This window comes from Rhodopirellula sp. UBA1907, assembly GCF_002337565.1.
GTDB lineage: Bacteria > Planctomycetota > Planctomycetia > Pirellulales > Pirellulaceae > Rhodopirellula > Rhodopirellula europaea.
The window spans coordinates 16,913-66,667 of record NZ_DDGH01000064.1 but is presented as its reverse complement, the minus strand read 5'-3'; the positions used below and the strand labels follow the sequence as shown (position 1 = coordinate 66,667).

The 49,755-nt window shown below is 56.1% G+C and carries 40 protein-coding genes and 1 pseudogene; 15 read left to right on the top strand and 26 right to left on the bottom strand.

Going from position 1 to position 49,755, the window contains the following annotated elements; all coding sequences use genetic code 11:
• Positions 1-184 (top strand): annotated as a pseudogene (locus tag B2R17_RS14125) (gfo/Idh/MocA family oxidoreductase); the annotation flags it as partial.
• An 86-nt stretch (positions 185-270) separates the two neighbouring features.
• On the opposite strand, the gene B2R17_RS14120 reads toward B2R17_RS14125, so the two are convergent.
• The 5 genes from B2R17_RS14120 to B2R17_RS14100 all read right to left on the bottom strand — a co-directional run bounded on the left by B2R17_RS14120 (position 271) and on the right by B2R17_RS14100 (position 8,397).
• On the bottom strand, positions 271-1,161 hold the full coding sequence (locus B2R17_RS14120) for an endonuclease/exonuclease/phosphatase family protein (protein WP_286764487.1): 891 nt from the start codon (positions 1,159-1,161) through the stop codon (positions 271-273).
• A 74-nt stretch (positions 1,162-1,235) separates the two neighbouring features.
• The gene (locus B2R17_RS14115; protein ID WP_339888148.1) at positions 1,236-2,864 is read right to left on the bottom strand and encodes an L-fucose/L-arabinose isomerase family protein; all 1,629 of its coding nucleotides are present in this window, start codon (positions 2,862-2,864) and stop codon (positions 1,236-1,238) included.
• A 20-nt stretch (positions 2,865-2,884) separates the two neighbouring features.
• Positions 2,885-4,528 carry a ribulokinase gene (locus B2R17_RS14110; RefSeq protein ID WP_286764485.1) on the bottom strand — a complete coding sequence of 548 codons (1,644 nt, stop codon included), beginning with the start codon at positions 4,526-4,528 and terminating at the stop codon, positions 2,885-2,887.
• Between the two features lie 113 nt (positions 4,529-4,641).
• Positions 4,642-6,987: an FG-GAP repeat domain-containing protein gene (locus tag B2R17_RS14105; RefSeq protein WP_286764484.1), complete on the bottom strand. Its 2,346-nt coding sequence runs from the start codon at positions 6,985-6,987 to the stop codon at positions 4,642-4,644.
• A gap of 54 nt (positions 6,988-7,041) precedes the next feature.
• Positions 7,042-8,397: a DUF3748 domain-containing protein gene (locus B2R17_RS14100; protein ID WP_414707321.1), complete on the bottom strand. Its 1,356-nt coding sequence runs from the start codon at positions 8,395-8,397 to the stop codon at positions 7,042-7,044.
• A 203-nt stretch (positions 8,398-8,600) separates the two neighbouring features.
• On the opposite strand from B2R17_RS14100, the gene B2R17_RS14095 reads away from it, so the two are divergent.
• Positions 8,601-9,296, top strand: coding sequence for a GntR family transcriptional regulator (locus B2R17_RS14095; RefSeq protein WP_037249616.1), 696 nt, complete (start codon positions 8,601-8,603; stop codon positions 9,294-9,296).
• Here B2R17_RS14095 and B2R17_RS14090 read toward each other — a convergent pair.
• The 4 genes from B2R17_RS14090 to B2R17_RS14075 form a co-directional block, all read right to left on the bottom strand.
• A complete protein-coding gene (locus B2R17_RS14090; protein ID WP_339888147.1) occupies positions 9,263-10,891 on the bottom strand; it encodes a sodium:solute symporter in 1,629 nt (542 codons plus the stop codon). The genes B2R17_RS14095 and B2R17_RS14090 overlap by 34 nt on opposite strands.
• Positions 10,888-11,811, bottom strand: a complete 924-nt coding sequence (locus tag B2R17_RS14085; protein WP_286764510.1) for a dihydrodipicolinate synthase family protein — start codon at positions 11,809-11,811, stop codon at positions 10,888-10,890. The genes B2R17_RS14090 and B2R17_RS14085 overlap by 4 nt, the downstream gene beginning before the upstream one ends.
• 184 nt (positions 11,812-11,995) lie before the next feature.
• Positions 11,996-13,384, bottom strand: a complete 1,389-nt coding sequence (locus B2R17_RS14080) for a Gfo/Idh/MocA family protein (protein ID WP_286764481.1) — start codon at positions 13,382-13,384, stop codon at positions 11,996-11,998.
• 130 nt (positions 13,385-13,514) lie between these two features.
• Positions 13,515-14,369, bottom strand: coding sequence for a hypothetical protein (locus tag B2R17_RS14075; RefSeq protein ID WP_286764480.1), 855 nt, complete (start codon positions 14,367-14,369; stop codon positions 13,515-13,517).
• Between the two features lie 196 nt (positions 14,370-14,565).
• Between B2R17_RS14075 and B2R17_RS14070 the strand changes: the two genes are divergently transcribed.
• Positions 14,566-15,060 carry a 6-pyruvoyl trahydropterin synthase family protein gene (locus tag B2R17_RS14070; RefSeq protein ID WP_286764479.1) on the top strand — a complete coding sequence of 165 codons (495 nt, stop codon included), beginning with the start codon at positions 14,566-14,568 and terminating at the stop codon, positions 15,058-15,060.
• A gap of 23 nt (positions 15,061-15,083) precedes the next feature.
• Here B2R17_RS14070 and B2R17_RS14065 read toward each other — a convergent pair whose 3' ends face one another.
• From B2R17_RS14065 to B2R17_RS14055, 3 genes are all read right to left on the bottom strand, one after another.
• Positions 15,084-16,319, bottom strand: a complete 1,236-nt coding sequence (locus B2R17_RS14065) for a DUF502 domain-containing protein (RefSeq protein ID WP_037249619.1) — start codon at positions 16,317-16,319, stop codon at positions 15,084-15,086.
• On the bottom strand, positions 16,316-17,224 hold the full coding sequence (locus B2R17_RS14060; protein WP_286764478.1) for a ComF family protein: 909 nt from the start codon (positions 17,222-17,224) through the stop codon (positions 16,316-16,318). Before B2R17_RS14060 ends, B2R17_RS14065 begins: the two co-directional genes overlap by 4 nt.
• 583 nt (positions 17,225-17,807) lie before the next feature.
• A complete protein-coding gene (locus B2R17_RS14055; RefSeq protein ID WP_162472105.1) occupies positions 17,808-17,945 on the bottom strand; it encodes a hypothetical protein in 138 nt (45 codons plus the stop codon).
• 89 nt (positions 17,946-18,034) lie between these two features.
• On the opposite strand from B2R17_RS14055, the gene B2R17_RS14050 reads away from it, so the two are divergent.
• Both B2R17_RS14050 and B2R17_RS14045 read left to right on the top strand, forming a co-directional pair.
• On the top strand, positions 18,035-18,784 hold the full coding sequence (locus B2R17_RS14050; protein ID WP_008663356.1) for an RNA polymerase sigma factor: 750 nt from the start codon (positions 18,035-18,037) through the stop codon (positions 18,782-18,784).
• 407 nt (positions 18,785-19,191) lie between these two features.
• On the top strand, positions 19,192-19,992 hold the full coding sequence (locus tag B2R17_RS14045) for a response regulator (RefSeq protein ID WP_286764477.1): 801 nt from the start codon (positions 19,192-19,194) through the stop codon (positions 19,990-19,992).
• A 204-nt stretch (positions 19,993-20,196) separates the two neighbouring features.
• On the opposite strand, the gene B2R17_RS14040 is transcribed toward B2R17_RS14045, so the two are convergent.
• The gene (locus tag B2R17_RS14040; RefSeq protein WP_286764476.1) at positions 20,197-21,186 is read right to left on the bottom strand and encodes an alpha/beta hydrolase; all 990 of its coding nucleotides are present in this window, start codon (positions 21,184-21,186) and stop codon (positions 20,197-20,199) included.
• A gap of 121 nt (positions 21,187-21,307) precedes the next feature.
• Here B2R17_RS14040 and B2R17_RS14035 point away from each other — a divergent pair, with 121 nt between their 5' ends.
• Positions 21,308-21,757: a nucleoside deaminase gene (locus tag B2R17_RS14035; protein ID WP_286764475.1), complete on the top strand. Its 450-nt coding sequence runs from the start codon at positions 21,308-21,310 to the stop codon at positions 21,755-21,757.
• 48 nt (positions 21,758-21,805) lie between these two features.
• Here the strand turns inward: B2R17_RS14035 and B2R17_RS14030 are convergent, their stop codons facing one another.
• Positions 21,806-22,870, bottom strand: a complete 1,065-nt coding sequence (locus B2R17_RS14030; protein ID WP_286764474.1) for a hypothetical protein — start codon at positions 22,868-22,870, stop codon at positions 21,806-21,808.
• A gap of 542 nt (positions 22,871-23,412) precedes the next feature.
• Positions 23,413-25,119, bottom strand: a complete 1,707-nt coding sequence (locus tag B2R17_RS14025) for an ABC1 kinase family protein (protein WP_037249622.1) — start codon at positions 25,117-25,119, stop codon at positions 23,413-23,415.
• A gap of 95 nt (positions 25,120-25,214) precedes the next feature.
• On the opposite strand from B2R17_RS14025, the gene B2R17_RS14020 reads away from it, so the two are divergent.
• The 4 genes from B2R17_RS14020 (at position 25,215) to B2R17_RS14005 (ending at position 30,743) form a co-directional block, all read left to right on the top strand.
• Complete coding sequence (locus tag B2R17_RS14020; RefSeq protein ID WP_286764473.1) at positions 25,215-26,786, top strand: ABC transporter permease; 1,572 nt, start codon at positions 25,215-25,217, stop codon at positions 26,784-26,786.
• A gap of 39 nt (positions 26,787-26,825) precedes the next feature.
• The gene (locus B2R17_RS14015; protein WP_008663370.1) at positions 26,826-27,785 is read left to right on the top strand and encodes a ZIP family metal transporter; all 960 of its coding nucleotides are present in this window, start codon (positions 26,826-26,828) and stop codon (positions 27,783-27,785) included.
• Positions 27,786-27,808: 23 nt separating this feature from the next.
• A complete protein-coding gene (locus B2R17_RS14010) occupies positions 27,809-28,804 on the top strand; it encodes a cation diffusion facilitator family transporter (RefSeq protein ID WP_286764472.1) in 996 nt (331 codons plus the stop codon).
• Between the two features lie 76 nt (positions 28,805-28,880).
• Complete coding sequence (locus B2R17_RS14005; protein ID WP_286764471.1) at positions 28,881-30,743, top strand: alkaline phosphatase D family protein; 1,863 nt, start codon at positions 28,881-28,883, stop codon at positions 30,741-30,743.
• 4 nt (positions 30,744-30,747) lie between these two features.
• Here the strand turns inward: B2R17_RS14005 and B2R17_RS14000 are convergent, their stop codons facing one another.
• Positions 30,748-31,767, bottom strand: coding sequence for an alkaline phosphatase family protein (locus B2R17_RS14000; protein ID WP_286764470.1), 1,020 nt, complete (start codon positions 31,765-31,767; stop codon positions 30,748-30,750).
• Between the two features lie 34 nt (positions 31,768-31,801).
• Here B2R17_RS14000 and B2R17_RS13995 point away from each other — a divergent pair, with 34 nt between their 5' ends.
• Entirely contained in the window at positions 31,802-32,086 is a 285-nt protein-coding gene (locus tag B2R17_RS13995; RefSeq protein ID WP_286764469.1) for an acylphosphatase, read from the top strand.
• Between the two features lie 170 nt (positions 32,087-32,256).
• On the opposite strand, the gene gyrA is transcribed toward B2R17_RS13995, so the two are convergent.
• Entirely contained in the window at positions 32,257-35,178 is a 2,922-nt protein-coding gene (gene gyrA, locus B2R17_RS13990; RefSeq protein ID WP_286764468.1) for a DNA gyrase subunit A, read from the bottom strand.
• Positions 35,179-35,376: 198 nt separating this feature from the next.
• On the opposite strand from gyrA, the gene B2R17_RS13985 reads away from it, so the two are divergent.
• Positions 35,377-37,212, top strand: coding sequence for an AAA family ATPase (locus tag B2R17_RS13985; protein ID WP_286764467.1), 1,836 nt, complete (start codon positions 35,377-35,379; stop codon positions 37,210-37,212).
• An 88-nt stretch (positions 37,213-37,300) separates the two neighbouring features.
• On the opposite strand, the gene B2R17_RS13980 is transcribed toward B2R17_RS13985, so the two are convergent.
• The 9 genes from B2R17_RS13980 to B2R17_RS13940 all read right to left on the bottom strand — a co-directional run bounded on the left by B2R17_RS13980 (position 37,301) and on the right by B2R17_RS13940 (position 46,466).
• Positions 37,301-38,149 (bottom strand): hypothetical protein, encoded by an 849-nt coding sequence (locus tag B2R17_RS13980; protein WP_414707320.1) that lies wholly within the window; start codon positions 38,147-38,149, stop codon positions 37,301-37,303.
• 51 nt (positions 38,150-38,200) lie between these two features.
• Positions 38,201-38,908 (bottom strand): class I SAM-dependent methyltransferase, encoded by a 708-nt coding sequence (locus B2R17_RS13975; RefSeq protein ID WP_339888154.1) that lies wholly within the window; start codon positions 38,906-38,908, stop codon positions 38,201-38,203.
• Positions 38,905-39,855, bottom strand: coding sequence for a hypothetical protein (locus tag B2R17_RS13970; RefSeq protein ID WP_286764464.1), 951 nt, complete (start codon positions 39,853-39,855; stop codon positions 38,905-38,907). Before B2R17_RS13970 ends, B2R17_RS13975 begins: the two co-directional genes overlap by 4 nt.
• A complete protein-coding gene (locus B2R17_RS13965) occupies positions 39,842-40,705 on the bottom strand; it encodes a fumarylacetoacetate hydrolase family protein (RefSeq protein ID WP_286764463.1) in 864 nt (287 codons plus the stop codon). The genes B2R17_RS13970 and B2R17_RS13965 overlap by 14 nt, the downstream gene beginning before the upstream one ends.
• A 74-nt stretch (positions 40,706-40,779) precedes the next feature.
• Positions 40,780-41,883, bottom strand: a complete 1,104-nt coding sequence (locus B2R17_RS13960) for a type III polyketide synthase (RefSeq protein ID WP_037249624.1) — start codon at positions 41,881-41,883, stop codon at positions 40,780-40,782.
• Positions 41,880-43,283, bottom strand: coding sequence for an NAD(P)/FAD-dependent oxidoreductase (locus B2R17_RS13955; protein WP_286764462.1), 1,404 nt, complete (start codon positions 43,281-43,283; stop codon positions 41,880-41,882). The genes B2R17_RS13960 and B2R17_RS13955 overlap by 4 nt, the downstream gene beginning before the upstream one ends.
• The gene (locus B2R17_RS13950; protein WP_286764461.1) at positions 43,226-43,981 is read right to left on the bottom strand and encodes a methyltransferase domain-containing protein; all 756 of its coding nucleotides are present in this window, start codon (positions 43,979-43,981) and stop codon (positions 43,226-43,228) included. The genes B2R17_RS13955 and B2R17_RS13950 overlap by 58 nt, the downstream gene beginning before the upstream one ends.
• Positions 43,978-44,976 (bottom strand): 2-hydroxyacid dehydrogenase, encoded by a 999-nt coding sequence (locus tag B2R17_RS13945; RefSeq protein ID WP_008663396.1) that lies wholly within the window; start codon positions 44,974-44,976, stop codon positions 43,978-43,980. The genes B2R17_RS13950 and B2R17_RS13945 overlap by 4 nt, the downstream gene beginning before the upstream one ends.
• A gap of 80 nt (positions 44,977-45,056) precedes the next feature.
• On the bottom strand, positions 45,057-46,466 hold the full coding sequence (locus tag B2R17_RS13940; protein WP_286764460.1) for a prolipoprotein diacylglyceryl transferase family protein: 1,410 nt from the start codon (positions 46,464-46,466) through the stop codon (positions 45,057-45,059).
• Between the two features lie 355 nt (positions 46,467-46,821).
• Between B2R17_RS13940 and B2R17_RS13935 the strand changes: the two genes are divergently transcribed.
• From B2R17_RS13935 to B2R17_RS13925, 3 genes are all read left to right on the top strand, one after another.
• On the top strand, positions 46,822-47,025 hold the full coding sequence (locus B2R17_RS13935; RefSeq protein ID WP_011122042.1) for a hypothetical protein: 204 nt from the start codon (positions 46,822-46,824) through the stop codon (positions 47,023-47,025).
• 306 nt (positions 47,026-47,331) lie between these two features.
• On the top strand, positions 47,332-48,669 hold the full coding sequence (locus tag B2R17_RS13930; protein ID WP_286764459.1) for a hypothetical protein: 1,338 nt from the start codon (positions 47,332-47,334) through the stop codon (positions 48,667-48,669).
• 38 nt (positions 48,670-48,707) lie between these two features.
• Positions 48,708-49,755, top strand: a 1,048-nt coding sequence (locus tag B2R17_RS13925; RefSeq protein ID WP_286764458.1) for an Mrp/NBP35 family ATP-binding protein, incomplete at its 3' end; no start/stop codon positions are given.

Below are 49,755 nucleotides of genomic sequence, written 5' to 3'. Positions count from 1 at the left end.
CCAAGGCGGCGGACACGGCGGGTCGCATCCGCACATGGTGCATGAATTCGTCTCGGCGGTCAAAGAAGATCGCGATCCATGGCCAAACGCACCAACGGCTGCCAACTGGACCTGCACCGGTTTGTGCGCCCATGAATCAGCGATGAAAGGCGGCGAATTGGTTCGCCTCCCCGACTTCAGCTGATCCACCGCGAACAGACTCAAACCTCTCCAAGCCCGCTCTCCTCGAGCGGGCTTCTTTTTTGCCAGGCAACAATCGATGACTCCGCCCTACTTCAGGTCAACCCGAATGGCGATCGGCAAGTGATCACTCGCGTAGCGGCCGGCTTCCGTTCGAGGATCCAGCGTTCGGTATTCTTGAACCGCAACACGGTCGCTCACCAAGACATGATCGATTCGTCGATCGGGCTGAATGGCTTTGAATCCATTCCAGGTTCCGGTTGGCCCGGTTGGCTTTCCGTCCACCGCATCGCGGGCATCCAGCAACGTCACCTTTTCTCCGGATTGCAACGCCTTTAGCGGAGCCGAATCAGGCATCGCGTTGAAATCGCCCATTACGATCACGGGCAGCTCCGTCGCTCGTTGATCCACCTCTGCGGCAACCAAGCGACCAGATTGCTCGCGAGCATTCTGACCTCGGTGATCGAAGTGAGAATTGATAATCAGAAACTCAGCTCGATCCAATTTGCGACGAAGCACCATCCATGTCATCGTTCGAGGCAACGCTGCATCCCAACCTTTGGAACCGACCACCGTGGGCGTGTCTGACAACCAAAGCGTCCCATGGTCCATCGCTTCGAATCGATCATGCCGGTATCCGATGGGAGCAAACTCACCACCTTCCTTCCCGTCGTCTCGCCCAACGCCATACCAAGTCCACTCGGGTGTGCCTTCTTGAATGTCGTGCAGCTGCTGCACGGTGACTTCCTGCAGTCCGGCCACGTCCGCGGACGCAATCGTTTCGATCACCTTGGATCGCCGCATCGACCAGAGATCTTGCCGATCGTGCGTATTCAAGTAACGAACGTTGTAGGTCATCGCGGTAAACGATTCGTCGGCGACGACCGCCCCTGCCCCAAAGCGGCTCATCAGAAGCATGCCGCAAACAAGGGCACCCCACAAAGTGGGTTTCGTTGCCAAAACAGGTTGTCTCACTGTCATTTCATTTCTCCGGTTGCCCAGGACGAACCCTGGGTGAATGCTTGCGAATGGAACCAATTGCTGTGCTTTTGAAATCAGTGAGCATCGGGTCGCACGCCGCAGTAGTTGACGACCATGCCTAACTGATTGGCAACCGACGCCTTGGCTCGCATGGCCAAGTCCGCTTCGTCCGCCGAATTCGCGTAGGCAACCTGAATGTGGTTGGCCTTGTGACGTGCCATCATTTCATCTCGCGAAACACCATGCAAAACCGCGTGCATGATGGGCCACTGTGGTGTCGTTGCATCCCATCGTCGCTGCGTTTCTTCGGCCGGCAATTCGATCGAGGTCGCACGCCCCAAATCCATGTGCAACCGATCATCCTCCACAAAAATTCGCGACCAAACTACTTCGCCGGGCTTCGAGATACCTCGGATCGTGCTGCCACCTGATGGGAAGTACATCGGCGGTTGCCGGAAACCTTCCGCGTCCGCCCAACCGTTTTCGAAGTGGGAAGCCGGGACCGCGCCACTGATTTCCAGCACCCAAACTTCTTCATCGGTCGTACCGCTCGCGTCGCGATCAGACCATCGCAGATCATGCAACGTGTTCTCAACTGGCTGCCCCAACGCGGAATGAACTCGGTTGGTAATCAATCCATCCAAACCCGCACACTCATCGACTTCGTTGAAGTGAGTCAGCGGACCTCCCGCGTACAATTCGCGCGAACCGTCGCGTGAAAAGACTGGCGGACGAACCGAATCATTGAGCATGCCCTCGACCAAGTCGCTTGCGGGCAATAGGTCTTTCAACCCTTGCTGGTACTGAATCCCAATCGCGTCGCATCCAAAGTCGTCGGCGATTCGCATGGCTGCGATGTAAACGCGACATTGCCCAAGAATCTGTGCGTCGGTGAGATCGGTCTCGTGATTGGGACCGGTATGAAATTTCATTCCCGCTTGGTCCAACCAGTCTCGCACCGCCTGCGCTTCTTCATCGCTCACTTGCTGCGATTCGAAGTAAAGCGCCGATTGGCTGAGTCGCTCCTTGAAGACTCCCGTCGCGTGCAATAGGTGATCGGGAATGATGGCATTGAACATCCCCATGCATCCTTCATCGAAGACGCCCAAAATGGCTTTCTCACGCTGAAACGTTTCTGCGATCTGCAACGCCAACGCTCGCGTGCTAGCGTCGCAACTGGTGATTTCATACGGAGTCACGTGACTCATTTCATGAGCGACGGATCCGGTGTCCAACCAACTTTTCAGTTTATCCAAGAACACGGCATCGGCGAATTCTTTGCTCCACAGCGAACTGTATTGCACACCGGCTTTGGTCAGCGATCCATTGAGATTCAACAATCCCACCAAACCAGGCCATTGGCCAGACCAGTTTGCCACCGTCAAAATGGGGCCTCGGTGCGTCGTCAAACCAGCCAAAATGTGATGCGAATATTGCCACACCGCCTCAGCAACGATGAGCGGAGCGTCAGGATCGATCTCACGAAACACATCCATCCCTTGCCGCTGAGAACGGATGAAACCATGGCCGCGAGCTTCATCGAACTCATGACCGCGAACGACGCTGTGCCCCAACGATTCAATCGCCGCGACTAATCGCGACTCCATGTCTTTTTGGGCCTCCCAACAAACTTGGTTCGCAGAATCTCGCAGGTCTCCGGAGGCAATCAATGTGATCGTTTGAGGCATCTTCTCGTCAGCCAATGAAGTAGTAGAAAAGTGGATTAGATTTGTTGCAGTGCGACCGCGTCGGCCAATTGACGATAGCGATCATAAAGCGATTCGTAAGCACGCGTTCGCTCTGGCCGAGGCATGATCAGGTCGCGTTGATCCCCGGGCACCGCCGCCATCGCAGAAGCCGCGTCAGCAATACTGGAAAACGGAGTCTTCTCAGGCCCGGCGGCGACCATTCCCAAGACAGCGGCCCCGACCGCGGGTCCTTGCGTGGAACGATGGATTTCGATGGGCATGCCCAAAACGTCCGCATACACTTCCACGAACGCGCGGTTGTGATGCGGCAGACCTCCCGTCGCAATCAAGCGATCGATCGGAACACCGCTTTCACCCGCGCCGGAAGGAGACCGATCGGCGGAACCATGACGCAGCAATTCCACGATCCAACGCACCCCGAACGCAGACGCTTCCATCAATGCAAGATAAAGATGAGCGGGACCGTGTTGCATTCCCAGTCCCGTGAACGCACCGCGAACCGCGCCGTCCATCAATGGCGTTCGACAACCGTTCAGCCAATCCAAACATGTGACACCCTCGGCACCGGGAGGCAACTTCATTGCCTCTTTGGCCAAATCATCGAACGAGTCACGGTTCAACAATTTCAGCAACCAAGCAAAAGCATCACCGACGGCAGCCTGCCCTGTTTCATATCCAAACAACCCAGGCAAGATCCCACCTTCGACGACCCCGGCTACTCCGGGAATGTCCATCATCTTGGTTGCGTTGAGCATGTGACAACTGCTGGTCCCCAATACCATCACCAATGTGCCTGGTTCAGCGGCACCGACTCCGGGAACGCCCGCGTGCGCGTCAATGATGGCTGCCGAGACGGGAACGCCTGCTAGCAATCCAAAACGCGTTGCCATCTGTTCGGACAAGTGACCAGCCACCTGTCCCGGTGACCGCATTTCGCCAGGCATCCGGTTGGCAACAGCTTCGGCGAGCTTTGGATGAACGGCCTGGAAGTAGTCTTGCGACGGGTAGCCTTCTTCCGCCGACCACATCGCCTTGTAACCAGCTTGGCAGGTCGAACGAACGAGTTGATCGCAATGGCTGCCGACGAGTTGCCATACGAACCAGTCCCCCGCTTCCAACCACACCTCGGCGGCTTCGGCCACATCACGATCACCCTCGATCGTTTCCAGCATCTTGGGGAAGAACCATTCCAATCCGATCACACCACCGTATCGTTTCAAGAACGACTCGCCTCGCTCTTTCGCGATGGTCGTCATCCGATCGGCTTGTTCCAAAGCACCGTGATGCTTCCATAGCTTTGGCCAAGCCAACGGTCTCGACTTCCATTCCTCTAATTCACACAACGGAGTTCCATCACGTTTGGTCGGCAACATCGTGCAACTGGTGAAGTCCACACCGATGCCAACCACTTCGTCGCCACTTAAACCAGCAGACGCCAAAGCATCTTTGGTTGCCACGGCGGCCGACTCAATCCAATCGGCCGGACGCTGCAATGCATACCGCTCTGGCAAAGGCTCCTCGCTGCCGGGCAAGGCATCAAGGATTTGGCCATGTTCAAACGAACTGACCGCGGACCCTACCTCGCATCCCTCGGAGTCCACCAGGATGGCACGAACGGACTCCGTTCCGAAATCGAGACCTAGTGCGATGATGGACATGGATCGTATGAATTTTTGAAACAAGAATTGACCGACAAAACCGATTGCCGAAGAGACTCAACATTTGGGTCTCTTTGTCATCGGCCAAGCACGACAGTCACCATGGAAGGTGATCACTTGGCATCGCGAAAGGAACGGCCACGATCGTAACTGATTTTCGATACCGTTTCCGACGCGTCGCCGACATGTGCTTCAAACTTCAGCTCGATTCGATCATCTTCGCTGCCGTCATCGAACCGCAATTTCGAACATTCCACCTTTCCGGGTTTGGATTGTTCCCACAACACAGTGATCGGCCCCGACCATTTTGTACCGTCATGATAGCGGTATCGCACGACGTCGGACTTCACCTCATCTTTTCCCGACTCGATCCAAGCCGCGATTCGTCCCCGCGTTGAATCGAACGTGATTGCATCCTCGCGGTCCACTTCTGGATCGACAGGCTTCGCCGGCGACGCACGCTGAAATTGCACATCCGCGGCCAATTCCGATTCTGAAAAAGAAATGCAATCATCATGAAAAATGTGATAGATCCGGCCGTTTTCGCTGCCAACAATCAGATCCAATTTGCCATCTCGATTGAAGTCGCAAACCGCGGGGCTGGCGGTATGTCCTGCGACATTGCGACGTGCCAAATTCCCAATCCGTTTAAGGACCACCTTGCCGTCCTGATCAGCAACGTTGCGATACCAAGTGACATTTTCGGAATTGATCAGCACGTCCAATCGCCCATCCGTATCCCAATCGCCAACGGCGAGCTTGACTCGTCCGGAACGTCCTGCGGTCCCCGCCGCCAATCGAATCGGCTGCCCCGACTCATCAACAAACAATCGCTTGGCTTCACCCGCTGAACGACGAAGTGTTAGGTAGCCTTCTTGGTCCATCAACACCAAATCCAGTTCGTCGTCGCCGTCGAAATCAATCGCGACCGGCGTTGTTCGCCACTGCGTCAAAGAACCTTTCGTGGCGGACTTCCAAGGGTACCAAGCCGGTGGACTTTCGACCGGAGCCGATTTCAACTCGTGTTCAACCAGTGTGCCGGATTCGTTAAGCAACACTCCAACCTCGGCCAAGATTGAGTTGTAAACAATGTCATCGTCGCCATCGCCATCCCAATCGGCGAGCGACAATGTTGTGTAGCCCCACTTGGCTTCGCACGGCCCTTGAATCGAACCGTTCTCGCCCGCCAAAATCCGAAACGGCTCTTCCGTTCCGTCCGCGTTGCGAACGTTCAGCAACACTGGTTCAGCCCACATGGGCAATCCATCCGGTCCGTCTCCACGATTCTCAAACCATCCGATGTTGCCTGCTGTGTTTCCACACACAATGTCATCGTCGCCATCTTGGTCCCAGTCGGATACGTACGGCGTAGCGAGCGCTCCGAACTTCAGCGTGTCAGCCTTTTGCCGGAAGTAAACCGGATTCTGAAACACGGGTTGTCCGTCGCGCAGCTCGCCAGTGTTTTCGATGAAAGCAACGCGGCCGTCTTCGTCGCCCACGATCAAGTCCGCATCACCATCGCGGTCCCAATCGATCGCGGTCGGAGTGATCATCTGCAAATGCATCGTCAGACGTTCGCCGTCAACATTCTGGAGTTCTTTGCCGGATTGATACCGAGGTTTTTCGCGAGTCCCAACATTTTCGAAGTATGTGAAATAGTCCAAGAAGTTACCAACAACGATGTCGAGGTCCTCATCCCCATCGAAGTCGACGAAACTAGCACACGGCCACCCGTAAACATCAATCACCCCGTCACCCGCAGAGATCATCTCCGGCTTTTCGTAATCCGGTTCCGAGTCGTCGCCTGCGTTGGTCATCAAAAACAGGTAGCCGTGTAGCGGACCGTTTTGCCAAGTGCCCGTCTCGTCATAGGCATGGTCCCAACCCAGGTCGGCCCAATCTCCGACGCCGGCGACCAAGTCGTGGTCACCGTCGCCGTCATAGTCCACGTATCGCCACATATTGCCGCGAATTCGAGCTCCCGGCGTGGTCAATGGTTTTCCAGGAGCAGAGATTCCTGTCGGTTTGTCGAAGTTGAATTTCCCGGTCGTGGGATCCTGTCCAAAGTACTTGCCCGGGATCAAGACTCTGGCCTCGCCATTGACTTCGCTCGCCAACATGTTGTGGAACGCGCGGCCGAGACGAACCGGTGCTTCGAAGACCGGCATTTTGACGTTCGGGTCCTGAGTTGAATTTTCGAAGTAGTACGTTCCGTTGGAAGGTTTGTCCGGGCATCCAACCAACAAATCCAAATCGCCATCGCCGTCATAGTCCATCGGCAACGGATAGGCCCAAAGCCCCACGCCCAAGTCCACTTCCAAACCAGGATGGTTGTAATTCAGCGGCATCAACTTTGGACTGTCTTGTGCGCTGAGACACTGGCCAGACTGAAGCATCAACGTGCCTACCAATCCAACAGTCAATGCAATCGGGTTCAACGACCGTCTGTGAATTCTCATGGTTGCTCTCTCTTTCATCAGGTAGCTGCTATCCAACACTTGTCTTTGATGCTGTCACTTGGACAGCTTCGATTCCGTCACAAAAATTTGATTGAATGTTCTCTCGTTATCTTTCACCGCTCCACCGAATGCGATTTCTTTTCCATCCGGCGAATAGACCACGGCGAACGGAAGGCAGACGAATCGATCTTTCTGTTCTGCCACGATCTCAACGCGTCCATCGCTCAAACTGACTTCGCAAACGGAATTTCCAATCACACAAGCAACCAAATCGCCGCTTGGATGAATGGAAAACGCAGAACCAACTGATTCGCTTCCAAAGGAAACTTGCCTCGGCAATCCACCGTTCGGTGAGATCGACCAAATCTGAATCACGCCGTTGTCGTCTCGCATCAGGAAGACGATTTCGCTGCCGTCAGGTTTGCTTCGCGGCCAGTGACGAACATCCGTTGCCAAACCCGGATACGCTCGATCCGTGGTTCGGGTCAATCGTCGTTGAACCGTTCCCGCGGGCGGTGCAGGCCGAGAAATCGCGGTCCCTTGCAATGGCTCCGATCCAGCGACCATGCAGTTCTCGGGCAACTCCACCACAAACAATTCTGGCACGCTTTTGGTTTGCTTTCGCGAAGAATTTGGACGTGTTGCATCGCTGCTTGATGAGTCGGCGACCACCACATCTCCAATGAATGCCAGTGCCCTGCCCTGCCGTTTTCCAACTGGCTGATCGCGGCGATCCCATCCAATCCAAGCGTCTTCGTAGGCTTTGCAAATCTGGTCGGTACCGATTTCTGGATTGTCAAGGGTTTGAGTCACCACAACGCTGAAGCACTCCCCATCATGGTTCCGGCGATGGTTTTTTGGCACGGTGACTCTGCGACCCGGGATCGAAACGCCCACGTTACGCTGGTTGGATTGCCCGCCAGTCGGGTTCATCGCCAACACGTGATCTTCGTAGGTAAAGCTGACCCACTCGCCTTTGTCATCGAACACGTGCACGTGGCTTCCGCCGCGAAGGGCACCGGCAGTGAATGGATCCACAACATCCCGAGCGTCCAAATGTTGAACCTCGGTGCCTTGGCCCGGACGCATCCAAACGCCGTGTCGATGATAGGCGCAGTAACTCCAATCCGCCGTCGGTTCTTCCGGTCCATGTATGAACGCGATTTTATTTTCGACGGGATTGGATGTCACAACACCGACACACGCGTCTCGTTGAGCCTGGTACACCACTTCGACTTCACCAGACCGAGTGTGCACGCGTTCGATTCGACTTCCGTCAAAGACCGAACCATTTGCGTCACTACGGATGTCGTAATAAATCCAATTCCCGTCCCAAGACCACACGCTCGTGTTTGTGAGATGGTGATGCTGCCTTCGATGGGTCAGTTGACGCGTCATGCCGCCACCCACGGTTGAAAGCAACAGGATGGCAAGTCCATGAAATCATCCTGCGACGCCCTGAGTGCATAGACTTCACCGCAATGTGTTTGGCCTTCCGCATCTATAGACGCATAGGACCGATGTTGCGTCACTGGTAGAATGAGTGTCCCGATTGTGTTCCAGCGCATCGGCCCCGGATCCATCTCGTCCCTCCCCACCCCAACTTCACGACAATGACTCCAGGGCGTCACCAAGTCGAAACGCACGCTAGCCGTGCCTATCATCACCTGCGTCAAAAACTGATCTCGGGTGAATTCAAACCCGGCACCAGGTTGCTGTATGGTCCGATCGGGAAAGAAATCGGCGTGTCCGCCACTCCCGTTCGCGAAGCTGCAGGTCAGTTGGCGACCGAAGGCATGGTTGAGCTGGTTCCGCAAATCGGCGCAGTCGTTCGCTCGATCAACGAACCTGAAGTGCAGGAACTTTACGAGGTCCGCAACCTGATTGAACCCTTCGCATCGGCACGTGCTTCCGAACGTTCGACATCGGAAGACATCCAACTGATTGCGAAAGAATACAACTTGATGCGGGAATTGGTGGAACGTCAGAAGCAAACCAATTCGCCGGAAGAAAGCCAAGAGATCGCCTACCAATTCAATCAGGCGGACCACAACTTCCACCTGCGTATCGTTGAAGCGACCGGCAACCACACGCTCGTCCGGACATCCACCCAGTCCAACATCCTGACTCGGGTGTTTGGTATCTGGATGCATCGCCAAGGCGCCGACGTGATGGAGAACACCTGCAACGAACACGAAAAGATCTTCACGGCCATTCAGAATGGGAATGCCGAAGCGGCGCATGAAGCAGCGTCGAACCACATCCTGAAGGGCCTTCAACTTTCGCTCCAATCTTTTCGCGAAGTTTGATCGCCAGACAGACCAGTGACGGCAAAGATTGATCCGATTGCGATCATCAAGCACGGCCCAACGACGATCGTCATCAGTTTGTCCATTGGGTTGGCATACTTCTCCCATCCTTCGGGCCAAACGCTGGTCTGAGAAATGGTCATCCAAGCGATTACCAAGCCACCAATCGCGAATGCGGTGATGGCGGGCCAACCGTGCAAACGAGGCACGGTGATCCCTAGCAAGAACAAGCCGACGATTCCGGCACCCAAGACACCGGACAAAGTCCACCAGACATCCAGCGTGCTGTCGGTCAAGCGAACGAGCGCCAATGCCATCGCCGTCCCCATCGCTCCCCAAGCAATCGTTGACATCCTCAACACACCCACGTGCTGGGCATCCGTCGAGTCCTGACGAAACAGACGTTTGTAAAAGTCGCTCATCACCAACGTCGCCGATGAGTTCAGCGAAGTGGACACGGTGCTCATCGCAGCGGCAAACACAGCAGCAATCAGCAAACCTCGAACACCTTGCGGAAGGTTTGCCGCGATAAAGTGTGGAAACACCCGATCGCCCAAATCTTCTTCCTTCAGGTTCGACGAAGTTGCCAACAAACGGGCTGAATAATCAGCATCGTCTTTGCTCACACCGTCCTGCATCAACTTTTGCTCGGCTACGATCGTTCGCACCTCTGCGAGGTCCTGTGGATGTCCCTCGTAGTACGCATACAGCGACGATCCAATGAACAGGAACAACGCGCTGACGGGGACATACAACAAAGCCCCCAACCAAACACTCTTGGCCGCTTCTTTGTCCGAGCTTGATGCGATGTAGCGTTGGACATAGCTCTGATCGACGCCGAAGTTGCGAAGGTTGTCAAACAAACCAAACGCCAACACGACCCAAATCGTTGGCTCTGACAAAACAAAGAACGAACTGTCGCCCAGCGAAAACTTTCCGTTCTCGTTTGCCACCGTCAACACTTCCACTGGACCACCGGGCATCCCCATCAACAAAATTGCCAGTGCCAACAAAGCACCCGCCAGCAATACAATCGCTTGGATTGCATCGGCCCAAATCACTGCGACGATCCCACCGACAAACGAGTACACCGTAACCACGACTCCGGTGCACAGGATGACCAATCGAATGTCCCATCCGAACAGCACCGCCATCGGCAGAGCCATCAAGTACATCACCACGCCGATGCGAGCGATCTGATACAGCAAATAGAATCCACTGGCAAACAAACGAGCCCAGAGTCCAAAGCGGCGTTCCAACAACGAGTACGCGGACACTTCGCCGCTGCTTCGGTAAAGCGGCAGAAACCATTTCACTGCGATTGCGGCGGCAACCGGAATTGCCAGCGAAAACATAAACGCATTCCAATTGTCGACAAACGCTTTGCCCGGCAACGCTAGATAGCTGATGCTGCTGAGATAGGTCGCGAAGATTGACAATCCACACAACCACCCCGGAAGCGAGCGACCACCAGCGGTGAAATCATCCGCGGAACGGTTGCGTGCCCAGAAGTAAAACCCCATCGCCATGATCGCGATGAAGTAACCGACCAGGACGGCATAGTCCAAGCCGGTGAATGCCATCGCCGCAATCATAGAATGTCCAGATCACGAAGAATCGCGGCCACTTTCTCCCGCTCAGGTTCAAAGAACCGGTGAAAAGGATCCGCCGGAAGATCGCTGCAAATCTCTAGCAACGACGCGGCGCACTTGGTCGCCTTGATGTGACGCGACGCATACTTGCCCACATCGTAGATGTCTTGAAAACGCCGGATCTTGGTGATGGCCGCTTCCGTTTTCGCGGAGTCGTTTGACGTCAGTCCTTCGTAACAATCGACAAAGCATCGCGTCATCACATTTGCGCCGCCGGCCACCCCGCCGTCGCCACCCAACCGATGAGCTTCCGGCAACATGGCTTCGGGTCCGATCAAAATCGACCAATCCTCACGCACCTCATTTCGTAGGTCACACAAACGACGGAAGTATTCCAAGTCGCCGCTGCTGTCTTTGACACCCACGATCGATTGGATCTCAGAAAGCGTCTTCAAGGTTTCGATCTCAAACCAAACCTTGGTTAATCCGGGCATGTTGTACAGCATCAACGGCAACGGAATTTCCGGTGCAATGTTCTGCACGTAGGCGGTCAGCTCCGTTTGACCAGCCGGGAAATAGTAGGGCGTCGTCAGGACCGCGGCGTCCGCTCCCGCATCGGCGGCGTGATGGGCGATCGATACGGATTCAACAAATGCTGTGTCCGTGACTCCGACCAATACAGGCACACGTTTCGCGACCAAGCGAGTCGTGGCGGTGATCAACTCGCGTCGCAATCGGTAACTCAGACTGGGTGCCTCGCCGGTCGTTCCAAGAATAAAGATTCCTGAAACACCACCGTCGATGACATGCTCGACCAACCGTTCCAATCCCTCCTGATCAAGCTCGTCACGAGCACGCAAAGGAGTGATCAATGGAGGCACGATGCCTTGCAAGCGATTGCCTGCAGTGAACAGACGGGACATATCGCGAGCGTCGGCTATGGGAGAGGAAGATTTCATCTTGTGGGGACAGACGAAAATAGGTGGGAGGTGGGGAGGGGCGAGACACAAGGCTCAAACGGTGATCGGTCGTCCAGTATCGAACGACCGCTCACCATTCACTTTTCAACGAATCGAAAAAATCCGATCCGCGAAGGGGGTCAATAGCCTAAACGTTCGCGGCAGCGGCCGCATCCACCGACCATCCCTCACGATAGGTTTTACTCAACAGCGAGGTGGCTTGCTCGTCCCCGGTACAAACCATTTCGGACGCGTTGAACTTCAATTCCCGACCGCATTGATGAGCGACCGTCCCCAGCAAAACCGTTTCGGTCAACGGCCCGGAATAATCGAATTGGCAAAGCGGTGTGCCCTGCCCGCGAATCGCTTGCATCCATTCCATGTGATGCCCGACTGAGTCGGCGATGCGAGGTGCGGCTGGTTTGAAGTCCGCGAATTTGTCTTTGGGTAGCAGCGTGTAATTGCCATACGTTGCGATCATCATTCCCTTGTCGCCCACAAACAGAACCCCACTGCCAGGCACCGAGATGCCTTCGAGTTCCTTTGGTGATCGATCGCCGTCATACCAAGTCAGATCCAACTCGTCGTGTTTGTCGGTTGCGTCGAAGTGATAGCGAACCTTCAATCCGGTTGGGCAATAGTCATCCGATGGTGGCGGTCCATCCGCAACGATGCTGGACGGCAAGTGCAAACCCAACGCCCAGAACGGCAAGTCAACATAGTGACACCCCATGTCGCCGAGCGTGCCAGCACCATACGCACGATAACGACGCCAAGATGCGGGATGCAAACCTGGGGTGTATGCGATCTTAGGGGCGGGGCCAAGCCAGAGATCCCAATCCACATTGGACGGTGCTTCACCCTGCGGCTCGGGCAATTCTGTCGCGCCCCAACCTTTCCCAACCCACACATGAACTCGGGTGACGTTGCCAATCACACCATCCTGGATCATCTCCACGACGCGGCGATAGTTTGCACCAGCGTGAATCTGCGTTCCCATCTGAGTCACGACGCCAGCTTCCTTGGCTGCCATGCGAATGGCACGTGCTTCGGCAACGGTGTGAGTCAAAGGCTTCTCGCAATACACGTGCAATCCTTTTTCGATTGCACGGATCGTTGCCGGCGCGTGATGGTGATCCGGCGTGCTGATCACAACACCATCCAAATCATTTTCCTCGCGCAGCATCTCGCGATAATCGCGATACAACTTTGCTTTTGGGAAACGCTTGCCGGCATCCTTCAAGTAGTTTTCATCGACGTCACAAAGTGCGGTCAGGTTTTGTGATTGCACTCCAGCCACATTGGAGGCACCGCGGTTGGCGATCCCGATGACCGCCAAGTTCAACGGTCGATTGGGGTCAATGTTTTCGGCGGCTTTGGCTGAAGAAGCGATCCCGTGCGAAGAGGCGGCCAGTCCCAGCGTGGCCCCCGTCCACTGCATCCACCGACGGCGATCAACAGATGATCCCAGCGGCGGTTGAGCAGAACTGGAAGCTTGGGCGGAAGCGGACGAGACAACAGAGCGGGCAGGTTTCATCGGTGGTCCTCGTTGAACAATTGCATTGAGATCGGCCGAACCAAACACCTTCGCCGCCGTGCATGCTCCGAACCGAACGAGCCGACATTGTAATGTGTAAATTGAGCACCTGTGGCTAGCAAAAAGTCCCTTACCCCGCTGTTGGTGACGAAGGCGTAGGCGACGACATTAAAACGCCTCGCTGGACCAAGACGGGCTCTTTGTCGTCCCAATCGACTTGGCAAGGTTCGCTGGTGGCCACTTCCGAATCACAAATCCCCAACGCCAGCCGCATGATCCGTCGATGCTGACGCTGATCATCCACAAATGGAATGCTGCGATCCAAAGCGGCCGGCAAAGCGATCTGTTCATCCTGGTGATAGCAAGCGATTCGGTGCAGCGTCACAACTCGCAACCAGTGCCAAGGGCGTTCCACACGAACGTGTTTGCGACACCAACTCCAATCCGCGAATCGAAGCAACTCGTCTTCCTGAAACAGAAAACATCGGATGCATTCCTTGCGAACCACGTTTCGGTCTTCGCAAGTCATGCAGAACAACCAAACTTTTCGCGGCATGGATGAGGTTGCTAGCCAACCGGTCAGGATGCTGGCGGCATCGTTGAGAATCTCAAACCCAACTCGACCTTCCGTTGGAACGATCGGTGCATTCAACGTGGTCGCGCGAGCCAAGTGCCTCAAGGTTTCGCGAGCGGATGGGTTGTCATAGGCATCATCGATCGTGCGTCGAGGAGCGACATTGCGAAACAGCAACAGCACCGTTCCGTCCGGTCCCTGATCATCGTTCACAGGCAACAAATAGTGAGCTTGAAACAGAAGCTCGTCCGAGTCACCGCGACGCAGTCTGTCCAAGTATCTCAATCGCTTGCGGAACAACACCCACCAACTGATCGCAATACCAAGCAACACGCCCGCGGCCTTGCCAACCAATTCCGGAAAGACACGTCGCCACTCCATCTCGGAGAGCCATTCGAACAAAGCTTCCATCCAAACCATCCACGCGAAAACATCGACCAGCGGCAAACCGGAACCAACAGCTTGCCGGCATAAGTTAGCACAGCCCCAACCCGGCATTGGCTTTGGAACGTTGGGGAACGAGGTGTCGGGTGCCCTCGATTGGACGCTCGTCTATCATTGCGACATCGAATCATTGGTCCGCCCCCACTCTCAATGTCGCCAATTCATGTCAGCCACTTTTCGCGTCGACGTCTCCAAAGAGCAATTCATTTTTTCGGCCGCGCACTTCATCACTTTCGCGGGCGACATTTGCGAGCGTATCCACGGGCACAACTACGGTGTCCGCGTCAGCGTCGAGGGACCGCTGGATGAAAATCGCTACGTGGTCGACTTCATCGCTCTTCGAGATGCCGTGCTAAAGCAAACGCAAGCACTCGATCACCACGTGATTCTGCCGCGTGACCACAAAGAGATTTTGATCACGCAAGACGAAACCGAAACGACCGCACGTTTTCGCGAACGTCGCTGGGTGTTCCCAAACGAAGACTGCATCATCATGCCGGTCATCAACACCACGGCCGAAGAAATTGCTCGTGTGATTGCAGAAAACGTTCGCGAGCAAACCAAAGAACAGTTTGGCAACGCGTTGTCTTCCATCGAAGTGGCGGTCGACGAAAACGCGGGCCAATGGGGCGTCTGCAAATTGCCTTGGAACGAGTGACCGCTTCTTAGGCACACCGCTTCTCAGGCACTCGGTGAAGTGGCACCGTCTCGGGAGACCGAGTCACCGATCGCTGGTACGACGATCTGCTTGGGTGCCTTGGCGCCGGGCAAGTCATATCGCTGGGTGGTGGGAACGACCACGCCACAACTGACGATGAACTGCAAGGCTTCATCGATTGTCAAATTTAAATCGATCGCTTCGCTGCGTCGCACGCTGACGGTGAACCCGGTCATTGGCATGGGGCTGGTGGGCATCAACACGCTCAACATCGGTTCGCCAGCAGCTTCTGAAATCTCACGCATGCCGTTGCCGGTCACAAACCCGAGCGACCAAATGCCATCGCGTGGATATTGAATCGCGACAACGCGATTGAATTCGATTTGTCGATCATCAAACGCGAAGTCCGTGATTTGCTTGACGCTACCGTAGACCTTGTTGACGATCGGGATCCGCAGAATTGTGGCATCAAACGTCGTCACAAACCAACGACCGATACCGCCGGTGAATAGCCGTCCAAGGAAATACAGCAGCACAAAGAACACGATCAAAAAGACCGGAACGACTACCGATCGCGGCATGTACTGAAGCTGCACGAAACGGTCCCAGTACGCCGTCGCGCTATTTGGCGGAACCGAATACGGACCGAAAGCATCGATCTCGGAATCGACTCGCTGAACCACATACCCAGGCAGATAGCGTCGACCGGTCGGATCGGGAACGTACGACAAACCTTTGTAGGTGAACCCACGCTGATTCGGTTTGCTCAGTGATCCTTCGGGTGCGTCGTTGATGATCGCACCTTCGGGTGGACGATCGTACGTTTCGCTGACCGCCGGAATCAGAACAAAGCGGCGGATTCCTGTTTCAACCGGCAACAAGACGTAGTTCTCGATCGCATTCCAAGCCCAAATCAAAACCACGATCGTCAACAGTGGCGGCAGAACGACACCCAACCCACGAACAATCGCGCGGCGAGCCCCACCTTTGTGAGACGCGGATGCATCAGCTTGGACTTCGAGAGGAGTGTCGGTCGATTCAGTCATCGTGCGGGAAAACCGGATGAGAATATCAGTGGAACGATCGCTCGCCAAAAGGACTTCGCTCCGAATGGAGGAGAAGCCATCGTGAAATGGGACGTTGTTTCCGCCGCCACGTCCAACCACGCGACAGACTTTAACACGGAAAGCCGATTCACGAACCCGCAAACTCCGCCCAACCGTCCCATTCCAAAGGGATGGGTACGGGTTTGGCGTCATTTTTGTGCGTCACGAATCGCCCGAGCAACAACCAGCAGATCGACTCGGGCCGCACCAGCATCCAGCAACACCCGAGAGATTTCATCGGCGGTCGCTCCGGTTGTCATCACATCATCGACCAAAAGAATGTGCCCGCCCGACAAGCGTTTTCTCCATCGTCGACGAACCCGAAAGGCTCCGCGCACATTTTCGCGGCGAGCAACATCATCCAACAATGCCTGTTTTTGCACCGAACGCGTGGTTTCTAACAGAGATTCAAACGAGAAATTCATCTCGCGAGCGAATCGGCTGGCCAGCGATCCTGTTCCCACACCGCCTCGACGAAATTGCCGCCAGAACGGGCTCGGCACATGAGTGACCAAGGGAGACGACTCCGGTTCATCGGAAATCGTCCTCGACCGAATCCCCGCCCTCTCTCGGTAGCGATCCGCCAATCGAACGGCCAATTCGCGAGCAATCGCGGTATTGCGAGGGTATTTCGCCGCGATGATCGCGTGCCGGACGACTTCGTGATAACGATAGACCGCAATGGCGGTCTCAAATGAAAAGGGCGTCTGACGACGAACACATTCCTGGCAAGGCAAATCATCCGATTGGTCATCGCCGCCATCGATTTGAGCTGAATCCTCGCCGGCAGAACTTCGCCGGTGCCCCGTCGCGGGCCAGGCGCATCGCTCGCAAGCGGCCTGCATCGACGGGGCGGACTGGACCAATGAGGTTTCGCACAGCCGGCAAAAGGATGCGAAGCGGCGTCGGGAGGCCAACGGAACGTGGGCTGAATCTTCGCGTTCCGGTGCGATCCCCGTCAGTTCACCACAAAGCACGCAAACCGGCGGAAAAAGAAGCGGAGCCAGCAATTCGCTGGTGTTTTGCACACTTTCGGTCAAAAAGTCAGAGCTTTTCACGAAATAACTTTGTGTTCCCGCGAACCTTCTGCTGAAATAATCCTCTAACCAGTCAGCGACATCACCACCCCGTACGGGCGGGGACGTTGCATGAAGCGGTCGGTTACGGGCATGATTCCCTTGGCCGGTTCGTAATTGTAACGAATTCGGTGTCCTTACTTTCCGTTTTTGAGCTCCATCACCGCACCGAGAAAATCGGCGCAGGGAGGATTCGATGCGTAACCTGATCTCGACTCAACGTGTTGTCCGCATTTCCCACATCGTGGATGTCATGCGTACCAATGCTGCCGAGACTCTGTGCGTCGTCATCCATACCTGCTCATTGCAGTGGGAGGGCCTCGGTTATCCGGGGTCCAGCGCCCCGGAGCCTCTGGCAGCCAGTTTTGCGGCAATAAAACCCTGGCGGTTTTTATTTGCCACAGACCAAACGTGTCACAGGTCCATGCGATAAGGCCCTAGCCTTTTCCTCGCATTGAACTGAAGCACGCCGCGAAAAGTCTCTGGCACGACTGACCCTTTGGTCACGCCGTCGACTTTTCGTTTGCCGCCCATCGCGTTTCGCGTCGGCAGCGCCCCGCTCGGATCAGAACTTCGCCTGCATCTTCGTCCATCGTTCCCATCGATGGCGGAAGTCTCTCAACCAGACTTCTGACAAAAACGTTGTTGCATCGAGCGAAGCAATCTCATCCGTCCGCTGGGCTCGCTGATTGAGCTGATTCACCGATCGGGTTTTCCAACTGGTTTGAAACAATTCAGCAGGCAGTCATTTGGCTGGCCTGAACAGGAAAGTAATCCCGGAACTCCGGGAGGATGGACACCATGAAGATCACCCCCGATTTCACGACCACCGTGCCGCCTAGCGACGGCAACGCAATCGTTCGCAACTCGACTTCCGCATCCGGTCAAACGGTTGCCCAATTGGTGATTGCCGCCCAAGGCGGAGACCAATTGGCATTCGGTGATTTGTTCGAACGCTATCGTCCTGTCATTGTCGCATTGGCAATCAGCCGAGTTCGCAACGTGCACGAAGCCGAAGAATTGACACAAGACGTTTTCATCCAAGCGATGCAAAAGCTGGATCAACTTCGCGTGCCAGAAGCGTTCGGCGGATGGTTGCGTCAAATCGTTCACCGAATGGCAATCAACCGATTCAGCCGACAACGAACTGCCACCGCGTGCGACCCAGAAACCCTGGAAGCAACTTGCGTGGATGACATCACGCCTGACAACGTGGCTCAAGATCGCGAGCAAGCCGCGGCGGTTCGAAGTGGCATCGCACGATTGGGAAGCTTGGATCGTCAAACGCTCAACGCGTTCTACCTCGATGGACAATCGTTGATCGAGATGAGCGATGCGTTCGACGCTCCAGTCGGAACGATCAAGCGGCGCCTGCACACCGCACGACGCCGATTGGCAGAAACTCTGCAAGACGAAATGGCGTTTGGGGATTCGGCGGACAACAGTGCCGACGAATCCCCCGCCGTCTTGCCGATGCCATCGGCTCGTGAACGGTCGGATGACTCTATCGGTGATTCCACCCTGATCGCGCAAGCGGTCTGAATGGGGCCCGTGTATTTGTTCCCTTCAACGTGTTTGGCGATGAAGGCCAGAAACTTCAACTGAGCGGCGATCCAAAGTCGTCGCTCTCTAGGACTGGCGAGCCCAGCCACTGGCACTGAACAAGTTTCCAGAAACTCCGGCATCAGCACGGCGTTTTGCAGTCCTATGGAGTCCCCCGCTCTACCAGAACATTTTTCAAATCTCCGTTGACTCTACAGGAGTAAATGCATCTACTCCCATGCAGAGGTAGCAGTGATTTCAGGATCGGAATCAAAAACTGTCAATGGAATGGGGCAACTCTTCTCGCGAATCTTCATGCAAGGTTGACGTAATCCGGCGGGATTCGTGAGGTTTTTGAGGGTCGACTTGTGCCGTCGATGCTCACGCAACGAAACGGAGTTCCAGACATGTTGTTACTATCCCGTAAACCGGGCGAAGCCATCGTATTTCCAGGCTTGGGAATCACGGTCAATGTCACGCGGTCTTCTGCAAGAACCGCCACGATCGGAATCAACGCGCCGCCCGAGATTCGCATCCTTCGAAAAGAGCTATTCAACGGGGCAGTTGAAAAAGCTATCGATCTCCCAAGTTTTGAGCAGGCTTTTGAGAATGTGCAGCGTGAAGTCCACCAGCTTCGTAATCATTTGAACACGCTGAACTTGGGGCTCCAGCTCTACCGCCAGCAAATGAATGCGGGGCTGAAAGAGGCGGCAGATCGAACGTTCTCGAAGGTGATTCATCAACTCGATTGTATCGAGCAACACTTCGGAAAACGTTCTGAAGCCATCGACGCACAGATGGAAAACCCAAACCTTCAAAGCTCGGTCAAACTGCTGCTGGTCGAAGACGACCCCGACCAACGAGAATTGCTGGCTGGCATCCTTTCAATGCGTGGCTGCGTCGTCGATTGCGTCGCAAGTGGCAATGCCGCAATCAGTTATTTGGACACCAATGAATCCCCCGACTATGTCCTGCTGGACATGCAAATGGCGGACGGCGACGGTGCTTCGACGATCCGACAATTGCGACAATGCGAAGCGTCAAAGAACATTCGCATTGTCGCGACCAGCGGAAAGCCTCCCTGCCACTATGGAATCGCGGAAGGTCCAAACGGGTTCGATCGCTGGTTTGCAAAGCCGCTCAATACAGACGGCCTGCTTCAGTACATCCAATCCGATGACAACAGCATCAAACCATTGGCCTGCTAGCCAGTTCGCAGATGTCAGTCGTGCACCTCATCACTCGCACTCAAGGTTTGTGTTCAAGAAGCTTGCATTCAAGAGTTGCTATTGAACCTCATGGATGAGGGTGAAGTACGACAAACGTTTTACTTCGACACAAACCAATCGCGGGTCACTGAAGCAAGACGCTTCGGTGACCCGTCTTTCATTTTGCAAACGAAGCCACCGATATCATTCATCCTTGATCGCGGTATCAATCAGTCCAAAATTCGCGGCGTGGAATCGCATCAGATCAACACATCGCTGCTCGTAAATTTTCAATCCCGAGTGAGGCACATCCGGAACAACAATGCTTTCAAATGGAATCTCCAGTGATTTCAAGAAAGCCATGTATTCCAAGTTGTTCTGATAGTTGAAACCTTTGGTCCCGACGTAAATCATCCAGTCAACCTCGGGTGTTTTCGCCTTGGAATAGGCTCGTGCCAAATCCCAAGCGTTGTCACCTTCTGCAAAGACAAGAGTCGCTGACTCGCGACCGCCCGACTCGCTGATCTTGCGTTCGGTTTCATAACCGCCTCCGCCCGCTGCAGCACTGCAAAACAAATCCGGGTAACGAAGCGACAGCCGCATTGTCCCGCGACCGCCCTGTGAGAACCCTTCGATTCCGCGGTGCTCACGATCAGCGATCGTTCGATAGGTATCGTCGATGTGTGGGATCAGTTCTTTGATGAACACGTCCGCACCCTGCTTGGTTGGTTCGCCGGGGATGTTGTAGTGGCTGACCGGACCGCCGTTGACAAAAACGTAGATCATGCCCGGAACTTGTCCTGATTCCATCGCCGAATGCATCTGCGGAACCAAGGCGATCGATTTCGATTCGCTGCCCGGTCGCCCGCCATGCAAGTAATAGACAACGGGAAATCGTTTGTCCGGTTCACCATCGGTGTATCCCGGCGGCAACAAAATTGCGTAGCCAACTTCGTGCTTCAGCGATGGGCTTTGGAAGGTTCCGTGTTTGAGCGAAGGGTGTTGCCGTTGTTCGGGAATGGGATTCACCCACGCAAACGGAGCAGGCTTTTTCTTTCTCGGTTTTCGCGTTGCGTTCTTCTTGTCAGCTTTGGACGTCGGTTTGTCGACTGACCGCGTTTGAGGTGCCTCCGCGAACGAGGCGGTTCCCGCAAGCAACGAGAAACTGAGAACCAAACAAACAACGTGACGCATGAGCAATGTCCAGGGCGGGGATATTCGGTGGGGAAGCACCACTATACTATTCCGAGTTGCGACCGTTGTTCCGACAACACAACACTCTCCAAGTTCCCTTCCACGATCGAGCGTCCCAACGATGGATCCGTTCTTACAAGCCGCTCTAGACGAAGCACGCCAGGGGCTGAACGAACACGGAATCCCGATCGGTTCCGTGCTGGTAATCGACGATGAAATCGTTTCCCGCGGTCACAACCGCCGCATTCAAAGTGGCAGTTCGATTCTGCACGCCGAAATGGATTGCTTGGAAGGTGCTGGCCGACTGACCGCCAACGACTACTCCCGATCCACGCTGTATTCGACATTGTCTCCTTGCGACATGTGCAGCGGTGCCGCCCTGCTCTACAAAATTCCACGGATCGTCGTCGGCGAAAACCAAACGTTTCAAGGACCGGAGTCCTACGTACGCAGTCGTGGAGTCGACCTACAGATCATCAATGATCCAAATTGCATCGAGCTGATGCGGACCTTCATCCGAGACAACCCGACGCTTTGGAATGAAGACATCGGTCTACCAACTCAATCCTGACTTTCCTCCGCGACATCTCGCTCAACCACGGAACCGACGCCACACTTTTCACAGGCGGGCAAGAGCGAGTGACGGACTCCACCGCACTTCTCGCAAGCGTGAAAGAGCGTCGTTTCGCAGCACGGACAGGTGTACGGTTGATCGAATGTGGCCGCATCGCCATCGACCGTCACGGGAGTCCGTTTCTTCAAACTCCGCCGCGTCCACACCGCGAATTTCAGTGGGCCACGTTGAATCGGGTAGTCGCATATTGGACAGAAGAAATGTGCGTATGCTTCTCGGTATTGGCGAAGCAACCAATCGCGACTGGGTTTGGCAATCAGCCTCAGCAACCGCACCAAGACTCCCGTCGCAATCGCCAGCGACAGCAAAATCAGGATGTACTTGAAGTAGATCGCGGGAAAGTGATCGTGCATCACGAGCAGAACCCGAGCGGCCACCGCACCGCTGATTGCATACACCAGCATCGCATAGGTACCGCCGGCGTGACGTACAAACAAACAACCAACCGCAAACAAGCAACAACGGGATTACCAACGCGAGTTTGTACGCAGCCAGTTTCCATTGATGCTGTTCCGCAAGCTCGTCGTACTCATCCGCAATCGGGCGACTGGCGCGCGTGATGGCTTCTTCGTTCTCTCGTTGCTGCTGCTCGATATCGTCCAGTTGGTCATTGAGATTGGATAGTTCAGCATTGAGTGTTTGCGTTTGGCTTTGATTCGCCAAAAACAATTGCAGACTATCCGTGAGTGCCGATTGTTGACCATCGCTCAAAGACGTTGCATTCTCATCCGCGTTGCGTTTGAGTTCCAATAACTGATTGATCGTCTGCTGCGAATCGCGAGTCGTTTGCGTCGTCAGTTGCCGACGTCGTTCGGTCGACACAATCTGCTGTTTCAGATCCACCAACTCCGCGGCGAGCACTTGCCGTTCGTCCTGCAACTCTTGCGGCAATCCGTCCTCCAGCATCTGGCTGTAGTTCGGCCCTTGCACGCGATCGATGTCGCGAACGATGTAACCGAGCAACCAAAACGCGAGCAGCCCCACCGCAACGCTGAATCCAAAGACCATGAAGCGAAGCATGAACGATCCGCGATGTTTCTTCGTCTTCATCTGTTCGCCTCTAGTCGAATGTTGGTGGGTGGAATTTCTTAACCTAAGCAGGTAGTCAGGAGTCTTTGGGTAAGTAAGCCGTTTGGCGTTCGCCTAGGCTTTCAAAAAGTTGGTGTTGCAGCGGATTCAACTTTCGCAGGTTTTGTTTCACGACTTCGCCCCAACGGGGCAGCCCTATGCCAGCCCAGGGCAACGCCCTGGGTTATGCCGAGACCAAGATTGCAAAGCCCCAAAGGGGGCGGTCCTAGGCCGCCCCCGTTGGGGCTCGAATCGGAGTCTCCGTAACGAAACCCCAGGCGATGCCTGGGGCTATCTTAGAGCTGCCCCGTTGGGGCGTAGGACAGAACAAAAACGAATGCCGCATTTTCCGTGTCAAACCTCCAGTTTTAAAAGTCCAGCAATAACCCCGGTTAAGCGTGGGAACCGTGGCGAACGCCAAACGGCTCACATACCCGATGACACCTGCGTACCTGCCTAGAGCCCACTGCTTCGAGATTCTTCGCGAAAAATCCACCAAGTCTGTTTTTGGCGAAGTGGTCTGCCTACTCGCTACGCAAAATCGCTAGGCACAGAGCGACCATCACGCTGAAACTGGCGATCAATCCCACCAGTCCCAGGATGCTGACTCGTTGGATCCCGAACATTGGCTGATCGGGGAACAGCACCGGTGAAACCTCGTAGGACAGCATTAGCGCTGACCCAAGGAACACCGCACTGGTCATCAGCCCCACCACCAAGCGGTTGACCACCGGCGCAAAACGCTTGGGTTCCAAACGCACCTGCAACTGCCCCAGTCGAGCTTGGTTCATCAACGACAGCAGTTGCTCTGGCGCGTTCTCCATGAACGCTTCGCTCTCCAGATAGATCCGTCGGGCTTGCCGAAGTCGCCGTGCCGGAGTCAATCGGCGAATCATCACTCGGCGAAGATAGGAGCGAACGATATCAAGCGAATCGAACCCAACGCCAATTTCGCGAAGTGTTCCTTCCAATGAGATCAGCATTTTCAGCAGCAGTGCCGACTGATTGGGCAAACCGATCCCGTGCCGGTGAAGAATTTCGCTGAGTTGATTCAATGCCCCGGACAAATCAAAACGGTCGAGCGTTTGTCGGCCATACGTGTCCACGAAATCAGCCACATCGATTTCCAATGCGGATTGATCCAAGTCGACTCGCGGGTTGCCCACGCGACGAATCAATCGCGTCAGCCGTCGACAATCTCCCGCGTTGATGGCCGCCAACATCTCTTCAATCGACTCACGCATCGCTTCATCAATGCGACCGGTCATCCCAAAATCGAGAATTGCCAAACGACCGTCTTGCAAGCAAAACAAGTTGCCGGGGTGCGGGTCGGCATGAAAGAATCCATCCTCGAACACCATTCGCAGATACGTTCGAGCAAGCGTTCGGCCCAGTTCCGGAGGCAAGTCCGCTCGAGTTATCTCGTTTGACTCGCCAGAGGACGTGCGATCATCACGCTCGAATACTTTTGCCAACGGCTCGCCAACCATCTCTTCCATCACCAAGACGCGTCGCGTGCACAGTTGGTCGAACACGGATGGAATGACGATTTCGGCTTTGTCCGCCTCCAAGATCTGAGCGAACTGCTTCAGGTTGCTGCGTTCGCGATTGAAGTCCAGCTCGCGGAGGATCATCGGCATCAGTTGCCGGACCATGTCCGATGGTCCCCAGATAGCAAGCGACTCGACGTGGTCGGCCCATTGGGCCAAGCCCTCGAGAACATCCAGATCCTCGCGCATCATTTTCTCGATGCCGCGACGCTGGACCTTCAACACCACTCGCTGGCCGTCCATCAACTCGGCACGGTGGACTTGTCCGATCGAGGCGGTCGCAAGCGGCACCGGTTCGATGTGTCGGAAGTGTTTGCGGAAGTTCGGACCGAGCTCTTCGGCCAACGTTGCTTCGACGACTTCCATGCTGTCGGGTGAAACTTCGTTGCGAAGCTGTTTCAACTCTTCCGCGATTTCGTTGCCGACCAAGTCAGGTCGGGCCGCGAGGACCTGACCGACTTTGATGAACGTTGGCCCCAACTCGGTGATCGCCATCCGAATGCGTTGCGATCGTGTGTATTGCGTCAGCGGAACGCCCGAACGATCCTTGATCCAGTTCTGCAGCGGCAAACGCCTTGTGCGACTGATCCAGTCCGCCAATCCGTACCGGCGCAGCACCCTCAGGATCTCGCGTCCTCGGCGCAGATTGCGGTACAACTGGGGGATCGATGTCAGCTTCATGAGATTCCGTGAAGGTGGTTGGTCGCTCCATTGTGATCGCAGGCTTGGCAAATCGTCGAGCAGGACGAATTTTCGGCCTCGAAAACCTTCCCTTTATGCCCAATATTCCGCTCGCAGCGTTGGTTCCGCCCGGATTGCCGGCCCCCGATCCGACATTTGCCGATGATTGGGCGACCGCGATCACAACGACGATCGAACTGATGCTGGTGTCAGCCGGGATCGCGGTTTTGATCGGAGTGCCCACCGCGTTTTTTGTCAGCCAGTTGCGACCGAATCATTGGCTGGTTCGAACCTGGACATTTTTCGCGTTCGTGACTTTGGCGATGCCCCTGATCTTGTTGGCGGCAGCCTGGGAATCGACCGCCGGCAAATTCGGATGGTTGGTCACAACGATGACGGGAGGCAACCTGGGCTGGGTCGGCTGGATCCATGGGATGCATGGAGTCGCCTTGGTGTCATTGGCAACGGTCTGGGCGACGCGTCGAATTTCTCCCGTCGCGATTCAACAGGCCGCCTTGGACTTCTCACCCGGCCAAAGTTGGTGGCGTGTGCGATTGCCAATCGCGATGCCATGGATCATTGCGTCGGCGATCGGTGTGATGGTGCTTGCGTCGACCGAAATGAGCGTCGCGGATTTGCACAGCGTCCGAACCGTCGCCGATCAGTTCTACCTATTCTACTCGGTGGATCCGAACACGACGTCCGTGCTGGTGTCCACGCTGGTGCCGATGGTGGTCGGTGGCATTCCAACCTTACTGTGGTTTTGGCTGCAGCGTCGTCGATGGAAAGTCGCGTCCAATTGGGATGCTGAGCCAGTCGATGCGTCATCAACAACGACAGATACAGCGTCAGGCGGAGTTCGCTTGTTCGCGATGGCAGCCGTGATCGCTTGCACGCTGTTGTTGATCCTGCCACTTGCCGGATTGATCATCCAAACCGGCCACGCGGTCGAAGTGGTGGACGGCCAACGACAAGCGACCTTCCGCTGGCAATCATCCGTCCGCGCAATCGCCGAGGCTCCCAAGCTCTTTCGCGAAGAGATTGCCTGGACCATTCAGCTCGCTCTGTTTTCGGTAATCCTATCAGTGCCAATCGCAATGAGCCTTGCTCGTCTGGCACGCTCATCCAAGCCGGTTGGACTAGTCGTCGATGTTTTGGGAACGATGCTGTTCCTAGTGCCCGGCCCGGTCATTGGAATGACGGTCGCGGCTTTTTTCCGACTTCCATTCGCGGGACTGGACCGGCTCGCGACGCACACGTTGGTGCCGACGCTGATCGCGGTTGGCGTGCGAAGCGTTCTGGTCGCCTACGCGATTCTTCGAAATGCCTACGACGGCATCGATGATGCCACTTGGCAATCCGGGCAAATGGATGGCTCGGTCGTTTGGCGATGGTGGCACCTGGAGATCCCTTTGCTGCGACGCGGATTGGGTGTTGCCGCATTGGCGGTGGCGATCGTTTCGGCGGGTGACGTGCCAGCCGCGATGCCGGTTTTGCCCCCCGGCGTGACGACAACGGGCACTCGATTGTTCGGATTGCTGCACAGCGGAGCCCGATACCAGGAGGCATCGCTGGCGATGGTTCACACGGGAATGGTGATCCTGCTGTGCGGAGCGATCCTGGCCATGCGACTCCACTTGCGTCGTTCAAGCAAAGGCGTAGATTGAAACGTTTCGCCGCGTCCGTACCCCGCTTCGGCAATTGCCTTGTTTGTCCCTGAATCCCTGCTCGCGGTGTACTGCGTCCTCATCATCACGGCTTCGGTCAGTGGTGGATGGCTGCCATCTTTGGTGCGGATGACCCACCTGCGAACTCAGCTTTTGATGAGCTTTGTCGCCGGGTTGATGCTGGGGATCGCGATGCTGCACTTGTTGCCACATTCACTGCACAAGATCAGTTCCGCGTCCCAGGCCGGCGGAGGCGTCTTGGTTGGCATCATCACGATGTTCATCCTGCTCCGCGCGTTCCACACCCACGTGCACGGCCACGGCGAATCGCACGATCATCATCACCACGGTCATGAGCACGGGCACGCCCACAATCATGATCACCCGAGTGACCACAATCATGACCACAGCCACTCGCATTCTCATTCGAATGCCAAACGCGTCAGCAGCAAACCGCTCGGTTGGCTCGGCATGTTGTTTGGTTTGGGGCTTCACACGCTGATGGACGGAGTTGCCTTGGCAGCCAGCATCGCGGCAGAGTCCCAACACTCGCCGTGGTTGGGACTGGCAGGACTCGGCACCTTCCTCGCCGTCGCTCTACACAAGCCACTGGACGCTTTCGCGATCACATCCGTGATGAGCAAAGGCGGGTGGACGTCGGCCCAACGCACGATGGTGAATTTGACCTTTTCAATGGCCTGCCCGATCGGCGCAATCGCGTTTTACTTTGGTGCCACCCAATTTGCCAACACGGAAGCTTTGCTCGGATGGGGCCTGGCACTTTCGGCCGGGTTCTTTATCTGCATCTCGCTATCGGACTTGCTTCCCGAAGTCGCGTTTCATGACCACGATCGATTGAAGTTGACCACCGCGCTTTTGCTCGGCGTTGCCCTTGCCGTTGGAATCGAAAGCTTGCCTGGCCACAACCATTCCATCGCTCCACTCGGGCAACCTGCCTCGATCGTCGATAGCAGCAACGTGCCAAACGTGAATCCCTAGTCCACTTACCCAGGATCAATCTCATGGGAAGTTGCGATCACAACCATTCCGGCGAATCGGCTGAGAACCACGAAAACTGTGGAAGCTTGCACCATCACGGCCTGACTTCCGCTGGTCAGTTCGACTCGGTCAGCGATTCAAGATTGCTCTGGTCGGTGTTGCTGAATCAGTTCCTGACAGTTGCCCAAGTGATCGCGGGAATCTTCTCGGGCAGCGTGGCCCTGCTGTCCGACGCGGCCCACAACTTCAGCGATGCCAACTCGCTGCTGATCGCCTACATCGCCCGGCGAATCGCTCGCAAAGAAGCAAACCAACGATACACGTTTGGTTACCGCCGAGCGGAGCTGATTGGGGCCACCATCAACCTCACGCTGTTGGCCGTCGTCGGCTGTTACTTGGTTTACGAAGCCATCCATCGCTTCTTTGATCCACAACCGATCATTGGTTGGTTGATGGCGGTGACTGCCGCCATCGCATTGGTCGTCGACCTTGGCACCGCGTTTCTGCTGTGGGCGATGAGCAAAGGTTCGCTGAACGTCCGAGCCGCCTTCATTCACAACTTGGTTGACGCCGCCGGCAGCGTTGCCGTTCTCATCGGAGCCGCGGCCGTGATCTATTTGGATTGGCTTTGGGTGGACTCGTTTCTAACGCTGTTGATCGCGACTTACATCCTCTACCAAGTCTGGCAGATGCTCCCCGAAGCGACTCGCATCTTGATGGAAGGAGCCCCCGCAAACTTCCATTTCGAGGAAATGATGACCGACCTCGGTGGAATCGATGGCGTATCGGGTGTCCACCATGTCCATCTTTGGGAACTGGACGAATCACATCGGGCGTTGGAAGCTCATGTCGTGATTCAGCCGACACGGTTTGAGGATTTGGAAACAATCAAACGTGAAATCAAGTCGTATCTCACCGGCGAACACAACATCCGTCACTCCACCCTAGAGTTTGAATTCGCTGGGACGTCGGACTGTCACGATTCCGACGGAAACCTGATCCATGAGGGCTGTTCGTAGAAGCCACTGGCAGCGTGTTCGGCAGGTACACTGGGAAACCCCAATCCTCCCCCTGCCCATCATCACGCGTTGCCCCATGACACGATTCAAATCGACCGCATCTGCCCTCGCACTCGCTGCTCTGGTCTCTTTTTCGTCCACCACATACGCACAACGTGATCCCAGTCGATTGACTCACGGCCCCATGCTTGGCAGGCCGTCATCAACCAGCGTCGCCGTATGGGCTCGCACATCGGACGCGGGCGAATTCACCGTGCACTACGGAACTCGACCACCCGGAAACCATGGCGGGGATTTGTCGGACCACGTCAGCGAACCGGGCCGAACACGCATTGAACACGACAACACGGGCGTGGTGATGCTGAGCGATCTTCAACCCGACACGCGGTACTACTATCGCGTCTATGTGAACGACCGTCCGCAAGGTGAACCGGGAACATTCCGTACATTGCCCGATCAAGCAGGATCCGAATCGGAGCACAATCCTGATGGACTGTTCAACTTCCGATTTCAAATCGGTTCGTGTGCCAACCAAAACCCGCTGCATGGAATCGGCCACGACAGCCCTACCTACAAACACCTCAATCAAGATTGGGCGGACAAAGTCCACTTCCACATCATGAACGGAGACTGGCTGTACGAAGAACTTCGAGAGTATCCGGCTGAGGCGTGGAGACTGACCCAAGGCATCGACCAACTTCCGCAAGTTGTTCAAACCATGCCAACTGTGACCGGCGTGTGGGAGAACTACAAACTGTATCTCAGTCGCAACCATGCCCTGTCGACTTGGCACAGCAATGTGCCGTCACTGTTTACCTTCGATGACCACGAATTGGTCAATGACATCTGGGGAGCCTCCGAAGCGGGCAAGCGTCACCGCCGAACCGTCTTTCGTGACATTGGAACTTACGCCTGGAACGATTACCTGGGCTGGGCCAACCCGTTCGAATCCAAGCAACGTTTGCATGTTGGGACGGCGAAGTTGACCGCCGGCAGCGACTTGTTGGTCGACCGTCAAACTAACTTTCGACAGTTACCGCTGAACGAAATGCTGAACCTGCACGTCCACTGGGGAACCGACACAGCAGGCGTCAACGACATGGTCTACGACACCGACGATGGGGAAGCCAACTCGTACGTCTATGACATCGTCGAAGTGGTGGATGAACACACCGTTCGGCTTCACATGCCCGCCAAAGCGGATGGCCAAGTCAGCTACTCCATCGGGCAACGCAGCTACGGAAAGTTCAGTGTTTCCAACTGCGACTTCTTTTTGCTCGACACTCGCGGCGACCGTGACATGCACGATGTTTCCCAGCGCGACAAACCAGGTGTTTCGATGCTGGGCAAACATCAACGCGAATGGCTGCTGCGTGAGATGAAAGCCAGCGATGCGAAATTCACGTTTCTCATTTCTAGCGTCCCGATGATGATCCCTCACAGCGGTGCGGGTGGCTTCGAAGCCGACGAAGCCAACAAGGAAGAAGCCTGGACCGGCTTTCTCGACGAACGAGAAATGCTAATCGATGCCTGGGATGAGATGGACAAACAAGTCTTTGTGATGACCGGCGACCTGCACAACAGTTTCGCGATTCGGGTGACCGACAATGTGTGGGAATTTTGTTGCGGGCCTCACAACAGCGTCAATCATGTACCGGAACTCGACGAAAGCGACCGCCCTGCGACGGGACGGTTTCAGTTTGGGCCGCGAGAGTGCGACATCCGATGGAGCAGTTATGTGCTGGCCGACCTGCCCCGCTTGGAACGGCTGTACCCGCATTTTTGTGTGGTGCAGGTCAACAACGTTTTCAACATGCCGGTCAAACAAGGCGACAAGCGTTTGGTCGCCTACCCGCATCCGCAGGTGGTGTTCCAGTACTACGACGGCTGGACGGGCGAACTGGCCTACGCCGAGTCCGTCTCCTTGCCGCGAGAATGATCCATCATTCGGATTTGGCTTCGGCAGTCGTGGGCGTTGTCTCTAGCCAACCTTCCGCACTGCCGGCCAGTTGCCACTTCGGATTGATTGGGATCTGAAGGTGATTCAACGCGACGGTGACCAAATCCACCGTCGCTGGCGGTGCGGTTCCTTCGGCCCGTTCGATTCCGTCACTTTTCATCGCAGCATCTCCACTGACAATCATCGGCGCGGTGAAGACGTTCGGATTTTCACGGCCTCCGCCGTGGCCGGTTCCTTCGCCACCATGATCGGTGCTGATGAGAACCAGCCAATCTTCATCGGTATATGTCTCGCGTCGCTTGACCGCAGCGATCAACTCACCCACCATTCGATCAACGTTCTCAATCGCCGCGACGTATGGTGGCACGCTGGGATGAAACCCGTACGAGTGACCGGTTTCGTCGGTTGAGCCAAAGTAGATAAACGTCCAGTCCATGTCATCGTTTTGCAGGACTGGGATCGCCGACCAAGCCAACGACTGATCCGCCGCTTTCCAAACGGTTGAGGCTGTGGCATTCTTGCCAGGCGTGACAACAACATCGATATCGGCGTCCGTTGTCACGTGGGTGCTCAAGGGTGTCCAACACAGATACGACGCGGTCTTTAGGTTCGGTTTGACTTGCTTTGCCAGCGTGAATCCGTGCGGCGCGGCTTTTGCATCGCGGCCGTTGAACGAGTTGTCGAGCACGCCATGCCGATCCGCCCAAACCCCCGTTAGAAAAGTGGTCCAGCCCGGTCCACTGACTGTGTCACTATCCGTAACATCATCGGACGTCACTCGAGTTTCCAAACACAACGTGCCATTCGCGGAAAGCGAATCCATGTGAGGTGTTTTCGCGGCGACAAATGCATCGCGTCTCAAACCATCAATGCCAATCGTCAACACCTTGGGTTCGCCTGCGTATGCAGTCGACACAAACGTTGATGCCAAGCAGACCCAAGCAACGCCAACCGAATTCAAACGAAACCAACTCATATACCGACCGTGTGGTGTGATCTGCATTGTCGAAATTGAAAGTGGCCGTCACCATAATCCAATGAATGCTGTCAAACAAACCAGGAAGGTCGTTCGTTATCGCGGTGACGTGCAGGGAGTGGGATTCCGAGCCAACGCGATCCACCAAGGCCGTGGCCTCAACGTAAAAGGCTTCGTGCGCAACGAGCCCGATGGAGACGTCCTTCTGGACGTGCAAGGGCCCGCAAACGACCTCAACAAACTGCTTCGACGGATCAGCAGTTCGATGGAAAGAAAGATCAACGAGGCTTTGATCGACGAACGAGAGCCACTACCGGACCGAGAAAAGTTTTCGATTCGCTACTAGCTGACAACGCAATCGAAATGGAAAGATAACGCTTTATTCATCCCCCAAAGCGTCACCGCCCGCTGATCCACCACCCCGAAACCCAGGCGAGTTGCCGATGGATCCAGAACCGGGGATCCCAGGCCCGGCATCGGCTTTTCACCACACAGTCAGGTGAGACCTGACCGACGTCATTCTGGAGCAGCGTCTGAGCCCGCATCTGCTTCAGGAGCGGCATCCGTTTCTGAAACTGGCTCAGCTACCGCAGTGGCGTCGGCTTCCACCGCTTCTTCCGCATTCTCTTCAGCAGGCACACGTACAACGGCGATCAGTTCGTCACCGTCATCCACGTTCATGATGCGAACACCTTGCGTGTTTCGACCGATCACGTTGATGTCGCCAGCACTAATTCGTTGCAGCTTGCCTTTTGCGGTCATCAGGAACAGCTCGTCATCATCATTGACGCGAGCGATTCCGATCACCTTGCCGTTCCGCTTGCTGGTCTTGATGTCTCGCAAACCTTTGCCACCACGCTTCTGCGTGCGGTAGCGAGCCGAGCCGCTGGCAGCTGCCGCTTCGTCGTCTCCGCCTTCGCTGGATTCTTCCGAGTCGGTTTCAGAAACATCGGCCAAATTGGGTCCGAACGGTGTTCGTTTTCCGTAACCGTTTTTGCAAACCGTCAGCAGAGTCGCTTCGGGGTCGGTCACGACCATTCCCACAACGGCGTCGTCGCCAACCAACGAGATCCCCTTCACGCCGGACGTGTTGCGTCCCATCGGACGAGAATCCGATTCGCGGAAACGAATCGCCATGCCGTCGGCTGTGACCATGATGATCTCATCGCCAGGGCCAACCACGGCGGCGTCCACCAACTCATCGCCTTCGCGGAGTTTGATGGCGATGATGCCACCTCGTTTCGGTCGGCTGTATTGTTCCAGTGGAGTCTTCTTCACCAGACCGCTTTTGGTTGTCATCACAATCGTGTGACCGGGCTGGTTGAAATCGCGAACAGCCAAGCACTCGGCAATCTGTTCGCCTTCTTCCATCTGCAACAGGTTCACAATCGCGCGGCCTTTGGCATCACGAGCGAGTTGCGGGATGTCATAAACCTTTTGCCAACGAACTTTCCCGGCTGTTGTGAAGAACAACAGGTAAGCGTGGGTGCTGGCAACGAACAAGTGTTCAATTGGATCTTCGTTGTCGCTCTTGGCCCCCTTCATGCCTTTGCCGCCACGACGCTGCGTGTTGTAAACGCTGGTCGGTGTGCGTTTGATGTAACCACGGTGACTGATGGAAACGACCATCGTCTCTTCCGTGATCAAATCTTCCAGGTCGATGTTGCCAAGTTCTTCATGGCTGATCTCGGTTCGACGCTTGTCGCCAAAGCGACGCTTCATCTCTTCGAGGTCATCTTTGATGATGCCGTTGATGCGGCTTGGGCTGCCGAGAATATCGATGTAGTCGATGATTTCCTTCAGCAATTCAGCATGCTCGCCGGAGAGTTTTTCTTGCTCCAGGTTGACCAATTGGCCCAAACGCATGCGAAGGATTTCGTCGGTTTGGACGCTGGTCAACGTGTAGGAATCCGCTTCACCACGTTCCAGTTGGAACTGCTTGAAACCTTCATCGCCAAGCGCCCGCTGCATCATCGATGCGGGGCACGCGATGCCCATCAAGCGTTCTTTTGCTTCGGGTTGAGTGCGGCTGGTGCGAATCGTTTGAATGATCTCGTCGATGTTGGCGAGTGCCAGCAGCAACCCTTCGACGGTGTGCTTGCGACGACGAGCTCGGGCCAACAAGAACTGCGTTCGGCGACGAATCACGGTCACGCGGTGACGAAGGAACTCGGCCAGCATCTCCTTCAGCGTCAACTCGCGAGGCTTGCCGTCGACGAGAGCCAAGAAGATCAGCGAGAACGTGTCTTGCAGCGGCGAGAACTGGTACAGCTGGTTCAAGATCACATCGGGATCTTCGCCACGCTTCAGTTCCACCACCAACCGGACAGGTTCTTTCAAATCGCTTTCATCGCGAATTCCGGAGATCCCTTTGATTCGGTCTCCGTTCACGAGCGCCGCGATCTTTTCAATGATCCGGTCGCGATATTGCTGGTATGGGATCTCGGTGACAACGATGCGATGACGGTTGCCCTTCATCTCTTCGATTTGGCAACGAGCCCGCACCACCATCGTGCTTCGCCCGGTTTTGTAACCTCGACGCACGCCGGCTCGGCCGCAGATGATACCGCCGGTCGGGAAGTCAGGACCGGGGATGATCTCGCACAACTCATCGATCGAAGTGTCTGGTTCTTCGATCAACTTGATCAGAGCATCGCAGACTTCGGTTGGGTTGTGAGGCGGAATGCTGGTCGCCATCCCAACCGCGATACCGCCCGAACCGTTGATGAGCAAGTTGGGGAACTTGCTGGGCAAGACCGTTGGTTCGGTTCTCGCTTCATCGTACGTCGGGATGTAATCGACCGTGTCGAGCTTGAGGTCGTCCAGCATGGCTGCTGCGACGGCACCCATGCGAGCTTCCGTGTATCGCATAGCAGCCGGAGGCAAACCCGCGACACTACCGAAGTTCCCCTGCTTGTCGATCAACAAGCATCGCATGTTCCACTCTTGGGCCATCCGAACGAGCGTCGGATAAATCACACTTTCACCGTGAGGGTGATAGTTACCCGAGGTGTCACCGGAAATCTTGGCGCATTTGACCCGCTTGCTGCCTGGGCCGAGGTTCAGGTCGTTCATCGCCACCAAGATCCGACGCTGCGACGGTTTCAATCCGTCACGCACATCGGGCAAAGCACGGCTGACGATCACGCTCATCGCGTACGTCAAATAGCTCTCACGAAGCTCGTCTTCGATCGGAAGATCCACCATCCGAAGAGCGCCGTGGCCTCCGTGGGGATCGGGATTGCCCGAACCGCCTTCAGGACCACCGCCCGATGGTGGTTCTGCACCGCCGGGAGGGTTGCCGGCACCGGGCGGAACCTGCGCCCCGCCGCCAGCACCTGCTTCCGTGTTTTCTTGGCCGTTGTTATCCCCGGTGGATCCGTTCACTTCGCCCGCGTTTTCGTCGCCTGGTTCCTGATTTTCGCCGTCTTCAGCCAAGGGATTTGCTCGTTTATCACGGGGGAAGCGGGCCAGGACGGATCCATGATCCGAAGGCCCAAAATTGGAATGCCCATTTTACCTCGTTCACGCGTTTTTCACAACGCCGCGAGGCTTTCTGAACATTGACGCAAGCCATTGTTTTCCAAATACTTACGACGGTCTTTTTGATGCCCTTGTCCCCTTCGGATTCCAGCCATGAGTTCCCCCAGCGACGACGCGATCCTGCAATCCATTCGGCTGTATCGCGAAGCCCTTCAGCAAACGCTGAATCTGTTCGTCGAATCGGGTGAAATCGCCGAAGGCAGCTACGGTTGGCTGGCGGGACAGGATGCTTCCGCCTCCGTCGACAAACGCGACATGCCGCAACAGATGGCCGACCTGCACGAAGGATTCGTGATGAAGGTTTTCGCCACGATGGTGCCCGCCAGCAGCGCTCGAAATCTGGAACAACGACAACTCGGCCGCATCCTTCTGGAACATGTCTGGGGCGAAACCGTCCAAGGCGGCAAACTGCATGAAGCGATCGACTGGCTGATCACCACCGCCGAAGGCTTCTCTTGGTACGAAGTCACCCGCCCATTCCTGGAACTGCCATCGCTTCGCGATCGATGGGGCGAAGTCATCACGGCCGCCACTCGGATGGCCCATTTGATCGCGATGGTCGACGGCGATGACAGCAGCCTCGAACGCTCGCGTTTGCAATCGATGCTCGACGGGCTAGAAAATGCCAAGCAGGTCGCGAAGTCACCAACCAGCGTCACTGCGCCGACCTTGCCATCTGATTCACCGACCGTGGATCATCAAGCCGACCTGGACAACGCACGCGAAGCGATTTCTTGGTTGCGTTCGGAAGCCAAACGACTGCGTGAAGGAACCGGCCACGACGCCGCAAACAAGCCCACGCCCACCCGCGCCGGCGGCGGATCACCCGCATCCACCGAACCAGCCAAAACGCCCGCCAAAGAAACCGCCGAGCAAGACGATCGCACGCCGGAAGAACGCTTGGCCGAAGCGCGAGCAAAACTGGATCGTTTGATCGGATTGGATGCGATCAAAAATCAAATTCAAACGCTCGCGAACTTCCTGGCGATGGAACGGCACCGCGCCAAAGAAGGTCTGCCGACGACCAAACCCAGCCTGCACATGGCTTTCGTCGGAAACCCGGGAACAGGCAAAACCACGGTCGCGCGAATCATCGCCGAGATCTACGGAGGACTGGGCGTGCTCGAAAAAGGCCACTTGGTCGAAACTGACCGAAGTGGCCTCGTCGCCGAGTACGCCGGCCAAACCGGCCCCAAGACGAACGCCAAGATTGACGAAGCCCTCGATGGGGTTCTCTTCATCGACGAAGCCTACACGCTGATCGACGAAAGCGGCCAAGACCAATACGGTCGCGAAGCGATCCAAACGCTGCTGAAACGCATGGAAGATCAACGCGATCGATTGGTTGTGATCTTGGCCGGCTACCCGAAAGAAATGACCAAGATGATCCGCAGCAACCCGGGCCTGAGTTCTCGGGTTGGCACAACGATGCACTTTGACGACTACGATCCCGAGGCCCTGTGCCGGATCTTTGAACTGATCGCCGCGAAAGCTCAGTACGTCATTCCAACCGAAAGCCGACGACGACTGTTGCGAGGCTTCACGCATCTTTACTTCAATCGCGACCGACACTTCGGCAACGGCCGGACGTCACGCAACTCGTTTGAACGCAGCGTTCGGCGACTCGCCAACCGCATTGCGGGTTCAACCGAAATCACGCGAGAACTACTGACAACACTCGAGCCATCCGACATTGAGATCCCAGATTTGACGGACGCGCAACTCGATGCAATGACCGAACCAAGCGGGATGATCCGAGTCACCTGTCCCCACTGCGACACGCCTCAGGTGATCGAAGACACCATGATGGGCACCACGACCAATTGCAATTCCTGCAGTGAGCCGATGGAAGTCCAGTGGGGCAGCCCGGTGATCGACTTGAAAGCCCCTGCCGAAACACAACCCGAGCAGGATCTTTCCACTTCGTAACCCGCCGCGTCAGCAAGGCCCCTCCACGATTCGCATGGGCTGCATCACTGCAACCCAGCGAAACACGAGCGTCTTCGAGGAAAGCCAACTAACCCCGAAGCGGTCGATACAAATCCAACTCTTCACGCCCCATCAACTGCGAATAGATGGCGGCGATTTGGCGTTGGCCTTCCCGCAACATTTCTTCGGCATTGTTGGTCTCAGGTTCCGTCAGCTCAAACCAATATTCATCCGCAGCGGGCTTGCTGAAGCCGCGAGCACTCTCCGGCAACCCAGCCACAATCACGCATTCGCACTGTTGCGATTCAGGCACGTTGTCATCCGCTTCACCATCATTCTGATACTGCAACAGATAGTCAGGCGGGATCGAACCATCCTGCTCGTCGTCGGCTTCCGACGCTTCATCGGGCTCGTCAACAACGTCCACTGCTTCGACCGATGTCACCACCACGTTCGGCCACACACGACCTCGCAACAAGTCCGAACGGGTCACGGCGAGCAACCCATCTCGGATCCATTCGCTGATCGTCACGGGCAATGCCGCGGGGATCTCGTCACCGCGTTGCGCCGCGATCGCGTTGAACGCCAAAGAAGACAAACTGCGATCGGGCAACATGGGCGACGCGAGGTCCCAACATTCCGACAATTCACGGCCGTCCAACCAATGCCGGTCAAACCAATCGCCGCGGAAGGTCGGGCCAATTCGCCGAACCAAATCGTCAGCATTGGGACGGTCGGCCCACGCATCCGCGCCGCCGACCAAAGTCACATCGTACCCGAGGAAACGACCATACAAAGCCGCTTCAATCCCCAGCTCCGTGGTGCCTATCACAACGATGGAACCAGGAGGATCAAGGGTGAAATCATTCATGAACACGTGCCGGTTCTCGGCAAAAACAAAGCGTTTCGAAAGTGAAAAGAACTCACATCCCGCCAATAGGCGGTCGCGTATCGTCGGGGCTGAGTCCCAAAATCGCAAGTGCCAATCCTAGCGGTCCACTTCCGACGACGATTCGCCCCCTGTGTCTTCTTCAATGTCTTCGACCGTCAATCGGCGATACAGACGCGATTGAAGGAAACCGAAATTGAGCAGCTTGGTTCGCTGAACACTCCATTGATCGGAGCCAAAGAACGGCTCCACCGCGACCAGCGATTTTGACGAAAGACAGGTTTGCCAAGCAAAGAAAACATGCATCACCCGGCTCCAAAACGCCGCTCGCACGCGTCGCCATCCTAACGCCGGCATCACAAAATCAACGTGATAGAACCAACCTCGCGGTTCGACCCAACTCAACCAGCGCGGCAAATGCTGATGCAACTCCGCTTCAGTGAAACAGTCCAAGAAGAACGGCGCAACGACACAATCAAACGTCTCTCCGCCGGCATCCCACCGCGTTGCATCAGCACAGACAAAGCAAACCCGATCAGTAGCATTCAGCCGGCTCACCCGCTCTTGCTGAAGCCGAATCATCTCCCGGCTTTGCTCGACACTGGTGACCTGCACCTGCCGCTGAGCCCGCAAGACTTCCGCCAGCAAACGTCCATCGCCGTCGCCCAAGATCAACATTCGATGGACCGGTGGTAACTCAGGCAACAACGCTGTGCGTGCGCGTTGCAGGTCATTGCGAAAGACCGGCTTTTCCAGCAACCAATACCACCGAGCCAAGCGGTCATATCCTTGGGCTGACTCGCTCAAACGATGGCCCAGCAGATCAGCGGCGAAATCATTAGCGACCAATCCGCCATCGGAACCCATCGATCAAAACAAGGCAGCCGCACATCAGCCGACGACGCCCAACGACTCCATTCGGTCAGAGCCCTTCCCTGCCATCTCCAACAACAACTTGTCGCGAACAACGCCGTCGATCCGCCGACCAAGCAAACCACCACCAACCAAGGCAACCAACCGGCAAATCCACCGATCGCAGCGAACACCGCCACGCCCGATGTCGACACCAGTTCGCGACGAGGCTTTCCCGCACGCGACGCGTCGTAGTTTTGATCCGCGACCGATTCTCGCTCAGCGACTGCCCAACAGTTCACCGTGAACAGCAACGCCGAAGCGACGCAGGCCAATCCCAACGAAACGCTGGGGGCTTCCAACCAACTGATCAAGCTCACTCCGGCAGCGAAGATCGCACCGACCTGCACTTCTTTCGCGAGCACATGCCTGACCGCGGCACGTCCCGGCCAGAAATGAACGCCGGCACCGTATGCCAACACCGATGCTGCAACCAGCAACCCCATCCGGATCACCGCCGCATCCATCCAAAGCACCACGACAGAACTGGCGATCAGCAACACCACGATCCAAGCCATCACCCAAACGGACGCGAATTGGTGATGCATTCGATGCCGAACCAAGTGCGGTCTGGACAAGTCCAACCGCGATCCATCAAGCAACCGGTCGGCGACATAGATCAACCAAACGACCGACGCCAAAACAAATGATTCGTACCAGCGTGGCGTTCGACCACAAAACGAAAAGATAAAAACAAACTGCCAAAGCAACGCGACCAAGACCGCATCCAGCGACAGCACATTCAACCAACACGCCAGCGGCAATCGCTCGACCGGCGTTGCTGACTGCTGAAGCGGCGCGAAGGCTGATTCAACCTGCGAGTTCGATTCAGGAGGCCGCACCTTGAACAATCCGGTTGGACAACGTTCCCACGCCACCGATGGTGATGTTCACAACGTCATCAGGAAGCAGCGTGAAATCGCTGGTGGGAACAATCCCGGTCCCGGTCATCAAGAACGCCCCGTCGGCCATCGTGTTGTCACGTCCCAACCACTGCACCAAATCTTCAAACTTCCGGGCCATCTCAGCCGCCGACGTTGCCTGATCAAAGACGACATTTCCATCTCGGACGATTTTCAGGTCCACGGTGATGGCATCGGCCGAAGGCAGTTCATCCATCAATGTGATCCAAGGCCCCAGCCCCGCACATTGGTCATAACACTTCGCTTGAGGCAAATACAAAGGGTTCTCACCCTCGATGTCCCGCGAACTCATGTCATTGCCGACCGTCAATCCAACAATCTTCAAAGAGGGACTGAGTACCAACGTGATCTCAGGTTCCGGCACGTTCCACTTGGCATCCGTTCGAATGCGAAGCGGTTGTTGGTGGCCGCTGACGCGCGACGGCGTCGCTTTGAAAAAGATCTCCGGCCGATCGGCGTTGTACACCTGGTCGTAGCAGGAGGCGGCCGCTTCGGACTCTTCCATCCGAGCCGTTTGGCTGCGTTTGTAGGTCACCCCTGCCGCCCAGACTTCTTGCTGATCGATCGGTGGCAACCACTGCGTCGAATCATCGATCGCGATGGACTGATCTCGCCCCAAAGATCCTGCCGCGGCCGCGGGATTCTCCGCCGCCAAAATTGCCGACAATGTGGGAAGCTCCGCCGTCATTTGCAACGGAACCAAGCTTTCGTTTTCGACCAAAGCAACGCGAGTTTGGCCGGCTGAGTCAATGCATTTGGTGATATTCATGCCGACAAGATAACCACCCAGACGCCCCGTCAGAAGACCTGAGGGAGCAGAAGACGTCCTTGCAGGAATAGCACTCAGCGAACGACGGCGACTTCAATTTCCAGGCCCGGACCAAAACCAAGCATCAACCAGGGACCGGGAACGTTTCGCTGCTGGAATTTCTGCAACACGAATCCCAGCGTCGCCGACGACATATTGCCGTGTTCTCGCAGCACTTCTCGAGAAACATCGAGTGCGTCCGACGGCAACTCCAACGCGGTTTCGACCGACTGCAGAATTCGAACGCCGCCGGGATGAACCGCCCAGCCACCGATCGAATCCAGATCCAATCCCGACTTCGCCAACCAAGGCACCAGAAATTCACGAAGGTTGGTTTCGATGAATCCGGGCACGCTGGCTTCGAGCGTCATGATGAATCCGTTGTCACCGATCCGCCACGTCATGGCGTCATGACTATCGCGAATCAAACAAGACCCGACCGAGACGATTTCGCCGAGCGGTGAATCGACTCCTGACGCGGGGCAGTCATCGCCGGCAACAATCAAACCGGCGGAACCATCGGCAAACAAAGATCCCGACACAATCCGCTGAGCATCGTATCCGTACTGATAGTGCAGACTGCAAAGTTCGATGCAAACGATCAACACAACCGCATCGGAATCAGCCGCAACCAAACCACGTGCGGTCCGAAGTGCGTTGACCAAACCGTGACATCCCATGAACCCGACTTGAATTCGCTGGGTCGTGATCGGCAAGCCGAGCTTGTCAATCAATTGCACATCGATCCCCGGCGCGGTGAATCCGGTACAAGTGACGGTGACCACGTGCGTGACATCGTCCGGTGAAATACCGCTGCCATCCAGCGCCCCCTGCCCGGCTCGGCATGCCAATGCGGGTGCTTCCTCAGCAAAGCGTTCGTTGCGAGTGGCCATGGTTGGCCCGCGATCGCCACCATCTTGCATCGGAGGATAGAAAGATTGTGTCAGCTCGCCCGCATCGCCTTTTTCAACCAACACACTTCCGCGAGTATCGACCCCCGTTCGACGATACAGCTTGGCTAATTTCACGGCCTGCGATTCGTCCTCGCATGACATGCTTTGGGCGCAGTGAGTTGAGAACGCAAGGTCGGCCTTGTGCGTTGGCTGAGCCGTCGCAATCGATAAGATCTGGGCAGTCATGACGAGACGTGAGTCCGAAGAGAAGCGTCCGCGAAGCTCGATGCGGTGCGATGGATGGAGGACGTTGCGTCGAAACGCGGGCCGTTTGCGAGACTACGAGTGAAAGGAGTCGCCAACCAATGAGCACGTCGTAGAACATGACATGCTAACCAGCGAGCCGGTCGATACCGGACCATCCCGGTGACCCAACGACATAAATACCGACGGCGGGTTTGAAACTTCGCTGCTCGACGATCCCAGTTTGCACCAAAATCGGCTTCACCGTTAGCCGTCATCTGTCCCAACCGATACAAAGCCCAAGAATCAGCCACCGCCAAACCGCTTTCAATCCCCCACGTCATTCCTTCGCCCGTCAGCGGCTCAACATAACCAGCCGCATCACCAATCGCGACAACACGACCTCGGCCGCTCACTCTTCTGCGCCTCAGCGGTGGGGTGGTTTGCCAACACGCCACTTCGGCGAACCAATGCTTCAGTTTTCGCGACTGTAATGAATCGAACAGTCCCGAATCCAACAGCAACGCCAGAGTTTTCATCTGGATCGCCATCTTGCCTCCCCCCATCACAGAGGGGATTTTCTTGCCAGAATGGACAGTGGCGGCGATATCAAGACTTCCGTTTGGAAGACAAACGATTCCGACATAGCCATCATGCCCACAGTGCATCTGGATTTCGCCAACTTGCAAACTCCAACCTATTTCCTTTGCTCTATCGCAATTCATGTGAGCAGATAGACCCATCGGGCCATTGGGCGTTTCAAGCCAACGAAGATCCGCCGCATTGCGTTGTCGAAAACGCCCGGTCAGCCCCGCCGCAACGACCACCAAATCAAAGGTCTTTGGCGATCCTGTTCCGGCATCGATTGAAACGCTTTCGCCGGACTCCGCGACAATCGTGGCTTCGCAAGGCTGCCGCACTTGCACGCCCGCCTCGATCGCCAAGTTCAAAAGATGCTGATCCAACTCTGCTCGCGAAAGTGCGATGCCCTCACGAATTGGAATGCGTACCGCGGGAACACGCGACCGTTTCTCTTCTGTCACCTGCGTCGCCGTTGGGCTTGCCTTGGCCACTTGAAAGTAGCCACGAAAGAACTTGGTCGGCAGGCCAAGATCACGAATCGATTCGCCGACTCCAATGGCGTCCAGTGCCGCCAATCCCGCAGCCCCCAAACAACACCCGCAAACTTTTTCGCGTGGGAAAACAGATCGCTCAAACAAGGTGACCTTGACACCACGTTGCGCGAACCGAATTGCCGCTGCAGAACCTGCCACGCCCGCGCCGATGATCGCGACCTTGCCCAAGTCCTGGTCTTCAATCGAGGAAACTGATTCGGCGGGGCCCATCACGGAATGGCACCCGACAGAATTGGTGAAGGCGTCCCCACCCTTTCTGCCACGCAAGCTTGATCGATCGCTGCAAGGAATCGGCAAGGAAAAGAAATGCGAACGGGAATGTCGTACCCCATCGCTTGTCGAAGAAGCGACGAAAACTCAGGGCGACTGTACGCGGCGCGAACACTGGCCGTTGCATCGTGGTGAACAACATCACTTCGCGAGACCAACCGCGATGCGGCGGCGACCAACGCAAGGTTCACCGATGATCGATCCAGGTCACAAATCAGCACGGAGCGTTCACTCACACGCCACATTTCCTGGATCAACCGGACCGCTTGGTAATTTTCTAGGTGATGCATGAACAAAGAATTGGTCACGACATCAAACCCAGACGGCAATCCATCCGCCAGGCAATCCCGCACGACAGTGCCCAAAGTCACACCAGCAGCCTTGGCCGATTCCAAGGCGAAATCCATGGCGGTTTCGCTGCGATCCAGCGAGGTGACTTCCATCCGGATCCCCTGTCGCTTGGCTCGACATAACCAATCGATGGGAAGATCCGCACTGCCGCTGGCAACATCCAAAATGCGCAGAGGTCGACGCGGTTGCTGCTGCGCCAATCGAACCAACCGAGGGTAAAACACACGCGAAACCAAACTGATTCGGTTCAACCGAGCCAATCCAGCCAAAGCCTGTCGATGTCGATCTGGATCCAAACCCGGATCGTCCATCCACTCATCACTGCGAATGCGTGCGAAGGTCATGATGGTGTTGCAACCACCTCATTGACCAACTCGTCATCGCGGCTGAACGCGTCGATGCTTTGCAGCGTGGTATCGGCAATGGTTTCCAACGCTTCTCGCGTGAAGAAGGCTTGGTGAGACGTGATCAAAACATTGGGAAACGTCATCAAACGCGAAAGCACGTCATCCTGCATGACCTGCTGCGACAGATCTTCAAAGAACACGCCTGATTCCTCTTCGTAGACATCCAAGGCAAACCCGCCCAATTGGCCGGACTTCAAACCTTCAATGGCCGCAGAAGTGTCGACCAATCCACCTCGCGATGTGTTGACCAACATCGCACCGCGTTTCATTTTGCTCAGTCGTTCAGCATCGATCAAATGGTATGTGTCCGGGGTCAGTGGGCACTGCAGAGAAACCAAATCAGATTCGGCCAGCAAACGATCCAGATCGACGTATTCGCCGAGCTGCTTGGCCTCGTCATTTGGATATGGATCGTACATCAACACGCGGCAACCAAAGCCACCCACGATCCCAGCCAAAGTACGACCGATTGCACCGGTACCGATCACGCCAAAGGTTCGGCCATGCAAATCAAAGCCCAAGAACCCATCGATCGAGAAGTTGTTCTCACGCACTCGGTTGTACGCTTTGTGAATCTTCCGATTCAAAGTCAAAATCAATCCGATCGTGTGCTCCGCCACCGCATACGGCGAATAACGAGGCACTCGCACGACACGGACCCCAAATTTCGCGGCGGCATCCAAGTCGACATTGTTGACGCCGGCGCATCGCATCGCGAGCAAACCAATCCCAATCTCGCTGATTCGCTGGAGCACAGAAGCATCCAACGTGTCGTTAACGAAGGCACACACGGCATCGCATCCCTCCGCCAACACCACGGTCGACGCATCCAACCGGTGTTCCAAGAACACAAATTCGTGCTCGAACTTCTCCGACGCCGCTGACAAAAATTGCTCGTCGTAGGGCTTTGTGCTGAAGCAGGCGATCTTCATGAACCGCTCTCAATATTCAAAGTATCTCAATCAATCAAAATGGGTTTCGATGAAGGCAAACGCAACCTGCCGTCGACTCGTCACATTCCGGCCGCTGCCGCATCCGATCCGCCAACCACTTTCGCGTTTCCACCACCAGGAGTTTGCTCCGATGTCGAGTCCGCACCGCGCCAACGAATGAACAGTGTCACCAGACTGGCCGCGATGACGACCAAACTGACCCACTGCGAGATCGACAATGAAGTGCCAAATTGACCTTTCTCGTCCACGCGAATCCACTCAAGCACAATTCGAAGCACGCCGTAGGCGATGAAGCCGACCAGCATCAAAATCCCTGGCCGACGTCTTCCGGTGATAGCTCGCTCCGGCGCGGTATCATCCGTTTGCTTGGGTTGCCGATGCAGAATCCGTTCCACAATCAGCAAAACGACAAACATGATGGCCGCAAACACGGAACTGATAATTTGCGTGCCCCAAACGGGATCCGCAATCGAAGGCAAGTCACTCGGCGAATATCTCGCAATAACTTCGTCCTCTCTTAGCACCACAACGCCCGGCAAGGCTTCTTCCGCGGGCCGATCCAACGACACCTGATCTCGATAGGTCGGGTCCAAGGCGATCGTCAACGTCTCACCTTTCTGCACTCCCGCTTGGCTGGCCAACGAATCTGGACTCACAGAATCCACCACCATTCTCGATTGACCGGTGGGTGGCTCCTCTTCCGAAACGACCGGCTGACCTTCGATGCCCAACAGTTCGCCAGACAACAATTGCTCCGCGTGAACCTGTGAGCCAGCCGGAAATCGAACCGCCAATGGTCCCGCTTCGCATGCGCCACCGTAGCAACAACCGTTCATCAAGCATCCCAATCGACCGAACAGCAATCCCACGAACACGCAAGGAATGATCACATCCCCGATTCGCCAGATCGGCGTTTGATATCGCTTCAACGCGATCAACGATGCGATGAACCCGCCGATGAATCCGCCATAGACGACCAGTCCACCTTGGTTCAGCGCCGCCATCGCCATCAGGGTTTCACCCCAGGTCGGCCGCAGAAAATCTTCGAAGTACTGCGTGACGTAAAAAATGCGTGCCCCCAGCAGTCCACCGATGAACGTCCAGGGTGCCAATTGCAGAATCGAATCGGCTCCCAATCCAGCACGCTCGGCTCGCCAAGCCGCCAAGCCAACCGACGCAATCGCGGCCAGCATCAGAAACATCCCGTAGCCACGCACCGCAACACCGACCGGATCGCCCAGCGTGTTGACCAACTCGGTTCTGGGAACCACGACCACCAGAATCACCGCGGCCATCACGGCAAAGCCCGAGATTTGGCCAATGGCGGTGGAGGCGCCCAAACCACCGCGGCGGGATTCCCAGCCGACGTAGGCCAACACGGCAATCACGAGAAACAGCAACGCCCAACCAATCCCAAAAATGGGCCAGCCCGCGAATTCGTGAGGGATCAAAAACAGCGTCCGACGCATGGTTGCCTGTCGAGAGAGGGTCAGTCCGTCAAATGCGTGCGGAATTCGCACGGTTCTCGCCACGTCCAAATTCCGGTGGCACTTGCCTTTATCGTCGCATCGTTCGGCCTGAAACGATAGGCGAATTGGCTCCTGAGAACTGTTCCAACCGGTCCAAACGTACCGAAGTGCCGCGGGGAAATGGCGAAATCACGGGAACTTGGGTATTTTCTTTTGGTTGAACTATACTGACGGCCAAACCTAGAAGGCGAGTTTGTTATCCTTGCCACGCGAGCCAATCGTCTCGCCCCAACCGGGACCCGCGTCCCGCTCCAATTGCATCCTGATTCTCCGAAATTGATCGAGGTTCCCGTCCATGCCCAAGGCTCTTTGTCTAGTTAGCCTTGTGGCGTCCATCTTGCTGTTGGTGCTATTTGGAGCCGATTTGCTGTTGGGCGTGGCTGGAATGAGCGACATGGCACCGCTCGGATCCGCGAGCATGCTGATGAACCTCGGATTCGTCATTTTTTCTGGGTTGCTGGCCTTCCTCAGCTTCACCACCTACCGCGAACAGCGGTAGCGAATCCCCCACGGCGACATCTCTTGTTCGCCGATTACTTCCGAGTCGTTCTCTAAAACGCTCGCGACCGCAGAATGAATCTCGCGGTGGACCCGTCATTTGCGAAGCCCGCTTTCTGCAGGCCCATGTCATTGCTGGCCCGTGTCATCGCCGGCCCCTGCGATCACGACCCGGTGGCGACCACCAATCAACTAAACTGCTGGGCCGGTTCGTTTGCCCTGGGTGCTCTCACCGCTTCGGCTCATCGCGCCGTCCATCTCCCGCCTCAACTCCCTTCCCCACGCCATCCCCACCGGAGTCGCTCCGATGCCCCGCTTGAATCCCCTGCCCCGCCGCCAATTTCTCGCGACCAACCTTGCCGCCGGATCCGCCTTGCTGGCGAGTTCGTCCTCCATGGCTTTCGCGAAGGAACCCGTTAGCGAGACCGGTCCGCTGGAAACCTTTGTGCCAACGCGGACAATCACTCACGGTCCCAAATTTCACTGGTTTGGCTACTACGACAAACAAGAATTCGATCCCACCGGCCGCTTCGTGCTGTCCAACGAAGTCGACTTCGAAGGCCGCAGTCCCAATGCCGAGGATCGCATCGGAGTCGGATACGTGGACACCGCCAACAACGATCAATGGATCCCGTTGGGCACCAGTCAAGCGTGGGGGTGGCAGCAAGGCTGCATGCTGCAGTTCGTCGGCCAAGACGGCAAACGCGTTCTCTGGAACGACCAAGATGGCGACCGGTTCGTGTGCCGAATCCGCGATCTAGAATCGGGACAGACGAAAACAATCGATCGGCCGATCTACACGATCAGCCAGGACGGACGGACCGGTTTGTCAGCCGATTTCCGGCGTATCAACAACCTCCGGCCAGGCTACGGTTACTCCGGTTTGGCCGATCCCCACGTGGACGAGCGAGCCCCGGAAGAGTCCGGCGTGTGGCGGGTCGATCTGCAAACCGGCCGCAGCGAATTGATTCTGTCGTTGGCTCAGGTCGCTCAATTGCCTTGGCCCGATGGCGACAAACATGCCGAAGCGTGGCACTACTTCAATCACCTTCTGATCAACCCATCCGGCACCCGTTTCATTGTGCTGCATCGATATCGCCCCGAGTTCGATCCGTCGACACTGCAGTACAAAGGCGGATTTGTCACGCGAATGTTGACCGCCAACATGGACGGCTCAGACCTGCATGTGCTCGATCCATCCGGCTACACATCGCACTTCATTTGGAAAGGCGATGATGCCGTGACCATGTGGACCCGGCCCGCCGGCAAACCCAATGGTTTCTATGTCTTTGAAGATCAAACCAATCTCGTTCGACCGGTCGGGGGCGGCAAGATGCCAACCAACGGGCACAACACTTACTTGGCTGGCGACTACGGGGATTGGATTCTGAACGATACCTACCCGAGCAAGTCCCGACGCCAAACGGTTTATCTGTATCACGTTCCCAGCGACCGACGATTTGATCTGGGGCATTTCCCATCACCCAAACGCTACACCGGCGAATGGCGTTGCGACACACACCCGCGATGCAGCCCCGATGGACGCACCGTTGCCATCGACAGTCCGCACGCGGTTGACCAGAACGATGGCGGACGCCAAGTTCACTTGCTGGACATCGGCGAATTGCTGGATGCCAACTCGTGACACCACTTCCTTGGTCTTGATCGCCCCTGGTTTTTGAAATGACGACTCCCGTCGAACCCGACGCCCTGATCGCCTCTCTTCGCGAACGAATTGGCCAACACCCGGATCCTGAAACCGGACGACCGATCCAAAGCACCGGGCAATTGGGTGAAATCACGCTGGATGGCGACACGGTCAAAATGTCCGTCGGAATCACATCCCACTGCCAACCCATCGCCGATGAGATCGCGGACACGATTCGCGATTTGGCCCTGACCGTGGCACCTGGAAAAACGATCGAGGTGCAAACGCCAGTTCACGCTCGCCCGCCAGCTCGACTGGGTCAGGTCGGCTTGAAAGCCAAAAGCGTGATCTTGGTCGGCAGCGGCAAAGGTGGCGTCGGCAAGAGCACCGTGGCGGCATCGTTGGCTTTGACGCTTCGTCGGTTGGGTGCCAACGTTGGCCTGATGGACGCGGACGTTTACGGCCCCAGCGTCCCGCATTTGCTGGGATTGTCAGGTCGTCCAGCGATCTCCGAAGACAAGAAAATCGAACCGATTCGGCTCGGCCCCAACGGCGAATCAGGAGTCCCACCCGAAACCGAAGGTGCAATGCCGGTCATGTCGATGGGTTTCTTGCTGGAACCTGACCAGGCCGTGATTTGGCGTGGTCCGATGCTGCACGGTTCGATTCAACAATTCCTGCGTGACACATCGTGGGGCGAACTGGATTACTTGGTCATCGACATGCCACCGGGCACCGGCGACATCGCGTTGACGCTTTCGCAAGCGATCCCGATCACGGGTGCCGTCGTGGTTTGCACCCCGCAGGAAGTCGCTTTGCTGGACGCTGTCAAAGCCATCAGTATGTTCCGCAAAGTCAACATTCCGATCGCCGGCATGGTCGAAAACATGAGCGGCTTCACTTGCCCGGATTGCGGCAAGACCTACGACATCTTTGGTCGTGGTGGAGCTCGCGACAAGGCCGAAGAACTCACCGTTCCTTACTTGGGCGGATTGCCAATCGATATCACACTTCGCGAAGCCGGTGACGCGGGCAAATTGGCCGAGGTTCTCGCGAACGATCATCGTGCCCGCGCACCGTTCG

Bases quoted from the DNA above. Each gene is read 5' to 3' on its own strand.
- B2R17_RS14120 (WP_286764487.1), bottom strand. From the start codon at position 1,161: ATGACAGTGAGACAACCTGTTTTGGCAACGAAACCCACTTTGTGGGGT.
- B2R17_RS14110 (WP_286764485.1), bottom strand. From the start codon at position 4,528: ATGTCCATCATCGCACTAGGTCTCGATTTCGGAACGGAGTCCGTTCGT.
- B2R17_RS14105 (WP_286764484.1), bottom strand. From the start codon at position 6,987: ATGAGAATTCACAGACGGTCGTTGAACCCGATTGCATTGACTGTTGGA.
- B2R17_RS14095 (WP_037249616.1), top strand. From the start codon at position 8,601: ATGACTCCAGGGCGTCACCAAGTCGAAACGCACGCTAGCCGTGCCTAT.
- B2R17_RS14090 (WP_339888147.1), bottom strand. From the start codon at position 10,891: ATGATTGCGGCGATGGCATTCACCGGCTTGGACTATGCCGTCCTGGTC.
- B2R17_RS14085 (WP_286764510.1), bottom strand. From the start codon at position 11,811: ATGTCCCGTCTGTTCACTGCAGGCAATCGCTTGCAAGGCATCGTGCCT.
- B2R17_RS14080 (WP_286764481.1), bottom strand. From the start codon at position 13,384: ATGAAACCTGCCCGCTCTGTTGTCTCGTCCGCTTCCGCCCAAGCTTCC.
- B2R17_RS14075 (WP_286764480.1), bottom strand. From the start codon at position 14,369: ATGGAAGCTTTGTTCGAATGGCTCTCCGAGATGGAGTGGCGACGTGTC.
- B2R17_RS14070 (WP_286764479.1), top strand. From the start codon at position 14,566: ATGTCAGCCACTTTTCGCGTCGACGTCTCCAAAGAGCAATTCATTTTT.
- B2R17_RS14065 (WP_037249619.1), bottom strand. From the start codon at position 16,319: ATGACGCCAAACCCGTACCCATCCCTTTGGAATGGGACGGTTGGGCGG.
- B2R17_RS14050 (WP_008663356.1), top strand. From the start codon at position 18,035: ATGGACACCATGAAGATCACCCCCGATTTCACGACCACCGTGCCGCCT.
- B2R17_RS14045 (WP_286764477.1), top strand. From the start codon at position 19,192: ATGTTGTTACTATCCCGTAAACCGGGCGAAGCCATCGTATTTCCAGGC.
- B2R17_RS14040 (WP_286764476.1), bottom strand. From the start codon at position 21,186: ATGCGTCACGTTGTTTGTTTGGTTCTCAGTTTCTCGTTGCTTGCGGGA.
- B2R17_RS14035 (WP_286764475.1), top strand. From the start codon at position 21,308: ATGGATCCGTTCTTACAAGCCGCTCTAGACGAAGCACGCCAGGGGCTG.
- B2R17_RS14030 (WP_286764474.1), bottom strand. From the start codon at position 22,870: ATGAAGACGAAGAAACATCGCGGATCGTTCATGCTTCGCTTCATGGTC.
- B2R17_RS14025 (WP_037249622.1), bottom strand. From the start codon at position 25,119: ATGAAGCTGACATCGATCCCCCAGTTGTACCGCAATCTGCGCCGAGGA.
- B2R17_RS14020 (WP_286764473.1), top strand. From the start codon at position 25,215: ATGCCCAATATTCCGCTCGCAGCGTTGGTTCCGCCCGGATTGCCGGCC.
- B2R17_RS14010 (WP_286764472.1), top strand. From the start codon at position 27,809: ATGGGAAGTTGCGATCACAACCATTCCGGCGAATCGGCTGAGAACCAC.
- B2R17_RS14005 (WP_286764471.1), top strand. From the start codon at position 28,881: ATGACACGATTCAAATCGACCGCATCTGCCCTCGCACTCGCTGCTCTG.
- B2R17_RS14000 (WP_286764470.1), bottom strand. From the start codon at position 31,767: ATGCAGATCACACCACACGGTCGGTATATGAGTTGGTTTCGTTTGAAT.
- B2R17_RS13995 (WP_286764469.1), top strand. From the start codon at position 31,802: ATGAATGCTGTCAAACAAACCAGGAAGGTCGTTCGTTATCGCGGTGAC.
- B2R17_RS13985 (WP_286764467.1), top strand. From the start codon at position 35,377: ATGAGTTCCCCCAGCGACGACGCGATCCTGCAATCCATTCGGCTGTAT.
- B2R17_RS13965 (WP_286764463.1), bottom strand. From the start codon at position 40,705: ATGAATATCACCAAATGCATTGACTCAGCCGGCCAAACTCGCGTTGCT.
- B2R17_RS13960 (WP_037249624.1), bottom strand. From the start codon at position 41,883: ATGACTGCCCAGATCTTATCGATTGCGACGGCTCAGCCAACGCACAAG.
- B2R17_RS13950 (WP_286764461.1), bottom strand. From the start codon at position 43,981: ATGACCTTCGCACGCATTCGCAGTGATGAGTGGATGGACGATCCGGGT.
- B2R17_RS13945 (WP_008663396.1), bottom strand. From the start codon at position 44,976: ATGAAGATCGCCTGCTTCAGCACAAAGCCCTACGACGAGCAATTTTTG.
- B2R17_RS13940 (WP_286764460.1), bottom strand. From the start codon at position 46,466: ATGCGTCGGACGCTGTTTTTGATCCCTCACGAATTCGCGGGCTGGCCC.
- B2R17_RS13935 (WP_011122042.1), top strand. From the start codon at position 46,822: ATGCCCAAGGCTCTTTGTCTAGTTAGCCTTGTGGCGTCCATCTTGCTG.
- B2R17_RS13930 (WP_286764459.1), top strand. From the start codon at position 47,332: ATGCCCCGCTTGAATCCCCTGCCCCGCCGCCAATTTCTCGCGACCAAC.